We start from the raw sequence: 55348 nt of genomic DNA, 5'->3' as shown, positions 1-55348 counted from the left end.
GCGCATGGGCGCGGTCCTGCACGGTGACCTCCAGGGCGCCCTCGCGTACCCAGACGTGATGCTCCAGGCCCGCCACCGGCGGGTGCTCGTACGCGATGTCGGCGCCCGGCCGCAGCACCCCCTCGATCACCTCGGCGCGCATCCCGGGGTGCGGCGGCGAGACGGAGCGGCGCACGAAGCCGGTGGGGCCGTCGGTCCACACCTGCTGCTCGGTGGCGCGGACCACCTGTGCGGGCTCGCCCTCGACCTCGGCCAGCAGCCGGGACATGGTGCGTTCGTACGCCGCGCCGAGCCGGCCGAGGAGCGCGGCGGTAGGGCTGATCTCGCCGCGTTCGAGCCGGGAGAGCGTCGAGCGGCTGATGCCGGTGCGCGCGGCGAGCTCCTCCAGCGACCAGCCGCGCTCCGCCCGCAGCCTGGCGAGGCGGGCGGCGAGCCGGGCGTCGATGGAGTCGGGATCGGGATCCATCTCTCTCATATCCGGGAATATATCCCGGATGCGGGACAGGGAAGCAGGGGGGTGCCTGAGCCGGGTGCCGGATCGCTCGGCAGGCGCGCCCCCGCCCGGTCGGCGACAATCGCCGACAGTGACCGGTCGACCGCGGGACGAGAGGACGGACGCCATGGATCAGATGCCTGCCACCCTGCGGCACATCAGTGACCGCGAGAAGGAGCTGTCCCGCGGGGCGAGCATCTACCACGACACCCCCGTGCGGCACACGATGGAGTTCACGTGGCAGCAGCCCGACGGATCCGGTCACGAGGTGCTGGCCGTCATGGGCTGCAGCGGGGTGATCCCGATCCCGGAGGCCGGTCAGGAGATCGCCGTGCACGACCGCGATGTGCGGGTCGTCTCGGTGCGCACCACGTACACGCGCACCCCGGACGAGGGCACGCCCATGCTGCACACCAGGGTCTGCATCACCTCGGGCGCCTGAACCGCGGCGCGCGTGGAATTCCCGCCGGTCAGTGGTCCGGGCGCGGGAATCCCATGGGCGTGTTGTACGGCGTGATGACCTGGATGGGTGAGGGCCACGCGTGCGCGGCGCCGGGCAGCGCCCGGTGCGCCTGCATGACGATCTGGCAGGCGTGCCGCATGTCCTGGCGCAGGTCGTGGTGGAGCACCGCGGACAGGCGGCCCTCGCGCAGTAGCCGCGTGTTGTCGTGGTCGAGGTCGTGCGCGACGAACACCCGGCAGTCGCGGCCGAGGGCGTCGAAGGCCTCCACGGTGGCGACGTTGCCGCCGCCGATCGAGTAGACCGCGCGGATCTGCGGATCGCGGCGCAGCGCGCCGAGCACCAGCTCGCGCAGCGTGTCGTCCAGCCCGTCGCTGTCGGTGATCTCCACCAGCGCGCGCTGCGGCCGCAGGGCCCGCAGCGTCGCCCGGAACCCCATCTCGCGCTCCTCCTCGCCGCGGAAGAAGCCACGGCTGATGGTCACCAGCACATTGCCGGGCCGGTCGCCGAGCCACTGCCCGATCAGATACGCGGCGGTGGCGCCCGCCGCCCGGTTGTCGATGCCGACGTACGCCAGCCGCCCGCTCGCCGGAAGGTCCGTCACCAGCGTCACCACCGGGATGCCGGCCGCGACGAGCCGGCCGACGGCGGCCGTCACCTCGGGCACGTCCGGCGCCTTGAGCAGCACGCCCTGCGAGCCCCGCTCGGCGATCCGGTCCAGGACGGCGACCAGTCCCGCGACCGGCCCGGACTCCCGGAAGTGGAAGCGCGAGCGCATCACCGCGGGCCGCAGGGAGGGAAGTTCGGCCTCCAGCGCGCCGCGCACGGCCGTGGAGAAGCGCTCCGGTGCCTGCATCACGATGTCGATCATGAAGGTGCGGCCGCCCAGGCGGATCTGCGCGTGCTGCCGCCGCAGGTCGGCGACGGCCTGGTGGACCTCGCGCGCGGTGCTCTCGCGGACCCCGCCGCGCCCGTTGAGTACGCGGTCGACGGTGGCCTCGCTGAGACCGGCCTGGCGGGCGATCTCGCGGATCGGGAAAGGGTGGCCCATGGGCTGGTTCCTGAGGGTTTTTTGATGGATTTCTGCGGTTGATTGACGGACTGCCGTTCCTAGACTTTCAGGAAATCCCCTCCCGACCCAGCCCGCTGAAAGGACCCCCGATGTCCTTCACGTCCCTCACCGCCGCGGGACCCCGGATGTGGCTGTCCGAGGACGACTGCGACCTCGACGCCCTGCGCGCCCTGACCGAGCGGCCCGGCGATCCGCGCGACCACCCGCACGCCGAGGCCGTCGAGCACGGCGTCCCGCTGTACGACAGCGAGCGGCTGCTCGCCCTGGCGGCCACTCCGGCCGGCCGCCGCGAGGCCCAGGCCGAGCTGGCCAGGGCCCTGATGGACGGTCCGGGGATCGTCGTGCTCCGGGGGGCCTACCCCGACGCGGACGTCGTCGACCGGGCCACCGAGGCCTTCGAAGGGCTCATCCGCGACCAGCGCGCCGCGGGCACCGGCGCCGGCGACCACTTCGCCCGGCCCGGCGCCAACGACCGGGTCTGGAACGCCATGGAGAAGCTGGCACTGGCCGCCCCCGCGGTCTTCGCCGCGTACTACGCCAACGAGGCCGTCGCCCTGGCCGCCACGGCCTGGCTGGGCCCGGACCACCAGATCACCTCGCAGATCAACGTGGTGAACCCCGGCGGCGCCGCGCAGACCGTGCACCGCGACTACCACCTCGGCTTCCTGCCGGGCGAGGTCGCCGCCCGCTTTCCCGCCCACGTCCACCGGCTGTCGCCCGTCCTGACCCTCCAGGGCGCCGTCGCGCACTGCGACATGCCCGTGGAGAGCGGGCCGACCCTCTACCTGCCGCACTCCCAGAAGTACGAGCCCGGCTATCTGGCCTGGCGGCTGCCGGAGTTCCAGGCGTACTTCGAGGAGCACCACGTCCAATTGCCGCTGGCCAAGGGCGATGCCGTCTTCTTCAACCCCGCGCTGTTCCACGCCGCCGGCCACAACCGCTCGGCGGACATCCGGCGGATGGCCAACCTGCTCCAGATCTCCTCCGCCTTCGGGCGTGCCATGGAGAGCGTCGACCGCGAGGCCATGGTGAACGCCGTCTATCCGGAACTGCTGCGGATGAAGGCCGCGGGCGCCGCCGGGACCGCGCTCGACGCGGTGGTGGCGGCCTGCGCCGAGGGCTACCCCTTCCCCACCAACCTCGACCGCGACCCGCCGGTGGACGGCCTCGCCCCGCCCTCGCAGGCCGACACGGTGCGCCGCGCGCTCGGCGAGCAGTGGAGCCCGGACGCCCTGGGCACCGCGCTGCGGGCGGCCGCCGAGCGCCGCACGAGCCGATAGGAGGCAGGCATGGGACTGCTCCAGGACAAGATCGTCCTGATCAACGGCGGCACCCAGGGCGTCGGCGCCGCCGTCGCCCGGGCCGCCGCCCGCGAGGGCGCCGTCGTGACCGTCACCGGACGCCGCCCCGGCCCCGGGGAGGCGCTGGCGGCCGAACTGGCGGACGCCGGGGCCAAGGCCGCGTACCTGCGCTGCGACCTGGCCGACGCCGGCCAGGCACGCGGCGCCGTGGAGGCCGTCGTGGCCGCCCACGGCCGCATCGACTGCCTGGTCAACGCCGCGGGACTCACCTCGCGCGGCACCCTGCTCGACACCACCCCGGAACTCTTCGACGCGCATGTGGCGGTCAACCTGCGCGGCCCGTTCTTCGCGATGCAGGCCGCCGTCGCCGACATGGTCGCCCGCTCGGCGCCGGGCACGATCGTCAACGTGATCTCCTCCTCCGCCCACGGCGGGCAGCCCTTCCTCGCCCCGTATGTGGCGGCGAAGGCGGGCCTGGCCGGACTCACCCGCAACGCGGCGCACGCCCACCGGTGGGACCGCGTCAGGATCAACGGGCTCAACATCGGCTGGACCGACACCGAGGGCGAGGACGCCACCCAGCGCGCCTTCCACGGCGCGGGCGACGACTGGCGCGAGGAAGCCGGCCGCCGGCTCCCGATGGGCAGGCTCGGACAGGCCGACGAGATCGCCGACTTCGTCGTCCTGCTGCTGTCCGACCGCAGCGGCGTGGTCACCGGCTCGGTCGTCGACTGGGACCAGAACGTCCTCGGCGGCCTGGACTGACCCCCCGCTTCTCCACGACCCGCCCACGACCCGCCCGCAACGCAACGCACCCAAGGAGCAACCACCCATGCGCATCGGCCTGATGGGCCTCGGCCGGATCGGGGCCCTCCACGCGGAGACCCTGGCCGCGCTGCCCGCCGTGGAGTCCCTGGTCGTCACCGATCCGGTCGCCGCCGCGGCCGAGGCCGCGGCCACCCGGCACGGCGCCGAGGTCGCCGCCTCTCCGGAGGACGTGCTCGCCTCGGGCGTCGACGGGATCGTCGTCGCCGCCGCGACGGACGCCCACCCCCAGCTCATCCTGGCGGCGGTCAAGGCCGGGGTGCCCGTCTTCTGCGAGAAGCCGGTCGCCCGCACGATCGGGGAGAGCGTCGAGGTGCTGCGCGCCGTCCAGGACAGCGGCGTCCCCGTGCAGATCGGCTACAACCGGCGCTTCGATCCGGGCTTCGCCGCCGCGCGGGAGGCCGTCGCCGCCGGTGAGCTCGGCCTCCTGCACACCGTCCGCTCCACCACCCTCGACCCCGAGCCGCCGCCGGCCGCCTATGTCGCCGTCTCCGGCGGCATCTTCCGCGACTGCTCGGTCCACGACTTCGACATCGTGCGCTGGGTGACCGGCCGTGAGGTCGCCGAGGTGTACGCGGCGGGCGGAAACCGCGGCGCCGAGTACATCGCCGCCGCCGGCGACGCCGACACCGCGGCGGCCGTGCTCACGCTCGACGACGGCACGCTCGTCCTGATCTCCAACAGCCGCCACAACCCGCGCGGTTACGACGTCCGGATGGAGCTGCACGGCACCAAGGACAGCATCGCGGTGGGCCTGGAGGACGGGCTGCCGCTGCGCTCCGTCGAGCCCGGCGCGCGCTTCCCCGCCGGACCGCCGCACCACTTCTTCATGGACCGCTTCCGCGCCGCCTACCGGGCCGAGCTCGCCGCTTTCACCGAGGTGGTCGCGGGGCGCCGGCCGTCGCCGTGTAGCGTCGCGGACGCGGTCGAGGCGGGCTGGATCGCCGAGGCCTGCACGTTGTCACTGCGCGACCGCCGACCCGTACGGATGGAAGAGGTACGAACCGCATGAGCACCGAACCCCTGCGCATCGGGGTGCTCGGCGCCGCCCGCATCGCCGAGCGCGCCATCGTCGACCCCGCCCGCATCACCGGACACCGCCTGGTCGCCGTCGCCGCCCGCGACCGCGGCCGCGCCGAGGAGTACGCCGCCGCCCACGGCGTCGAGCGTGTCCACGACTCCTACGCCGACCTGCTCGCCGACCCCGAGATCGAGGCGGTCTACAACCCGCTCGCCAACGGCCTGCACGGACCGTGGAACCTCGCCGCCATCGCGGCGGGCAAGCACGTCCTCACCGAGAAGCCCTCCGCAAGCAATCTCGAAGAGGCGATCGAGGTCCGGGACGCCGCCGCCAAGGCGGGCGTCGCCTTCATGGAGGCGTTCCACTACCTCTACCACCCCGTCCTCCGGCGCCTGCACGAGCTGCTGGAGAGCGGCGAGCTCGGCGAGCTGCGGCACGTCGAGGCCACGACGAACATCCCCGCCCCGCCGGACTCCGACCCCCGCTGGTCGCTGGAGCTGGCCGGCGGAGCGATGATGGACCTCGGCTGCTACGCCCTGCACGCGCAGCGCGCGCTGGCCCCCTGGGGCGGCGGGGCGCCGCGCCTGACGGGCGCCCGGGGCGGGGAGCACGCCGGTATGCCCGGCGTGGACGAGTGGCTGGAGGCCGACCTGGTCTTCCCCGGCGGCGCCACCGGTACGGCGCGCTGCAACATGGCGTCCGACGCCGAGGACCTGAGCCTGCGGGTCGTCGGCAGCCTGGGCGAGGTCACCGCGCCCAACTTCGTCCTGCCGCACCTCGATGCCCGGCTGCTCGTCCGGACGCCGGAGGGCGAGCGGGTGGAGGAGCTGGAGCGGCGTACCTCGTACACCTACCAGCTGGAGGCCTTCGCCGGCCTGGTGCGGGACGGTATCAAGGTGCCCACCGACGCCGATGACGCGGTCGAGTCGATGCGGCTGATCGACGACGCCTACCGCGCCGCCGGTTTCGCCCCGCGCCCGCGCACCGTCGTCACACCACCAGCGGCTGGTCCGTCGGCGTGATCGGCGCCGGCAGGCAGGTCGCACCGCGCAGCGCCCGGTCCACGGCCGCCGCCGCCGAGCGGCCCTCGGCGATGGCCCAGACGATCAGGGACTGACCGCGCCCGGCGTCGCCCGCGACGTAGACCTTCTCCACGGTGGTGGCGAAGGCGGCGTCGCGGGCGATCCGGCCGCGCGCGTCCAGTTCCAGGCCGAGTTGCGGGACGACGCCGGTGTCCCGCTCGGGGCCCGAGAAGCCCAGGGCGAGCAGCACCAGCTGGGCCGGGACGACCCGCTCGGTGCCAGCCCGGGGCCGCCGTCCGGCCGGCTCCACGCCGACGAGGTGCAGGGAGGCGACATGCCCGTCGTCGTCCCCCTCGAAGCGGAACGTGGAGGCGGAGAAGACCCGGATGTCGCCCTGCGGGCCGGGCAGCGGGACGCAGCCGTGCTCGGCGGTGTCCCAGTGGTCGCGGCGGCCCAGCAGCCGGGCCTCCTCGTGGGCGGGGGAGATCCGGAAGACCCGGGGGTACACCGGCCAGGGCTCGTGCTCGGGGCGGTCCCAGCCCGGCAGGGGGTTGATGTCCAGCTGGACCACGGAGGCGGCGTGCTGACGCAGCACGGTCCCCAGGCAGTCCGCACCGGTGTCGCCGCCGCCGACGATCACCACGTCCTTGCCCTCCGCGCTGACCGGTGACGAGACGAGATCGCCCTCGCACACCCGGTTGGCCAGCGTCAGATAGTCCATGGCCTGATGGATGCCTGCCAACTCCCGCCCGGGTACGGGCAGTTCCCGCCAGGCGCGGGCACCCACCGCGAGCAGCACCGCGTCGTGCTCGGCGATCACCCGGTGCGCCTCGAGGTCCCCGCCGACCTCGGTGCCGGTGCGGAAGCGGGTGCCCTCGGCCCGCATCTGGCACAGCCGCCGGTCGAGGTGGTGCTTCTCCATCTTGAACTCCGGTATCCCGTACCGGAGCAGGCCGCCCGGCCGGTCGTCCCGCTCGTACACCGTGACCGTGTGCCCGGCCCGGGTGAGCTGCTGCGCGGCGGCCAGCCCCGCCGGCCCCGAGCCGACCACCGCCACGGTGCGGCCGGTGTGCCGTTCCGGGGGGTGGGGGACGGCCAGGCCCTCGCTCCAGGCCCGGTCGGCGATCGCCACCTCCACGTTCTTGATCGTGACGGGGTCGGCGTTGATCGTGAGGACGCAGGCGCTCTCGCAGGGCGCAGGGCAGAGCCGTCCGGTGAACTCGGGGAAGTTGTTGGTGGCGTGCAGCCGCTCGGACGCCGCCACCCAGTCCTCGCGGAAGACCAGGTCGTTCCAGTCCGGGATCATGTTCCCGAGCGGGCAGGCGGCGTGGCAGAAGGGAATGCCGCAGTCCATGCACCGGCCCGCCTGCGCGGAGACGATCGGCAGCAGGCTCTGGCCCGTGTACACCTCCTGCCAGTCCTGCACCCGTTCGTCCACCGGGCGCCTGTCGGGAGTGCGGCGCGGGGTGGTGAGAAAGCCCTTGGGATCCGCCATGGCCGCCTCCGGCGCGCCTGGGTGACGATCATGAAGAGCACGGTGGCCGCGTCCCCCGGCGAACTACACCGTCTGGCCACCATACGTCCGCTTTCGACGTATTTCGATGGCGTGGGGGACGCGGCCGCCTCACGGGCCGTCGCAGTACGGGTCAGGCGGCGGCCCCCACCTCCGCGGACCGCGGGTTGATCAGCACGATGTCGCAGGTCGCGTGACGCATCAGCTCCTGTCCGGCGCTCGCGTCCATCAGCGTGGAGAGCCCGCCGTGCGTCGGGGCGCCGACGACGATGGCGCGTGCCCCGGCGGCCTCGGCGTGCTCGGCGATGAGGCGGCCGACATCGCCGTGGCCAATGGCGTGCCGCAGCACGTGCCCCACCGCCGGGATGCCCCGCGCGGTGAGCCGCTCCAGGTGTTCGCGCACCGCGGCGAGGGCGGACTCCAGGTCCTCGCCCTCGGTGGCCGACACCCCGGTGACGACGGCCTCCTCGGCGTGGACCACGTACACCGTGCGGCCGTTGATCGTCGAGAGCCGGCCGGCGGCGTCGGCGACCCGCTCGGCGAGCGGGGAGCCGTCGACGGCGGCGACGATCGCGCCCTTGGCGGCATCGCTCGCCACGGCCGCGTCGTGCTCGACCGGCAGCAGCGACGGCGCGGTGGCCGTCGCCGCCTCCGGCGCCGCGGTCCCGTCCGGCACGACCTGCTCGGCCTGGAGCCGCTCGGCCTGGCCCAGCAGTCCGTGCGCCGTCGAGAGGATGACGATGCCGAGCACCAGGGCGCCCGCGCCGATGTAGAACGGCACGTGGACGTTGAAGGCCTCCACCAGCTTGCCCGCGGCGAAGGGCGCCAGGCCGCCGCCGATGAAACGGACGAAGCCGTACGCGGCCGAGGCGACACCGCGGTCCACCGGCGAGACGGTCATCACGGCCTGCGTGGTGACGGTGTTGTTGACGCCGATGAAGACACCGGCGACGATCACGCAGACGATCAGCACGGCCGGGTGGTCGGTCCAGATCGCGATGGCCAGCACGGTCAGGGCGAACAGCGCCAGGTTGGCGTACAGCGTCTTGGCGATGCCGAGGCGGGCCTGCAGCCGGGGCGCGCCGAAGACGGCGAAGAGCGCGACGAGGGCACCCCAGCCGGTGAAGACCAGGCCGAGCTGGATGGCGCCGAGCCCCATCGGGAACGGGGCGTAGCCGAGCACGGTGAAGAACGCCCAGTTGTAGCAGAGCGCGGTGAGCGACATGGTCAGCAGACCGCGGTGGCGCAGTGCCTTCAGCGGCTCGCTCAGCCCGGTCTTGCGGGCCGGCAGTGGCATCGGCTCGACGAGCACGGCGGTGGCGATCAGGGCGATGGCCATCAGCACGGCGACCCCGAAGAACGGGCCGCGCCAGCTGATTTCACCCAGCACGCCGCCGAGCAGCGGGCCCACCGCGATGCCGACGCCCAGCGCGGTCTCGTAGAGGATGATCGCCCCGACGAAGCCGCCGCTCGCCGACGCGACGATCACCGCGAGGGAGGTGGCGATGAAGAGCGCGTTGCCGATGCCCCAGCCGGCCCGGAAGCCGACGATGCCGCCGATGCTCCCCGACGTACCGGCCAGTGCGGCGAACACCACGATCAGGGCGAGGCCCGCGATCAGCGTCCGCTTCGCCCCCACCCGGCTGGAGACCCAGCCGGTGATCAGCATGGCGACCGCGGTGACCACCAGATAACTGGTGAACAGCAGCGTCACCTGGCTGGGGGAGGCGTTCAGTTGGTCCGATATCGCGGGCAGGATCGGGTCGACCAGGCCGATCCCCATGAACGAGACCACACAGGCGAAGGCGACCGCGAAGACGGCCTTCGGCTGTTTGAACGGATTCACGGAACTGGACGATGACGCGTGCGCGGTCATGAAGGTGCTCCGATGTCGAAAGTGATTCCTGATCAATCGGTGGAGCGCTGAGCCGTGGGCGGGCCGGCCGGGAGACCCAGCCGGGTCAGGGCCTCGATGGCCGGCAGCGCGGCGCTCAGGGCCGCCCGCTCGTCCGCGCTCAGCTGCTCCAGCAACTCCCCGAGACGCTCGGCCCGTACCGCACGGCGCCGGGCGATCGCGGCCCGGCCGGCGTCGGTGATGTGGACGAGTACGACCCGGCCGTCCGCCGGGTCCGGCATGCGCACCGCGAGTCCCGACTCCTGCAGTCGCGAGACCACCTGCGTCATCGCGGGCTGGGTGACCCCTTCCAGGGCCGCCAGCTCGGTCAGCCGGAAGGGCCCGGACTGCTCCAGGGTCGACAGCGTCGCCACCGTGGTGAGCGACAGCTCGCTCGGCTGGGTGAGCCTGCGCAGCATGCGGTACAGCCGCTCCAGGGCCCTGGCCGCGCCGATCGCCTCTGCATGGACCGCGTCGTCACCGGAAAGATGCATAAGGAATTTATATCACTCGCTTATGTATCTCGACAGAGGGCGTCCGGCGGCGTTCCGGCGACGCCCTGGCGGGTACGGCGAAGCCCCCGTGCGCGCCGGGCGCACGAGGGCTTCAGGGGGTTGGGGGGGCGGCGAGGGGCCGCGCCGGAAGGGCTACAGCCCGTACCGCTCGCGGGCCTCCTCGACCGCCTCCCGCTTGACCTCGCCGCGCGCGGCCAGTGCCGCGAGCGCCGCCACGACCACCGACTGCGGATCGACGCCGAAGTGCCGCCGGGCGGCCTCACGGGTGTCGGAGAGGCCGAAACCGTCGGTGCCGAGGGAGTACCAGTCCTGCGGCACCCACTGGCTGATCTGGTCCGGGACCGCGCGCATCCAGTCGCTGACGGCGAGCACCGGACCGGGCGCGCCCTCCAGGACCCGCGTGACGTGCGGCAGCGGCGGTTCCTCACCGCGCAGCCGGGCCGCGTCGTACGCCAGACCACCGCGGCGCAGCTCGGTCCACGAGGGCGCCGACCAGACGTCCGCCGCCACGCCCCACTCGGCGGCCAGCAACCGCTGGGCCTCCAGCGCCCAGTGGATCGCGGTGCCCGACGCGAGCAGTTGCAGACGCGGCGCGTCTCCGGCCAGTCCGGCGGTGCCGGCCTCGCGGAAGCGGTACAGCCCGTTGACGATCCCCTCCTCGACGCCGGGGGCGTCGGGCATCGGCGGCTGCGCCTTGGTCTCGTTGTAGACCGTGAGGTAGTAGAAGACGTCCTCGGAGTCCGGCCCGAACATGCGCCGCAGGCCGTCGCGGACGATCACGCCCACCTCGTACGCGAACGCCGGGTCGTAGGCGACCGCCGCCGGGTTGGTGGAGGCGATCAGATGCGAGTGGCCGTCCGCGTGCTGCAGGCCCTCGCCGGTCATGGTGGTGCGCCCGGCGGTCGCGCCGATCAGGAAGCCGCGGCCGAGCTGGTCGCCCAGGGCCCACATCTGGTCGGCGGTGCGCTGCCAGCCGAACATCGAGTAGAAGATGTACAGCGGGATCATCGGCTCGCCGTGTGTGGCGTACGCGGTCGCCGCGGCCGTGAACTCGGCCATCGAACCGGCCTCTGTGATCCCCTCGTTGAGGACCTGGCCGTCCTTGGCCTCCTTGTAGTACATCAGCATGTCGCGGTCGACCGGGTCGTAGGTCTGGCCGAGCGGCGAGTAGATGCCGGCGCTCGGGAAGAGCGACTCCATGCCGAACGTGCGCGCCTCGTCCGGGACGATCGGCACCCAGCGGCGGCCGGTCTCCTTGTCCCGCATCAGGTCCTTCACCAGCCGGACCAGGGCCATGGTGGTCGCGATCTCCTGGCCGCCGGAGCCCTTGGCCAGGGTCTCGAAGGCCTTGGCCGGCGGCTCGGGCAGCGCCACGGGGTGCACGGTACGGGCCGGGGCGGGGCCGCCGAGGGCGGCGCGGCGCTCCTGGAGGTAGCGCACCTCGGGCGAGTTCGCGCCCGGGTGGACGTAGGGCACCACGTCGGTGTCGAGGACGCTGTCCGGGATGGGCAGCTCCAGCAGGTCCCGCATCGCGCGGAACTGCTCGCCGGAGAGCTTCTTCATCTGGTGGTTGGCGTTGCGCGACTCGAAGCCGGGACCGAGGGTCCAGCCCTTCACCGTCTGCGCGAGGATCACGGTGGGCGCGCCCTTGTGCTCGACCGCCGCCCGGTAGGCGGCGTACACCTTGCGCGGCTCGTGTCCGCCGCGGGAGGTGTGGAAGCACTCGGCGATCTTCGCGTCGGTCAGCAGCCGGGCCATCGCCACGAGCGCCGGGTCGGCGCCGAAGAAGTGCTCGCGGATGTACGCGGCGTCGCGGGTGGCGTAGGTCTGGAACTGGCCGTCCGGCACCTCGCGCAGCCGCCGTACCAGGGCGCCGGTGGTGTCGAGCGCGAACAGCTCGTCCCAGGCCGAGCCCCACAGCGACTTGACGACGTTCCAGCCGGCCGCGCGGAACTGCGCCTCCAGCTCCTGCACGATCTTGAAGTTGGCGCGCACCGGGCCGTCGAGCCGCTGCAGGTTGCAGTTGATGACGAAGGTGAGGTTGTCCAGCCCCTCGCGGCCGGCCAGCGCCAGGGCCGCGGTCGACTCGGGCTCGTCCATCTCGCCGTCGCCGAGGAACGCCCACACATGGGAGGCCGACGTGTCCTTGATGCCGCGGTGGTGGAGGTAGCGGTTGAAGCGCGCCTGGTGGATGGCGCTCAGCGGGCCCAGGCCCATCGAGACGGTGGGGAACTCCCACAGCCACGGCAGCCGGCGGGGGTGCGGATACGAGGGCAGCCCGCCACCGGCCGATTCCTGGCGGAAGCGGTCCAGGTCGGCCTCGGTGAGCCGGCCGTCGAGGAAGGCGCGGGCGTAGATGCCGGGGGAGGCGTGGCCCTGGATGTAGAGCTGGTCGCCGGACTCCGGCTTCGAACTCCCGGCCAGAGCGGCACCCGGCGCCTGCTTGCCGTGGAAGAAGTGGTTGAAGCCCGTCTCGTACAGCCAGGCCGCCGAGGCGAAGGTCGCGATGTGCCCGCCGAGGCCGAGCCGGCTGCCGCGGGTCACCATCGCCGCCGCGTTCCACCGGTTCCAGCCGGCGATGCGGCGCTCCATCTCCTCGTCGCCCGGCAGTTCCGGCTCGGCGGCGGTCGCGATGGTGTTGACGTACGCCGTCTCCAGGGGACCGGGCACGTCCAGCCCCGTGGCCCGGGCGTGGTCCAGCGTGCGGCGCATCAGGTACGCGGCGCGGTGCGGACCGGCGGCATGGCTGACCGCGTCCAGGGAGGCGGCCCACTCGCCGGTCTCCTCGGGGTCGGGGTCGGGCAGGTGAGCGGGCATGCTCGGCGTGGCGTCGGTCATCGGTGACCGCCTTCCAGCTGGTTCGGGGCGGGGGCCGCTTTCAGCATAGTTATGATCGATGATCGATCAAATAGATGTGACGCGTGTCACAGAAGTATGCATCCGGAGGGACGCGCTCAGCGGTGCCTCAGGTGCGTGGCGCGCACCCGAGCACGTGTTCCTTCACCAGCTCGCCCACCCGCGGGTCGCCGCGCCGGAAGACCTCGACGACCGCCTGGTGCTCCTGCGCGTACGCCTGCTGACGGGTCCCGAGCCAGCGGATCGACAGTGCCGTCCAGACCTCGATGCCCAGCGACTCCCAGGTGTGCAGCAGCACGCTGTTGCCGGACGCGCGCACCAGCTCCCGGTGGAAGGCGACCGTGTGGCGCACCTGGGCCTGGGCGTCACCGTCCCGGTCGGCGGCGCGCAGCAGGGCGACCTCGGCCTCCAGGACCGACAGATCCGCCCGCAGCCGGGGCGCCGCCAGTTCGGCGGCGATCTGCTCCAGGCCGGCCCGCACCGGGTAGATCTCCTCCAGGTCCGCCGCCGTCAGATTGCGCACCCGCACGCCCTTGTTCGGCGCCGACTCGATGAGCCGCATGACCTCCAGCTCGCGCAGCGCCTCGCGCACCGGCGTCTGGCTCACCTCCAGCTCGACCGCGATCCCGCGCTCGACGATCCGCTCGCCCGGCTTCCAGCGCCCGCTGACGATGCCCTCCACGATGTACTCGCGGATCTGCTCGCGCAGCGAGTGGACGACGGGGGGCGCCATGCGGACTCCTCGGATGCGACGGCAGATGCCTAGACGATACGGCCGTCGCCCGCCGCGCCGCTCCGCCCGCTGCGTACGCCCGGGCGCGGCCCGCTACGCGGGGGCGTAGACGACCGTGACCGGGGCGTGGTCCGACCAGCGCTCGGGGTGGGTGGCCGCGCGCTCCACGCGGGCCGTCGTGGCGCGGGCGGCGAGGCCGCGGGTGGCCACGTGCAGGTCGATGCGCCAGCCGCTGTCGTTGTCGAAGGCCCGGCCGCGGTACGACCACCAGCTGTAGGGGCCCTCGCCCTCCGGGTGGAGCCGGCGGACGACATCGGTCCAGCCCGCCTCGTCGTACAGCCGCGACAGCCAGGCGCGCTCCTCCGGCAGGAAACCGGCGTTCTTCTGGTTGGCACGCCAGTTGCGCAGGTCGCGCTCGGTGTGCGCGATGTTCCAGTCGCCGCAGACCAGTGCCTCGCGGCCGCCGGCGGCGGCCTTCTCGCGGAGCGTGACCAGGTGGGCGAGGAACTCCTCCATGAAGCGTTCCTTCTCCGTCTGCCGCTCCGTGCCGACCTCGCCGGAGGGCAGGTAGAGGCTGGCGACCGTGGTCCCCGGCAGATCGATCTCGGCGTAACGGCCTGAGCCGTCGAACTCGTGCGAGCCGAAGCCGATCCGCACCGCCTCGGGTTCCTGCCGCGAGTAGACCGAGACCCCGGCCCGCCCCTTCGCCGCCGCGGGGGCGTGCACCACGTGCCAGCCCCGCGGCGCGCGGACCTCCTCCGGCAGCTGGCCGGGCTCCGCGCGCACCTCCTGGAGGCACACCACGTCGGCGGAGGTGGCCTCCAGCCAGGGCAGGAAGCCCTTCTTGGCCGCGGCGCGCAGCCCGTTCACATTCACGGTCGTCACGGTGAGCATGACGGGGACGATACCCGTCGGTGCGGCCGCTCCCGCCGGGGTGCGTTCCGCGCGCACGTACGATATCCGGGTGCAGATCCGGAAGACGCGTTACGACCACCCCGACGCCGTACTGCTGACCGCGCGGGTCCAGCAGGAGTACGTGGAGCGCTACGGCGGCCCCGACGAGACCCCGTTGGACGCCGCCCATTTCGACGCCCCGTACGGCAGGTTCCTGCTCGGCCACCTCGACGGCGTCCCCGTCGCGACCGGCGGCTGGCGTGCGCAGGACGCCTCCACGGAGGGCTTCCAGGACGGCGACGCCGAGCTCAAGCGCATGTACGTCGTCCCGGAGGCCCGCGGCAAGGGCCTGGCCCGCCGCATGCTCGCGGAACTGGAGCACGACGCGGCCGCCGCCGGCCGCAGCCGCATGGTGCTGGAGACCGGCACGATGCAGCCCGAGGCGATCGCCCTGTACACCTCCTGCGGCTATACGCCGGTGACCAAGTTCGGCCACTACAAGGACAGTCCGCTCAGCGTGTGCCTCGGCAAGTCCCTCCTCGCCGTTGGCCCGGCCTCTGCCGCGGAGGCGCTGCCCGCGTAGCCTGGGGGCATGATCGAGGACAGCGGGACCGACCGCCTCGCCGCGGGGAAGTACCTTCTGGTCACCACCTATCGCCGGGACGGCCGGACCGTGCCGACCCCGGTGTGGGTGGTGCGCGACGGCGACGCCCTGGGGGCGTGGACGGCCGCCGACTCCGGCAAGGTCAAGCGGATCCGCAACCGGGCCGACGTCCTGGTCGGCCCGTGCGATCAGCGCGGCAATCCGACGGGTGATCAAGTACCCGCCCACGCCGAGATCGTGGGGGCGCAGGACACCGAGCGCTATCGCTCGCTGGTCGCCCGCAAGTACGGGCTGATGGGCCGGCTCATCCTCTTCGGCAGCCGGCTGCGCAGGGGCCGCGAGGGCACGGTGGGTGTGCGGATCACCCTCGCGTGAACGCGGCGTCCGCCCGGTCCGCCCGGTCCGTCCCGTCGGTCCGTCGCGGCGTCTGCACGGTGAGCGTCTGCCGTGACTGCTGCTGCGGCACGGAGAAGGTGCCCGGGGTCGACCACGCGGCGCAGTTGGCCGGTCTCGAGGACGCGCTCGGCGGGGTGTGCCGGGTGCGGGTCACCGACTGCCTCGACGTGTGCGAGCAGGCCAATGTCGTGGTCGTCCAGCCGTCGCCCCAGGGGCGCGCGGCGGGCGGCCGTCCCGTCTGGCTCGGACTGGTCAACGACCCCGGCGCCGTGGAGGACATCACCGCATGGGTGCGCGCCGGGGGCCCTGGGCTCGCGGCGCCGCCGGCGGTGCTGGAGTTGTACGCCATCAGGCCGCCGAACGGCCCGGGCGGCGGGTGAACCGGCCTTCGCGGTGCACGGAAGGGCCGCACGGGCGTCGTTGCCCGTACGGCCCCGGAACCAGACCTGGCGAAGAGTCAGTCGATGCTGCGCAGGATGTGCAGCTCGTTCAGATCGTCCTCGTACCCGGCGAGCCGGATCGGCGCGGACCTGGCCCAGACGTCCAGGTTGCGCACCTCCCGCTGCGGGCTGGGCTGATCGTCAGGCTCCTTGGGGAGCTGGTTCCGCTTTGACTTCTCGGGTGTCACCGCGCACTCCTTCGTGTCGGGTGAGCCGGACGCCGGGCCCGGCCGCTGCCGGACGCCTACGCCCGGTCGGGCTGATGGGCTGAGCGGACGCGGTGGCGCCGGTTGCGGAACCGGGCGGGGGCCGCGGTGGGCGGCTCCTCCCGGGGCGGAGGCCGTGGGTGGGTGGTGCTCGCCCAGGGGCCGTTCCGTCGAAGCCCAGCGTAAGCCCGCCCGGAGGGCGCCACCATCCAATCGGTCACGACGCGACCGGATTGCGGGCCGGACCCCCGCGTCAGCCGGTGCGCCGGGAGGCCCCACCGCGCGCGCAGGCAAGGGTCGCCCATACGGCGCGGCCCGTACCGCGAGTGGGCGGTTTGACACCCCAGCCTTCGGCCAAATGGGCGACGAGCATGAGTCCGCGGCCGTTCTCGTCGGCGTCCGCCGCGCGGCGGCTCAGCGGGCCGCCGTCACCGCGGCCCTCGTCGATGATCTCCACGTGCAGCAGGCCGCCCGCGGTCCACAGCACACAGGCGACATGGTCGCTCCCACTGTGCAGTACCGCGTTGGTGAACAGCTCCGTGACGACGAGCCCGGCGTCGTCGCCCAGTGCCTCCAGGCCCCAGTGACCCAGCGTCGACCGCACCTGGCGGCGGGCGATCCCGACCGACGAGGGCTGCGCCGGGAGGCGAAGCCGGAAGGTGTCCCGGGCGCTGAGGGCATGAAGCACACCGGTAACTATGGCCAGAGCTTGCACAGAAGGCAAGGGTCATTCTGTAAATTGCACAATCGCCAATACAGGGTGTCGGTTCCATTCCTGACATGGCACACTGCTGCCATGGGAGAGAGGGATCGTGGCTGAGGCCAGGGCCGGTGGAGCGCCGACCGTCCTGCGCGTCATCCTCGGCAAACGCCTCCACCACCTGCGGGAGAAGGCCGGGTTCTCGTACGAGCAGGCCGCGCGGGCCCTCGACGTCACGCACGCCACCGTCCGCCGCATGGAGAAGGCCGAGGTCGGCCTCCGTATCCCGTACGTCGAGAAACTGCTCGGCCTCTACGGGGTGCCGCAGGCCGAGGCCGACGCCTTCGTCGACCTCGCCCGGGAGGGCAACCAGCCCGGCTGGTGGCACCGTTACCGGGACGTCCTGCCCTCCTGGTTCAGCGCGTTCGTCAGTCTGGAGGCCGAGGCGGGCACGATCCGCGCCTACGAGCCGCACTACGTCCCCGGCCTGCTGCAGACCGAGGAGTACGCCCGCGCCGTGCTGCGGGCCGGCAGCCCGCACGCGTCGGCCGCCGAGACCGAACGCGCCGTCGCCCTGCGGCTGGAGCGCCAGGCGCTGCTGTGCCGCCCCGGCGCGCCGCTGCTGTGGGTGGTCATGGACGAGACCGTGCTGCGGCGTCCCATCGGCGGCGCCGACGTCATGCGCGCCCAGCTCGAACGACTCGTGGCGGCCTGCGAACTCCCTTACGTACGGCTGCAGATCATGCCCTTCACCGCCGGCCCGCACCCGGCGATGTACGGGCCCTTCCACATCTTCCGGTTCCAGATCCAGGAACTGCCGGACGTCGTCTTCACCGAGAGCCTGGTCGGCGCCGCCTACCTGGACGACCGTGACGACGTGTCCGTCTTCCTCGAGGCCCTGGACCGGATGTGCGCGCAAGCCTCGCCCGCACACAGCACCGCAGCCATCCTCGATGGCATCCGCAAGGAGATCTGACACACATGGACGACCGCATATACAACGGCATGCGTGCCCAGGACCTCGGAACCGAGGGCTGGCACAAGCCGTGGAGCGGCGGCAACGGGGGAAGTTGCGTGGAAGCCATGAAACTGGCGGACGGCAGAGTCGCGTTGCGGCAGTCCACCGACCCCGACGGGCCGGCGCTCATCTACACGGACCTCGAGATCAAGATGTTCATCCAGGGCGCGAAGGACGGAAAGGCGGACTTCCTGCTGTCCTGACCCTCCCGGATGACGACTTCGAGTGAAAACGGCCCGCGCGGGCAACCGCGGCGACCAACGGGCCGTCTCCGGCGGTGATCCGCCGGACGGACGGGACAAGGGGAGCATCACCATGGCCGAGGACCTCGGACCGCTGTACGAGCCGGGCGTCGCCTATGTGCGCATCGCCGCGGCAGACGCGGCGACCGCCCACCGCGTCGCCGATCTCATCGCCTCCCGCTACCCCGGCACCCGCCCGGCCAGCGTGACCACCAGCGCCGACGGGCTGGTGGAGTTCGCCCTGTTCACCCACACACTGGAGTCGAGCCCCACCCACCCGTACGACAACTGAGCGGCACAAGCGGCGGCGCCCTCAGCGCCCCGCGGCGTACCGCCAGAAGTCGCGCATCAGCTCGGGCGTGGTGGGCCCGGCCAGCTCCCGCTGGGTGAGGAGCACCGTGACCGCGCCCGTCGACGGCACGATGTGCGCCGCCGTGCCGGTGCCGCCGACCCATCCGTAGCGGCCCGGTACGTTCCACGGCTCGACGGACGCGACGTCCACCGATCCGCCGAAGCCCCAGCTCTGGCCTTCCAGGAACAGGGGGCTCTCCTCCCGCTGGGCGGGCGTCAGACGGTCGGTCGTCATCAGACGCACCGACTCCGCCGACAGCACCCGCCGGCCGCCCGCGCTGCCATCGATGCCGCCGCCGAGCAGCATGCGGGCGAAGGCGAGCAGGTCGTCCGCGGTCGACACGAGTCCTCCGGCGCCCGAGGGGAACGCGGGCTCGGCACTCCACTGCCCGTCCGGCGCGTCGACGAGCTGCAGCCCGCCCGGCTGGTCGGCCCGGTAGTAGCCGGTGAAACGGCCGAGGTCGCCCGGGGGCACCGCGAAGCCGGTGTCCCGCATGCCGAGCGGTTCGAAGATCCGCTCCGCCAGGAACTCCGGCAGCGACCGCCCGGCCACCCGGGCGATCAGCACCCCCTGGATGTCGGAGGTGGTGTTGTAGAGCCAGGCCTCGCCCGGCTGCCGCAGCAGCGGGATGCGCGCGAGGGTCGCCATCCACGTGTCCGGCTCCGGGACGTGCTGGGGCATCGGCGGCCCCTGCTTCAGCTCGGCGAACAGCGGCGCGACCGCCGGGAGCGAGAAGTCGGAGGGGAAGCCGTAGCCGGCCCGGGCGTCCAGCAGATCGGCCACGGTGATCGGGCGTTCGGCCGGGACCACGTCGTCCACCGGGCTCTGCGGGGTCCGGACGACCACCGGCGACGCCAGTTCCGGCAGCCACTTGACCACCGGGTCGTCCAGCGTGAGCCGCCCGTCGTCCACCAGCGTCATGACGGCCGCGGCCGTCATCGGCTTGGAGACCGAGGCGATGCGGAAGATCGAGTCCCGGGCCATCGGGGCGAGGGCCGGGACCGCGCCGGCGATGCCGGCCGAGCCGACGGCCGCCACCTCGGTCCGGTCGCCGCGGGCCACCAGGCCCACCGCTCCCGGCACGGTTCCGTCGGCGACGTACGCGTTGAGGATGTCGTGCAGATCGGTCATCGGTCCACCTTCGGGAAAGTACGGTCGGAAAGGCAGACCGCCCGGGGACGGAGAACTCATCGGCGGCGGCCACGGCGATCACCCCGGACGCCGCCAACCACCGCGGTTCCCGGGCCCGTTGACACCGCCCGGCCCCTGCCGTCCATCGCAAGGCGGCGAGCCGCCCCCGCCGGCTACGGCAGTGCCGCGCCCGCGCCCGCGCCCGTGCCCGCGGGCCGCCGGTCCGCTCCGAGGCCGGTCACCCGGGCCAGCCGGCGGTGCGAGTCCAGCAGCGCCGCGCGGTCGTACCCGGCCGTGCTGACCAGGACCTCGTCCGCCCCGGTGCGTGCGACCAGCGCCGCGAGCGCCGCCCCGGCCTCCGCCTCCGTGCCGTGGATGCCGCCGGCCAGCGACTCCTCGAAGTGGCCGCGTTCGCGGGCGCTCATCGGGCCCGCCAGGATCTCCTCCGGCGGCCCCAGCGGCGGGAACTCCCCGTGGTTGCGGGAGTACGCGGCCGACCAGGCCTCGGAGACCAGCAGCCGGCGTGCCTCCTCGGTGGTCGCCGCGACCGCGACCGGCGCGGAGACCACCACGTACGGCCGTGCCGCCCACGCCGAGGGCCGGAAGCCGGCGCGGTACCGGTCGATCGCCGCCCGCATCCGCTCCTCGTCGCGGCCCGCGATCACCAGCGGCAGCCCGAAGGCCGCGGCCTGCGCCGCCCCCGAGCCCGTGGCCAGGACGAACGTCGGTATGCGCAGCCCCTCCGGCGGGCGGGCGTGCACGGCGGTGCCCCCGCCCGGGCTGCCGGTGAAGTACCCCAGCAGTTCGGTCAGCAGCCCCGCGAAGTCGTCCGCCGCGTCCGTGTCCCTGCCCAGTGCGCGCCGCACGCCGTCGGTGAAGCCCACCGAGCGGCCCAGCCCCATGTCGATCCGCCCGGGGAACAGCGACTCCAGCACCCCGAACTGCTCGGCCACCACCAGCGGCCGGTGGTTCGGCAGCATCACCCCGCCGGTGCCCACCCTGATCCGGGACGTCGCCCCCGCGATCGCCGCGGCCAGCACGGTGGGCGCCGACCCCGCCAGTCCCGGCACCCCGTGGTGTTCGGACACCCAGAAACGGTGGTATCCGAGCTCCTCGGCCCGCTGCGCCAGCCACACGGTGTCGCGCAGCGCCTGCGCGGGCTCCTGCCCCTTGCGCACCGGGGACCGGTCGAGGAGCGAGAGCCGGAAGGACGGCGGGAGTACGGGAAGCGGCGGCGAGGTCACGTCTTCTTCAACACCCCCCGCGGCTCCGGATTCCCATGCCCCGCGATCTTCGTACGCCACGCGAGCACGGCACTGCCGGGGTAGCCTCGGGGAAGACCAGCGGGGACGGCCGGAGGCTGCGATGACGGAAGCCGCGCGCGCGACGGGGCGGGGCGGTGGGCTGACGCTCGGGGAAGCGGCGGGACGGTGGGTGCTGGTCGCCGTCGTGCTCGGTTCGGGCATGACCTTCCTCGACAGCACGGTCGTCAACGTCGCGCTCCCCACCATCGGCCGTGATCTCGGCGCCTCCCTGGAGGGGCTCCAGTGGACGGTCAACGCCTACACCCTCACCCTGGCCGCGCTCATCCTGCTCGGCGGCTCCCTCGGGGACCGCTTCGGGCGGCGCAAGATCTTCATGATCGGCACGGTGTGGTTCGCGCTGGCCTCGCTGATGTGCGGCCTGGCGCCCGACATCCACGTGCTGATCACCGCCCGCGCCCTCCAGGGCATCGGCGGCGCGCTGCTGACGCCGGGGTCTCTCGCGCTGATCCAGTCGTCCTTCGCCTCCGAGGACAGGGCCCGCGCGATCGGCGTGTGGTCCGGCCTCGGCGGCATCGCCGGGGCGCTGGGACCGCTGCTGGGCGGCTGGCTGGTCGACGCCGTCAGCTGGCGCTGGGTCTTCTTCATCAACCTGCCGATGGCCGCGCTCGTGCTCGCGGTGTCGTCCCGGCACGTCCCGGAGAGCCGGGACGAGGCCGCCACCGGCGACTTCGACGTGGCGGGCGCCGTGCTCGGCGCCGTGGGACTCGCCGGCATCACGTACGCGCTGATCGGCGCGGGCGGGCGCCAGGCCGACCTGGCCGGCGTCGCGGTCTCCGGCTTCCTGGGCCTGGCGGCGCTGGCCGGCTTCGTGTGGACCGAACGGCGCAGCAGCCACCCCATGCTGCCGCCCGGCCTCTTCGCCAACCGGCAGTTCACCGCCGCGAACCTGGTGACCTTCGCCGTCTACGCCGCGCTCGGAGGCGTCTTCTTCTTCCTGGTGCTGGAGTTGCAGACCGAGGCCCGGTTCTCCCCGCTGGCCTCCGGGTCGGCGCTGCTGCCGATCACGATCATCATGCTGGCGCTGTCCGAGCGCTCCGGGCGGCTCGCCGAGCGGATCGGCCCGCGCATCCCCATGACCGTCGGCCCCGCGGTCTCCGCCGTGGGACTGCTGCTGATGCTGCGGATCGGCGCCGACGCCTCGTACGTGGCCGACGTCCTCCCGGCGGTGTGCGTCTTCGGGCTCGGCCTCGCCTGCACGGTGGCCCCGCTGACCGCGACCGTCCTCGGGGCGGCCGACGTGCGGCACGCGGGCACCGCCTCCGGTGTGAACAACGCCGTCGCCCGGGCGGCCGGCCTGCTGTCGGTGGCCGCACTGCCGCTGCTGGTGGGGCTGTCCGGTGACGACTACGAGAACCCGGCCGCCTTCGGTCACGGCTTCCGCCTCGCCGTTCTGATCTGCGCCGGGCTGCTCGTGGTGGGATCCGTGCTGGCGTGGACCTTCATCTCCTCCGACGTGCTGAAGGAGGCCCCGGAGGAGCCGGACTCGGTCGCCAAGGAGTTGCCGCCCCTCCACCACCACTGCGCGATCGTGGCTCCGCCGCTTCAGTGCAACGCGGAAGGCGCGGACCGGAAAGCCTGCGGGCCCGCCGCACCGGGCCCGCCGCCCCCGTCCTCCCGAAGGGACTCCTGAACGTCAGCGCGTCGGGCGCGTGAGGGAGAGAGCAAGCCGTGACCGGGGGCGGCCGGCGGCCCGGCCGGCGCCACCCGTCGGCGCCCGCGAGGATCAGTACTCGTCGGCGCCCCGCACCAGGTGCATCGCGGCCTCCTCGGCGGAGGCGGCGGCGCCGTCGACACCGATGTCATAGGCGACCATGCCCTCGGTCTCGTAGTGCGCGCCCTCGTCGGGGGCGACCAGCCGGCCCGCGCGCGCCCCGCCGACCTCGTCGTCGATCAGCTCGCCGTCGGTGTCCCAGGCGTCGCCGATGCCGTCACCGGTGGGGACGGCCAGGTCCGGCAGCTCCTCGGACAGCCGCTCGTCCAGGGTCTCCCCCCGCAGGCGACCCTCCGCGGTGGTGGCCGCCTTGTTCACCGCCCAGGGCCGCTCCGGCGGTGAGTAGCCCTCGTCGAGCACCTGGTCCACGCCGTGGTAGTCCAGCGTGTCCTCGGGCTCCAGCAACCCGGCGTCGTCCTGCACCTCGGAGCCGTCCGGCTGGTAGACCTCATCACCCATGTCGTTGTCGCTCATGTCCGTCTCCTCGCTCACGCGCCGCCACCACCGACGTCGGCGCGCCGCCTTGCGGGCCGCGTGCCCCCTCTGCCTCCAAGACTCTTCCGTTCGGACGCCGAACGCCACCCGAAAGCGGGAAAAAGCCCGGTCGCGGCGGTGTTCCCCGGACATTCACCCGGCGGACCGGTGCCCGCCGCCGCGAACCCCTGGTCCGCCGCGCCGCCCGGCGGCACCCTTGCCTGCGATCACACGCACCTGACGTCGAGTCGACAAGGATCGGTGGGATGACGGGTATCAGTCGCCGGAAGTTCGTGGCACTCTCCGCAGGGGCCGCCGCCGGAGCCGCCGTCACGCAGACGGGCGGGGCGGCCGCCGTGCCGCAGCAGCAGGCGGCAGCCGCCGCCGGGACCATCGCCGATGTACGGCACGTGGTCGTGCTGATGCAGGAGAACCGCAGTTTCGACCACTACTTCGGGACGCTCAAGGGCGTGCGCGGCTTCGGCGACCGGGCCACGATCACCCTGCCCGGCGGCCAGTCGGTCTTCAACCAGCCGAACGGCGCCGGACGCCAGTACCCCTGGCGGCTCAGCGCCACGCCCGCCGCCGGCGGCGCCGACCCCGAGACGCTCGCCCAGTGCAACGGCGACCTGCCGCACAGCTGGTCCTCCCAGCACGCCGCGTGGAACAAGGGCGCCCTGGACTCCTGGGTCTCCGGCGTCGGCAACGTGCGCTCCCTCGGCCACCTCTCCCGGGGCGACATCCCCTTCCACTACGCCCTCGCGGACGCCTACACCATCTGCGACGCCTACTACTGCTCCACGCTGAGCGCGACCGGGCCCAACCGGACGTACCTGTGGAGCGGGAAGGTCGACTCCTCCAGCCACGACGGCGGCGACGAGTCCGGCCTGACCTGGCAGACGTACGCCGAGGCCCTGCAGAACGCCGGGGTGAGCTGGCGGGTCTACCAGAACGCCGACGACAACTACGGCGACAACGGCCTGGCGTACTTCAAGCAGTTCACCCAGGCCGCCGCCGGCACCCCGCTGCACGACCGCGGCATGGCCTCCGTCCCGCGCGTGACCGGCTCCACGCCGGACGACATCGTGGCCGCCATCAAGACCGACGTCCTGGCCGGCACGCTGCCCCAGGTCTCGTGGATCGTCCCCAACCAGGCCTTCTCCGAGCACCCCTACGCCCCGCCCGGCGACGGCGCGCACTTCGTGCACCAGGTGCTCCAGGCCCTGAGCGCGAACCCGGCGGTCTTCGACTCGACCGTGCTCTTCCTCAACTACGACGAGAACGACGGCTACTTCGACCACGTCCCGCCGCCGTCACCGCCCGCCGGCACGGCCGGGGAGTTCCTGAGCGGCACCTCGTACGGGCTGGGCTTCCGCGTCCCGATGATCGTCGTCTCGCCCTGGACACGCGGTGGATGGGTGTCCTCCGAGGTGTACGACCACACCTCCGTCATCCGCTTCATGGAGCGCTGGACCGCCGCCCTCGGCACGCCCGCCACCAGCCCCAACATCAGCGCCTGGCGCCGCAAGGTGACCGGCGACCTGACCCGCTGCTTCGACTTCACCTCGCCGGTGAGCGGCCTGCCCGCCCTGCCCGCGACCTCCGTCATCGGCATCAACACCTGCGCGCCGCTGCCCAACCCCAAGCCCACCACCAACGCGCTGCCCGTCCAGGAGGCGGGCACCCGGCCCGCCCGTGCCCTGCCCTACCAGCCCAACGGGTACCTGGACCGGCTCGAGTTCGGCAGCGGCGGCACGATCCTCGCCTGGATCGCCATGAGCAACCAGGGTGCCCAGGCCACCGGCGCCGCGCACTTCTCCATCCACCCCAACGCCTACCGCAGCCGCGTGCCCTGGCAGTACACGATCGACGCGGGCGGCACCGGCAGCGACTACTTCAACATCGGCTCCGGCTACGGCGACGGCAAGTACGACCTGACCCTCGTCGGCCCCAACCGCTTCCTGCGCCGCTTCACCGGCGACGCCAAGGCCGCGGGCAAGGCCTGCGAGGTCGTCCCGTCGTACGCCGCCGCCCCCGACACGGGCAAGCAGGCGGTGTGGTTCCGCATGACCAACACCTCGGCCGCCGCCGTCACCTTCACCATCAAGGCGAACCAGTACCGCACCGACGGCCCCTGGACCTACACGGTGCCCGCGGGCGGCAGCACCGACGACTGGTTCAACGCCGTCGCGTACTCCTCCGGCTGGTACGACTTCACGGTCGCGATCGGTTCCGACGCGTCCTGGTCGCGCCGCTTCACCGGCCACCTGGAGACCGGCGCCGCGAGCGTCAGCGGCTGACCCATCCCCGGGGCCCGTCACGCCTCCTCGTGGATGCCGATCACCTTGCGCAGCGCGTCACGCGCCTCGTGCGAGCTGCCGCCCTGCTCCAGCAGGGCGGCGGCGATCGCGTCCAGCTTGGTCTGCAGGGCGTGCTCCGCCCGGCGTTCGGTGTTCTTCAGCAGTGCCAGCAGGAGCAGGGTGACGGCCGTCATCAGGTCCGCCGCGAACAACTGCCAGTTCAGCGGCAGCCCGAGGACGTGGACGACGACGAAGGCGGCCACCATGACTACGCACAGCCCGTAGAAGACGGGGGAGGCGGTGAAGTTCGATGCCCACTCCGCCAGCTGCTCGAAGCGGCCGCCGCGGCCGCGTTCGTCGGTTCGTTCCACCGGGTGCTGGAAGGTCATGGTGTTCTCCTCGGGCGTCGGGTGCGGCGGGGCCGCGTCCTGCATCCCTGCTGCCCCGGACGGCCGGGCGCACCCCTGCCGGCGGGCATGGCCGGGAGCAGGGGTGCGCCCGCGTCCCGGCCGCGCCCGTGAACGGTCAGCAGATCCGGGGCAGTTGCTCGCCCAGCGGCAGGTCGACGACCCGGGTGCCGCCGAGCCCGGTGCGCGCGACGACCATGCCCGCGTGGTCCTCCACGCACTCGCCGATCACCGCCGCCCGCGTCCCCAGCGGATGCGCGCGCAGGGCGGCCAGCACCCCGTCCGCGTGGGCCCGGGGGACGAAGGCGACGAGCTTGCCCTCGTTGGCCGCGTACCACGGGTCCAGGCCGAGCACCGCGCACGCGTTGGCGACCGGGGAGGGCACGGGCACCGCGCGCTCCTCGACGACGACGCCGACCCCGGAGGCGGCGGCGATCTCGTTGAGCGCCGCCGCGAGCCCGCCCCGGGTGGGGTCGCGCAGCACGTGGAGATCGGTCGTCACCGCGAGCATCGCCTCGACGAGACCGTTCAGCGGGGCGCAGTCGCTCTCGATCTCGACGTCGAACTCCAGCCCCTCGCGCACGCTCATGACGGCGACGCCGTGCGCCCCGATCTCCCCGCTGACGATGACGACATCGCCCGGCACCGCGCGCTGCGGCCGGATGTCGACGCCTTCGGGGACCAGCCCGATGCCCGCGGTGTTGATGTAGATCCCGTCGCCGTGGCCGGACTCGACGACCTTGGTGTCCCCGGTGACGATCTCGACCCCGGCGGTCCGGGCGGCCGCGCCGATCGCCTCGGCGACCCGGGCGACCAGCGGCATCTCGACGCCCTCCTCCAGGATGAATCCGCAGGACAGGAAGGCCGGCCGGGCGCCGCTCATCGCGAGGTCGTTGACCGTGCCGTTGACGGCCAGGTCGCCGATGCTGCCGCCGGGGAAGAACAGCGGGCGCACCACGTACGAGTCCGTGGAGAACGCCAGCCGCGCGCCGCCGAGCGCGACCACCGCCGAGTCGGCGAGCTGGGCCAGCACGGTCCCGCCGAAGGCCGGGGCGAAGACGTGCCGGACGAGCTCCGCCGACAGCGTTCCGCCGCCGCCGTGCCCCATCACCACGCGGGGCTGGTCGCGCAGCGGGGCGGGGCAGGTCCAGCCGGAGAAGTCCGGCGCGGCAAGGGTGTCAGCGATCTCAGCCAACGGGGCTCGCCTCCAGAGGTGCGCTGGTGCCGCCGAGCCGGCGGTAGAGGTAGTAGGCGGCACAGGCCCCTTCGCTGGAGACCATCGTGGCGCCCAGCGGATTGCGGGGGGTGCAGGCGGTGCCGAACGCCTCGCACTCGTGCGGCTTGAGCAGGCCCTGCAACACCTCGCCACTGCGGCAGGCGGCCGGCTCGCGGGTGGTGATGCCGGTGACCTCGAAGCGGTGCTCCGCGTCGAACTCCCGGTAGCGCGGGGAGAGCCGCCAGCCGCTGTCCGCGATGACGCCGATGCCGCGCCACGCGCGGTCGGTGACCTCGAAGACGTCCGCGAGCATCGCCTTGGCCGCCGCGTTGCCCTCGGGACGGACGGCGCGCGGGTAGGCGTTCTCGACGGAGTGCTCGCCGCGCTCCAGTTGGCGCACCGTGCGGCGCACCCCTTCCAGGATGTCCAGCGGCTCGAAGCCGGTGACGACGATCGGCACGCCGAAGCCGTCCGCCAGCTCCGGGTACTCCTCCGTCCCCATCACGCTGCACACGTGCCCGGCGGCCAGGAACGCCTGCACCCGCACCTGCGGCGACCGCATGATCGCCTCGATCGCGGGGGGCACCCGGACGTGCGAGACCAGCAGGCTGAAGTTGCGGATGCCGAGCCTGCGGGCCTGATACACCGTCATGGCGTTGGGCGGGGCGGTGGTCTCGAAGCCGATGCCGAAGAACACCACCTGGCGGTCGGGGTTCTCCCGGGCGATCCGCAGCGCGTCGAGCGGGGAGTAGACCACGCGCACGTCGCCGCCCTCACTGCGCACCCGAAACAGGTCGCGGCCGGTGCCGGGCACGCGCAGCATGTCGCCGAAGGAGCAGAAGATCACCTCGGGCCGGGAGGCGATCTCCAGGGCCTTGTCGATGACCTCCAGCGGCGTCACGCAGACCGGGCAGCCGGGCCCGTGGATGAGCTCGACCTCCGGGGGCAGCAACTGGTCGATGCCGTGCCGGATGATGGTGTGGGTCTGGCCGCCGCACACCTCCATCAGCGCCCAGGGGCGGGTCACGGTCGCGCGGATGTCGTCCAGCAGCCGCTTCGCCAGTTCGGGGTCCTGGAACTCCTCGATGTACTTCACCGGTCCGCCTCCGCCGCACCGGCCGGTGCGGGGCCCGCCTCGGCCGCCGCCTGCTGCCAGGGGTCGCCGAACTCCTCATCCAGCAGGCCCAGGTTGCCGAACAGGGCGAGCGTCTGCCGCGCCGACTCCTCGTCCAGACGCTGCAGCGCGAAGCCGACGTGGACGATGGCGTACTCGCCGACCTGCAGGTCGGGCAGGTACTCCAGGCACACGTCCTTGATCACGCCGCCGAAGTCGACGGTCGCCATCCTGGTCCCGTCACGTTCCTCGATCTCCAGCACCTTGCCGGGTACCGCCAGGCACATCAGCTGTCTCCTCGCTCTGGGTGGGGGGTCCGGGTCCGGGTCCGCGGGGCGTCGACGCGGGCCGCGGCGACGAGCTGGCCGAGCGCCAGGCCGCCGTCGTTCGGCGGCACCAGGCGGTGGCGCAGTACCTCGAAGCCGTCCGCGCGCAGCGCGCCCGCGCAGGCGGTGGACAGCAGCGCGTTGGCGAAGACGCCGCCGCTCAGGGCGACCGTCACGACCCCGTCACGTTCGCGTACCGCGGCGCACACCCGGCGCACCAGGTCGGCCACCGCCCGGTGGAAGCGGCCCGCGACGACGCCGGCCGGCACGCCGCGGCGCAGGTCCGCCACGACGCCCGCCAGCACCGGGCCCGCGTCGCAGGCGGTGGCGCCGTCCACGCCGCCGCCGTCCCGCAGCGCGAACGCGTAGGTCCCTTCCGGCAGTTCGCCGGCGGCCACCGCGGCGGCCTCGAGTTCCACGGCGGCCTGCGCCTCGTACCCGGCCTCCTGGCACACGCCGGCCAGCGCGGCGACGGCGTCGAAGAGGCGGCCCATGCTGGAGGTGGGGACACAGTGCAGTCCGCGCGCCAATTGCGTCTCCAGCACGCGGAGTTCCTCCTCCGGGCAGGCCGCGACGCACGGCAGGTCGGCATCCCAGGGCAGACCCGCCGCCCGCAGATGCGCCAGCGCCATGCGATAGGGCCGGCGTACCGCGGCGTCCCCGCCGGGCAGCGGAACGTAGGCGAGATGGGCCGCGCGCCGGAAGCCGTCGTAGTCCGCGAGCAGGAACTCCCCGCCCCAGACGGCGCCGTCGTCGCCGTGGCCGGTGCCGTCGAAGGCGACGCCGAGCACCGGCGCGGTGCCGTCCAGCCCCGCCTCGGCCATCGCGGCTGCGATGTGCGCGTGGTGGTGCTGCACCTGCCGCAGCGGACGGTCCCCGGCCGCGCGCCGCGCCCAGGCCACCGACCGATAGCCCGGGTGCCGGTCGGCGGCCAGCAGGGCCGGCCGCACCCCGGTGATGTCCTCCAACTGCCGCTCCGCGGCGCCGAAGGCGGTCAGCGTCGCCAGGTCGTCCATGTCCCCGACGTGCGCCGACATCCAGGCGTGCCGTCCCTCGCCCACACAGAAGGTGTTCTTCAGGTCGCCGCCGACGGCCAGCGCCGGGACCACCGGCACCGGCAGCGGCACGGGGAAGGGCGCGTAGCCGCGCGAGCGCCGCACGGGCAGTTCGCCGCCGTCGCAGATCCGCACCACCGAGTCGTCGCAGGGCACATGGATCGGCCGGTCGTGCGTCAGCCACGCGTCGGCGAGCCCCGCCAGCCGCCGCAGCGCCTCCTGGTCGTCCGTGACGATCGGCTCGCCGCCCAGATTGCCGCTGGTCATCACCAGCAGTGGGGGGCCCGGCAGGTCTCCCGGCAGTCCCAGCAGCAGATGGTGCACCGGGGTGTACGGCAGCATGACGCCGAGGTCGGCGACCCGCGGCGCGACGGCCGGCGCCACCCCGTCCTCATCGGGGCGCCGCCGCAGCAGCACGATGGGCCGCCGCGCTCCGGCCAGCAACTCCCGTTCCGCGGCGTCCACATGGGCCAGCCGCGCCACGTCCGCGAGGCCCCGGGCCATCAGGGCGAAAGGCTTGTCACCCCGGTTCTTGCGCTTCCGCAGCAGCCGTACGCTCTCGTCGTTCCCCGCGTCGCACGCCAGGTGGTAGCCGCCGAGCCCCTTCACGGCGACGATCGCGCCGTCCGCCAGCAGCCGCCGCGCGCCCCCCAGCGGATCGGGCGCCGCCGCCTCCACTGTGCCGCGTCCGCGCCGCACCAGCAGCCGCAGCCGCGGCCCGCAGTCGTGGCAGGAGACCGGCTGCGCGTGGAAGCGCCGGTCGCCCGGGTCCTCGTACTCGCCCCGGCAGGCCCCGCACATCGGGAACCGGGCCATTGTGGTGTTGGCCCGGTCATAGGGCAGTCCGGTCACGATGGTGAAGCGCGGCCCGCAGTGCGTGCAGGTGATGAACGGATGGCGGAAGCGGCGGTCGCCCCGGTCGCGCAGCTCCGCCAGGCACGCCCCGCAGGTCGCGGTGTCGGGGGAGACCAGCGTCCGGGCGGCTCCCTCGCCCGCCTTCGACGCGGCGATGGCGAAGCCCCAGCCACCGGCGAGCGGTACCGCGGCGTGCGAGACGGACTCGACCACCGCCAGCGGAGGGGCGTCGGTGCCGATGCGGACGCAGAACGCCGCGACCGCCGCGGGGGCGCCCTCGACCTCCGCGACCACGCCCTCACCGGTGTTGCCGACGTGCCCCGACAGACCGAGCTCCCGGGCCAGTCCGAAGACGAACGGCCGGAAGCCGACCCCCTGCACCACGCCCCGCACCAGCACCCTGCGGCGCTGCGCGGCGGCGTCGGCCGCCGGGGCCGGCCGGCCGGCCATCAGTGCGCGTGCCCCACGGCGGTGCGCGCCATCACGGGCCGGTGGACGGCGGCCCCGGCACGCACCGCGAGCGCCCGCTCCAGCAGCACGCCCATGCCCTCGCCGCCCCGCGCGGAGGTGCGGACCACCTCGACACCGGGGTTCACCTGGGCGACGCCGGCGAGGAACGCCGTCTCGTCGAAGTCCACGGCCGCCGCGAGGTCGTACTTGGTGATCACGACCAGCTGCGCCAGACCGAAGGCACTGGGGTACTTCAGCGGCTTGTCCTCGCCCTCGGTGACCGAGGCCAGCACCACGCGCAGCGACTCGCCGAGGTCGTAGGAGGCCGGGCACACCAGGTTGCCGACGTTCTCCACGAACAGCAGGTGGGTGTCCTCGGGCAGCCAGGCTTCGACGTGCGAGCGCACCATCCCGGACTCCAGGTGGCACAGCCCGTCGGTCAGCACCTGCCGCACCGGCACGCCCGAACGGCCCAGGCGCATCGCGTCGTTCTCGGTGGCGAGGTCGGCGGTGAGCGCGGCGACCGGCACGCCGCGCTGCCGGGCCAGGCCCAGTTCCGCCTCCAGCAGGGCGGTCTTCCCGCTGCCGGGGCTGGACAGGAGGTTCACCATCACGGTCCCGCGCGCGGCCAGTTCCTCGCGCAGGTGCTGCGCGCCGTGGTCGTTCCTGGCGAGCACGGCCTGCTGCAGGTCGGTGACTTTGCACATGGCGGTCAGCGCTCCTCGGCGAGTGGTGCGGACAGCGGGACGGGCGGGCCGGGTGGGATGGGCAGGCCGGGTGGGTCGGGTAGGACGGGGTCCGCCCAGCGCACTTCGGTGATGCGCAGTTCGCGGCCGGACAGCAGTTCCGACGCGCCCGAGCCGCAGCGGGGGCAGCCCAGCTGCGGGGGCAGCCCGGTCGGCCACTCGTGGTCGCAGGGGGCGCATCGGGCCCGGCCCGGCACGGTCTCGGCCGACAGGGACGAACCCTCCAGCACGGTGCCGGAGCAGGCGAGGTCGAAGCAGAAGGACAGCGAGTCGGGCAGCACCCCGGCGAGTTCGCCGACCTCCAGCCGGACCTCCCGCACGGCGGGCGGGGCGGCGCCGCCGTCCGCCAGGCGGGCGGCGGCCTCCTCGACCTGCTCCACCACCGCCATCGCGATGGACATCTCGTGCATCGGTCTCTTCTCCGGTGTGGGGTGCCGGCGTGGGGTGCCGGCCGGGCCCCGGCTGCCGCCGGGCGGTACCCCCGGCTCGCGCGGCTCCATTAGAGGCCGGTCGTGGCGAGCCCCCGGCCCGCCACGCCGCCGGCCCGGCGGCGGGTACCCGTTCGGCCTCACATGGACCGGATGTGCATGTAGCGCTTCACGTCGGGCAGGACGCGCGACATGGCGAGGACGGCCGCGGCCGCCCCCACCGCGCCGAGGGCGATCTTCCACATGGCGGGGTGCTCCTTTCTGTTGTGTCGTCTGCTCTGTCGGATCCGCTCACCGCGGACGGGCCGCGGGACCCGCCTCCGCGTGCGGACTCCCTGCCCCGGCGCACTCCTCGCCGACGACCCGCAGCACGAGACCCACGGCCTCGTCCACGGCGGCGGCGACGGGCGCGCTCAGGCCGATGCCCTCGTCCAGACAGGCGGGTTCGCAGCCCACGACCAGGACGCGCGCGGGCCGGCTGCCCGCGCCCGTACCGACGCTGAGGGTGTCCAGCAGTGCCAGCACGGCGTCCGGGGTCATACGGTGGCCGTCGACGACCGGCGGCTCCGCCGGGTCGCCGGCCGGCCGCGGCGGCACCTCGATCAGCCGCAGGGTGCCGGGCGGCTCACCCCCCGGCACTGCGTCGACCAGGACCACGCAGCGGTAGCCGTCCAGCAACTGGTAGGCCAGATGCACTCCGCGGACGCCGGTGTCGGTGACCTCGGCGCCCTCGGGCAGCGGGTGACCGGCCAGCCGCCGTACGACCTCGACGCCGAAGCCGTCGTCGCCCAGGAAGATGTTGCCGATGCCGGCGACCAGCACGCGCCCGCCGTTCACGAGTCCTCCGCCGGGGCCAGTTCGTCGGGCTGGAAGTACAGGAAACGCCCCTGCTCACGGCGGATCTCGGCGCCCGGGTCGCCGTCCACGGTGACCGCGAGGTGCACACCGCCGTCCACGTCGTGCAGCACCGCCTCCACCAGTGCCCCCCGCCCGTGCAGGAACAGGTCCTGGGCGTCGGTGCGCCGCTTGCCGGGGCGCAGCACGACCCGGCTGCCCGCGCCGACGGACGTGCCCTCGATCACCACACGGTCGCGGCCCGGGTCCACCGAGGCGTCGGCGCCCGGGTCCCACCAGGGCGTGTCCGGCGCGGTCACGGCCGGGGCCGGCACCGGGTCCGGCCCGGTGACCTCGCGCAGCGCCCGTACGGCACCGTGCAGACGCTCCATCACCTCCGGCGGCATGGTCTCCGCCAGGTCGATGACGGCGGCGGCCCGGTCGTCGGTGCCCCTGGCGTGCCGTTTCTCCTCGTCGGTGAGGGCGGCGGTGCGCAGGGCCAGGATCTCGTCGATCTCGGTGGCGTCGTACATCGCGCCGGCGCTCTCCGGGGCGATGCGCGGATGGTCCTCCAGGATGATGGGGGAGGACAGCACCACGTCGGCGGCCCCGTCGTCGCCGGCCAGCACCGGCCATGTGTGCTCGTTGCGGCACTCCGCGACCGCCTCGCGGGCCCATTGCGGCGGATCGGTCATGGAGACGAACGAGCCCGCGGTCAGTCCCAGCATCAGGTGCGCCGACACCAGCGAGTGCGGGAGCGCGTCCTCGCGCCTGGTGGCGGTGCCCGCGCCGGTGTTCTCGACGACGGCCGTCAGCCGCAGGACCCGGTAGGGGCCGGGGAGTTCCTCCGCGGCGATCCGTAGGACACCTTCCAGGGCCTCCCGGCGCCGCACGATCTCGCCCTTGTGCGCACCGCCCTCGCCCTTGACCGGTTCGGTGTTCTCGGCCGCGGGCAGGGTGAACGGGAGCGTGAGACCGCCGCTGGTCAACTCGGCCAGTGACGCGGTCAGTTCGACACGTTCCTCGATCCCCTCGTCCCAGGGCACCAGGACCCGGTCGGGCAGCTCCAGCTCCTCCACCGGCTCGTACGACCCGTCGGGCAGCAGGCGCCGGACGGTGCGCCGCTGGGCGTGCAGGAAGCGCACCTCCGCGTGGAGCACGGCGTCCGCGCGCGGCTCCATGAGCAACTGGGTTCGCTGCACGGCGGGTTCGCCCGACGCGGCCGCCCACGCGGGGGGCACCAGCACACCGAACTGCCAGCGCATGCGGTTCTTCGCCGACGACGCCCGGTACGGGTAGAGGACGTAACCCTCGAAGAGCACGGCGTCGGCCACCTTGCGGGCGGTGTCGAAGCGTTCGGCCGTCTCCACTGTCTCCGGTTTCTCCGCTGTCTCCAGTGTCCCGGCTGGTCCCGCCGCCTCCGCGGCGCCCGCCGTCACCGTGCCGCTCCGGCGAGCAGGGCCTCGACGGTGGCCTCCCAGGACGGCAGCGCGTGCCGGCTGCGGAAGGACCGCAACGCGTCCATGGAGCCGCGCGGCAGCCGGATCCAGCCGCAGCCGGGGAAGTGCGCGTCGATCGTCTCCCGCCACACCGCCACCGGCAGGCGGCACGTGGCCTCCTTGTGCCAGGGCACGGGCAGCACCTGGAATCCGCCGGGTCCGAGGAAGGCGGTGCCGGAGAACAGCATCAGCAGCGGCGCCTCACCCTCCCGCAGCGCGTCGAAGTACTTGGCGGAGGCGATGTCCATGTCGTAGGTGCACGGCACCGGCAGGTCCACCTCGATCTCACCGGTGAAGCCGGTCACCATCACCGACACCTGGGCGAACTGGAGCGGTTGCAGCGTGCTGCCCCAGCGTTCCGGCGCGCCGAACAGGTCGTCCAGGCCCTCGGCCTCGGCCGGCGCGTAGGCGCGCTGCGCCGGCTCGATGCGCAACTGGCAGCGCAGCGCCAGCGCGTGCACCCGCTCCCCGCCGGAGGCGGTGATCCGCAGCCGGAAGACGAGCGTCGGTCCGGCGGCGTACGGATCGGCCCGTACGCCCGTGCACGTGAAGCCCAGCTCGGTCACGACCGGTTCCCTTCCCGCGGCACGGGGGCCGCCCGCTGTCGTAGGTCGTCGAAGAAGGCCGCGAGCTCGGCGCGCGCGCCGGGCCCGCCGTCGAAGCCCTGCCAGGTCAGCCGCAGCCGGCCGACCAGTTCGTACGCGCGGTCGACCGGCGTCAGATAGCACTCGCCGCCGTCGCCCTCGCGGCGCACCAGCAGCGTCTCCACGTCCGGCCGCAACGCGCGGGCCAGCGGCGAGTCGCCGAAGACGGCCTCCCAGGTGCCCGGGTCCACGTCGCTCTCGGTGGCGCCCGCCGGGCTCGGGTAGAGCACGACGGGGCGTTCGAGGGAGGCGTTGTGGAAGAAGAAGGCCACCGACACCGGGATGCGCAGCCGCTGCCAGGCGACTGCGTCCGGCACCGAATTGGGGTCGGCGAGGTAGCGGTCGGGTACGGCGGCGAAGCGCCCGCCGCCGGCGCCCGGCCGGTCGAAGAGCAGTGAGCAGGGCGTGCAGGCGCAGGCCAGCGCGCGCTGGTCGACGTCCACCAGGTGCCGGTGAGGACCCGTCAGCGTCGCCCCGCACAGCTCGCACCGCTCGGGCGCGGCCGGGCGCGGGGCGACGAAGCGGCGCAGCCCGGCCGCGGCGGGGGACTGCGGGCTCACAGTGCCCCCGGCGGGCGGGTGCCGATCTGCAGCAACGCGGGCTCGCGCACGGCCGGACCGGCCTGCGGCAGCTCCACCGTCGTCACCTCGGGCGCCCAGCACGACAGCGCGGCCTCGATGCGCTGCCGGGTGGCGTCCATGGTGCTGGGACATCCGCAGCCGCCGCCCTCGCGGGCGGCCAGCCGCAGGGTGCCGCTGTCGGGGTCGAAGTGCTCGATGTCCACCGACGTGCCGGCCCGGGCGGCGTGGACCGCGCGGCCGGCCCGCGTGAGGGTGTCCTCGGGGTGCAAGTCGTGCAGGACGAGCAGGCCCGCCACCACCTCGTCCGCCAGCAGCGCGGCCATGGGGTCGGCGCCGCGCTTCTCCAGGAGCTCCACGGCGCGGGCCAGGCCCGCGCCGTAGAACTCCATGAGGGTGCGCACCAGTTCCTCGGCGGCGGCCGCGGCCTCGCGGTCGCCGGAGGCGGCGAGACCGTCCAGGATCTCCTCGATCCGCCGCGCGGTACGCTCCGCGCTCATCCGGCCATGCCGCTCAGGCCGGTGGGGACGTGCAGCTTCTGGACCGTGCGGCCGCCGCCGACGTACATGTGGACACCGCACGGCAGACAGGGGTCGAAGCTCCGCACGGCGCGCATGATGTCGATGCCCTTGAAGTTCTCCGGGGAGTTCTCCTCGAAGATCGGGGTGTTCTGCACCGCGTCCTCGTAGGGGCCGGGCGTGCCGAAGGTGTCGCGCACACTCGCGTTCCACGGGGTCGGCGGGTAAGGGTGGTAGTTGGCGATCTTGCCGCCGCGGATCACCATGTGGTGCGAGAGCACGCCGCGCACCGCCTCGGTGAAGCCCACGCCGATGCTCTCCTCCGGGACCTCGAACTTCTCCCAGGTCTGGGTGCGGCCCGCGCGGACCTCCGCCAGCGCCTTCTCCGTGAAGTGCAGGGCGCACGCGGCGGCGTACGCCTGGAAGTAGGTGCGTGCCCGGTTGCGCTCCAGTGCGTTGCTCCACTGCGGGATCTTCCACTCGAAGGTGGTCTCCGGCTTGGTGAGCGACTTGGGCAGGTTGATGATCACGCTGTGCCCGGTGGCCTTCACATAGCCGATGTCGACCAGCCCGTTGAGCGCCGTCGACCACAGACGGGCCAGCGGGCCGCCGCCGGTGTCGAGGGCCAGGTGCTCCTGGCCGTCGAACCAGCGCGGCGACATGACCCAGCTGTACTTGTCGTCGAAGTCCCGCTTCTGCGGCGCCGGGATGGTGTGCTGGTTCCACGGGTGACGCGGGTCGACGGGGTTGCCGAGCGGGTCGTGCGTGACGAACTGCTCCTGGCCCTCCCAGTCCTGGTAGTACGAGCTGCCCAGGAGGATGCGGATGCCGAGGTTGATGTTCGTCAGGTCGTTGGTGACCAGCTTGCCGTCCACGACGATGCCGGGCGAGACGAACATCCGCCGGCCCCAGTCGGTCATGTTGGCGTACGTGAAGTCGCAGTACTCCGGGTCGTTGAACGCGCCCCAGCAGCCCAGCATGATGCGGCGGCGGCCGACCTCCTCGTAGCCCGGCAGGGCCTCGTAGAAGAAGTCGAAGAGGTCGTCGTGGAGCGGCACGACCCGCTTCATGAACTCCACGTACCGCATCAGCCGGGTGAGGTAGTCGGTGAACAGCTGCACCGACGCGATGGTGCCGACGCCGCCCGCGTAGAGCGTGGAGGGGTGGACGTGCCGGCCCTCCATCAGGCAGAACATCTCCCGCGTGTAACGGCTCACTTGGAGCGCCTCGCGGTAGAACTCGCCCTCCAGCGGGTTGAGCGAGCGCATGATGTCGGCGATGGTGCGGTAGCCGTGCTCCGCGGCGTGCGGTGCCTCGGTGCGCTCCGCCAGCTCCAGGACGCCCGGGTTGGTCTCGCGGACCATCTTCTCGCAGTAGTCGACCCCGACCAGGTTCTCCTGGAAGATGTTGTGGTCGAACATGAACTCCGCGGCCTCGCCGAGGTTGATGATCCACTCGCCGAGGTGCGGCGGCTTGACGCCGTACGCCATGTTCTGCGCGTACACCGAGCACGTGGCGTGGTTGTCCCCGCAGATGCCGCAGATGCGGCTGGTGATGAAGTGCGCGTCGCGCGGGTCCTTGCCGCGCATGAAGACGCTGTAGCCGCGGAAGACCGACGAGGTGCTGTAGCACTCGGCGACCCGCTTCTGCTTGAAGTCGATCTTCGTGTGGATGCCGAGGCTGCCTACGATCCGGGTGATCGGATCCCAGGACATCTCCATCAGGCCACTGCCGTCTCCGGCCGTCTTCGTCTTCGGAGCCATGGTGTCTGCGTGCCCTTCGTCAAGCGGGGGAGGCCGGGGTCGGCGGCCGTGGTCAGTGGCCGGGGTCAGTGGCCGGTGGGGTGTCCCGGGGTCACCAGGGCGCCTTGTAGCCGGTGGTGAGCTTGCGGCCGGTGTGGCGCCACTTGGGCTCGTGGTCGACGGTCTTGGCCGTCATGGAGCGGAGCCTGCGGATCGCGGCGCCGTACACGCCGCTGGCGGTGCTGGACAGCCGTGCACCGGGCGGTTCGTCCATGAACGGCATGAACATGTCCGGGAAGCCCGGCATGGTGCACGCGATGCAGATGCCGCCGACGTTGGGGCAGCCGCCGATGCCGTCCATCCACCCGCGCTTGGGGACGTTGCACTTGACCACCGGGCCCCAGCAGCCGATCTTCACCAGGCACTGCGGGGAGTCGTAGCGGTCGGCGAACTGGCCCTGCTCGTAGTAGCCGGCTCGGTCGCAGCCCTCGTGGACGGTGGCGCCGAACAGCCAGGCCGGGCGCAGTTTGTCGTCCAGCGGGATCATCGGCGCGGAGCCGGCTGCCTGGTAGAGCAGGTACGTCAGTGTCTCCGCGAAGTTGTCCGGCTGGATCGGGCAGCCCGGGACGCAGACGATGGGGATGCCGGCCTTGGACTTCCACTCCCAGCCCAGGTAGTCGGGCACGCCCATGGCGCCGGTCGGGTTGCCCTCCATGGCGTGGATGCCGCCGTACGTGGCGCAGGTGCCGATGGCGACCACGGCCAGGGCCTTGGGCGCGAGGCGGTCGATCCACTCGCTGGTGGTGATCGGCTGGCCGGTCGCCGGGTCGTCGCCGAAGCCGCACCAGTAGCCCTCGGCCTTGATCGACTCGTTGGGGATCGACCCCTCGACGACCAGCACGAAGGGCTCGATCTCGCCGCGCTCGGCCTTGAAGAACCACTCGATGAAGGTGTCCGCGCCCTGGACCGGACCGCATTCGAAGTCGATCAGCGGCCAGTGCACGGCGATCTTAGGCAGGCCTGGGAGGCCGCCGAGGGCGATCTCCTCGATGCTGGGCAGCGTCGCGGCGGTGAGCGACACCGAGTCGCCGTCGCAGCTGAGCCCGGCGTTGATCCAGAGAATGTGGATCGGCGCCTCGTCGTCGGCCGGGGTGGGGGCGGCGGCGTTCGCGGTCGAAGCAGTCGCATCCATGGGGATGCCTCCTCAGAGAGCGTCAAATGCCACATAACGGCATCTCCTCCCCTTGATAGCGACTGGCTCGCCGGAGCGGGATGTTGAAGGGGGCCAATCCGGTGATCTGCTTTTCAGTCTGGGTCCCGGGCCGGCGCTCGCGAACGCTTGTGCGGACGGGTCGGGGGCTGTCCGCGCCCGCGTCGAGGCGATCGTGAGGCGCCCCGGGCGCGGTTGCGGCCCGGCGGGGTTTGTGGACGCCCGTCCTTACGAGGCGGATGTCGGCGGCCCGAAACCGTCCGCGCCCACCAGCGAGAAGACCCAGCCGGGCAGAGCTGGGGGTCTTTGACATCCGGATGTACACCACACCCACTGCTACCTCAAGAAGCGCGGCCAAGGCCCTCGCCCGACGGCGAGTCGACGTCCTGTGGGCACTCCTACGCGACAACAGGCCCTTCACCTCAGCCCCGCCAGAGTCCGCAGCTGCTTGACTCAGTCATTGAAACTCCAGCCCAGAGCCGCTCCGCCGACCTTGAGACTTACGGCGCTGGCATCGATCATCGACCGGTGACCGAAGCCGAAATCGTGGAACGGATCAGGGCCTACGCACAAGCCCATGAGCTGCCGCCACCCGCGCCTCCGGAGGCGGCCGACGAGCTCGAAGGCATCGTGGGATACCCCATGCCGCCGTTGCTGCGGCGCCTGTACCTGGAGGTCGCCAATGGGGGCTTCGGCCCCGACGGCGTCCTGTCCCTGACCGACACCGGCAAGTGGTACAGCGAGGAGGAGTCCCTGCTCCAACTCGCGCGCAAGTTCGGGCCGACCCTCGAGCCGGAGGTTCCGCAGCTGCTCCATTCGCCGCCGCTGATGACACTGGGCTGCGCGATCTGGTGGCACGTCGACTTCAGCACACCGGAGGGCCGCATGTGGGGGTGGGACCCGAACGCACTCTGTGAGCGTCACCGGTTCTTCATCGAGCGGTTCACTCTGGCCCAGTGGCTGGAGGACTGGCTTGAGGGCAACCGCGCCTTTCCTCAGCCGCCGCCCGTGGTGGACTGCCCCGACTGCTGACAGACCCGTGCTACTCCCGTGCCAGAACCAACCGGCACCTCTGGTGGAAGTGGGTCGACCGGCCGGACGAGCCATGGGAGGTCTGTCCGTGGCCGAAGCTGTTTAGCTGACATCCGCGGCTGACAGCAACGTCGCCGCACGACGGCGGAACACGCCGAGCAAACGGCGACGCATCTGTCTCATCAGCCTGCAGCGGCGTCGGTGAGGATTGCCTGAAGGCGTGCTCGGCATTCGGCGACGAAGGCGGGGAAGGTGTGCCAGTAGTAGGAGATTCCACTGACGCCCACCGCGATAGCCCAGGCGCGGGCGCGGGTCCAGGTCAGATCGTCGAGGTTCAAGGTGGCCCAGTAGGCCTGCCGTGCCTGTGGAGGCAGGTCCCAGAGTGTGGAGTGTTCGGCGTCGGGAAAGCCGACCGAGAGGCCTCCGAAGTCGATGACTGCGTGAAGCTTGCCTTCCCGGACCAAGAGGTTGGTCGGTTTCAGGTCGCCGTGGAGCCACACGTGAGGTCCGGAGTGCTCGGGCAGTGCGAGCGCGGCTCGCCACAACCGTTCCAGAGTGTCGACGTCGAGCTCAGAGCCCACGGTGGTCCGGCACTCGTCGAGACACCTGCTGATCCACTGGTGGCATGGCTCCAGGCTGCCTCCGCGGTACCAGCTGAGGCCGTTTGTGCGCGTGGCTCCCATGAGGTCGATGCCGTGGAGTTCCCTCACGACCGCCGCCAGGTCGGCTCCGAAAGCAGCCCAGTCCCGGACGGTGTCCGGGCCGGCTTCGTCACCGTCAATCCAGCGGTAGACCGACCAGACCAGTGGGAACGCCTCCGTGGGCGTCCCGGAGTGGACGGGCTCGGGAATCGGACAGGAAAGGAGGGGTGCGAGACGAGGAAGCCATTCCTGCTCCTTCTCGACGGACTGTCCCTTGTCTGCGGTTCGTGGAAGTCGCACGAGCAGGTCGTCGCCCAGCCGATACATGGAGTTGTCAGTGCCCGCGCCTGCGGGCGACAACGGTCGGTCAGCCCACTCTGGGCGCTGTGCCTTCAGTAGTGACCGGACCAGCGTCTCGTCGACTGGGATCTCATTCTCGTGAAGCGTCACGTCGGAAGTCTCACCGCTGGAGTGAACGGGAAGCCCGTGACTTTCGTCGGCGGTCGTGTTGATCCTCGAAGATCTCGGGGCTGATGACGGCGAGGGCCGCTGCCACTGGAGCAGCTTCGCTGAGAGGTGGACGCGCCGACCGGGAGGTCGAGCAGGCCACAGAGCGGATCACGTGAGGCGGCATGAGACGGGATATGCGTCACGGATACCTACGCGACGCATCTGGCCCAGTTCACCGCCCACCCGGTCAGGGCCAAAGTCGGTACGCCGACAACGCGGTACGGTGCGGGCATCACTCGGCACGGGAGGGCACAGTCAGCGACACATGGCGCGTCATGCGTGGCAATGAGTTGGTCGGCACGCTCGCGGTGTACGGCGTGGACATGCCTGCCTACCTCTGCGACTTCTTCCCCGGTGCAGGTTGGGAACCCGTCCGGCCGCTTTTCGAGGCCGATGCCGAGGTGACGGGGCCGGACCCCGATGGCAGCCGAACAGCAGCAGTACTCAAGCCGATCGTTGGCCTTGGACTCGTCCTTGTGCCGGTTGCCGGAGGCAAGCCGATCGACCGCTTCATCCTGCGGATCTACGGGGACAAGGCCCGCTTGAGATACTGAGACCTGCGCTGCGCGCGACCAGGAGACTGGATGGTGTGTTCGAGCTGGTCTTCCAGATTGGCGCCGTACAGCAGTGGAGTACATCAACCTCCGAGCCCGCGGTAGATCGCCACCGACCCCAGGCGACCGGCCGACATGCCCAGCAGACCTGAGCGACCGTCGTGCCCATAGTTCGTATCGAGGGGCGTTGACCTTCGGACGTCGACTCTCGTGACAGAAGGGACGGGGCCTCACGGGGAATCGGATCGCCCTCCACGAGTTCAACGGACTTTCAGACCTGCAAGATCGATCACGGGGGACGATGGCTGGGGCCGGCGCCCATCGGGCTTGTCGCGGCCGGCGTAAGGCAACAGGCCATGCCCGGCCCCGGCCCGGGTAGGCAACCGGCCAAAGATCGCCCGACGCCCGCGCGGTCCGTGCTGCCGGCAGCAGGGTTGGAGGAGACCGGCCCTGGCTAGTGCGACGCCAAGACGGCGACCCCGATACCGACCGTGATGACGAGGCCAAGGACGACCCCGAACGCCTCGGGTGTCAACCGGTCCCTCGGCCGTATCGGCCACTGAACCCGTGTCGTCTGGTCCGTGCTGAGTTCCCACCAGCTGACGACCCGCTGGAAGTTCGCAGCCAAGTCGGGGTTGGGGTGCAGTTCGCTGTGGCTGAGGGTCGGCAGCGAACGGCGCCGCCCGTCAGTGAGGGTGATCCGGGCGGTCCGCACCGTCCCGTGCCGGCCACGGGTCTCGCGCATGTCGATCCACTGGATCTGATCCCAGGGGTGGGTGCGGCCACGGCCCACGCCCCAGGAGATGGTTATCCCGTCCGCTCCGACCGTGGTCCGGCTGCGGCGTGTGAGACAGAATGCCAGGCCCAAGAGCGCGACGATCACGCCGTACACCCAGGAGAAGACCTCCGTGTCGGAACCACGGAAGAGGAGGGCCGCCTCAATCACGCCTCCGACGAGCAGTGGCGCGAGTAGCGGCCAGGACGGGCGGTGCCGGTCATTCCCTCGAAAGATTAATTCGTCCACGAACGCGCATGCTACGCCTCGGGGTCGGCCCGGGAACCGGTGACGTTCGTTCCGCAGCGGATCCCTGACATGATCCCGCCGGGCCGCCGCGTTCTCTGCACGCGGGGATCTACGGTTGGTGTGTGAAGCCAGAGCCGATCCGTACGTCGCGAATACAGGTCATCAGAACCGGCAGACCGTACGGGGCCTGGCCCCTGCTCGCCGAGACCGCCGAGGGTCGACTGGTGGTGTTGTCGTCTTCCCATGGCGGAGACCGCTGCTATCGGTGGGATCCGGAGACCGGCCGTGAGATGTGGGCCGTCGAGTTCTTCGTGGGCGGCGGCAGCAAGGCTGTCACGTGCCCACCTGGCGGCGGTGCCGTGCTGGCGTCAGCAAATGAGGATGGCGTCGAGCGCCTGGACGCCATGACCGGCGAGACACTGCCCAGCCCGTACATGGAAGAGGTGGGCACCGTCTGGGATGTCGCCGCGGGCCTATTGCCCGGCGGGCGCCGGTTCTTCGTCGGTGCCGGCCACCACCACCGGGTCTTCCGCTGGGACGCCGTGAGCGGCGACCCGCTGGGCGCACCGCTGATGGGGCATCGGGGTTGCGTCATGGCCGTGGTGGCCGTCCCGGGACGGAACGGCACTACGGTGATCGCTTCAGGTGACGAGAGCGGTGTCATCCTGCGATGGGACCCCGAGACCGGCGAGCGGATCGGGAATCCCATCGCCGGAGCCTGCACCAGGATCAGCCAGATCACCTCGCTGATCCCTCCGGCCGGCCCCAGCCTCCTCATCGCCACCGACGCCGACAGCACCTTGTGGCGCTGGGATGCGTCAACCGGTGAATCGATCGGGAAGCCGATATCGCTGGGCACGGAGTACCCAGTGGTGGCCCCGGCGGTGGTGGACGGTGTCGCGCGACTGTTCACCTCGGGGGCAGACGACATGGTCCGTGAGTGGGACGCGGTAACCGGCGAGTTGCTCGGGATCCCGTGGAACGGACGCGACATCGAAGCACTCGCGCGTGCCGACGGCAGCACGCTGTTCGCCACCGGGTCACTCGAGGGCGACATCAGCTTCTACGAGTGAGGGTTGACGCGCCGGAGATGTGCTGCTGCGCGTCTGGGCTCACCCTCGCCAGATGAGGAACTCGTGCGCGATCGCGATCAGGGCGCGGGCCGCGGCACTGGGCGTTCGCTCGGACGGAACGGCGAGGGAGAACGGCCAGTCCAGGTTGGCGTCGTCGATGGTCAGCGTGGCGACGTCCGCCGCCTTGGCGAGGGCGGGCCGTGGCAGCAGCGCCACGCCCAGGCCGTTGCGGACGTAGGCTACGCCGGTGGGGGCGTCGGTGATCTCGAGGGCGACGCGACGGGTCACGGAGGCGGCGGCGAAGGCCAGATCGGCAACGGTCCGGATGCCGTAGCTCTCAGGGAAGTCGACGAAGTCCAGGCCGGCCAGTTCGGTGATCGGCACGGTGCTGCGTTTCGCGAGCGGATGGTCGGCCGGCACGGCCAGGTCGAGCACCGAGGTGACCAGGTCGGTCAGCGTGATGCCGGTCGGGTGCGGTCCGGGCAGGGAGACGAAGGCGATGTCGAGCCGCCGTTCGAGGAGGGCGTCGATCAGGCCCTGGGAGCCGGAGGCGGCGGCGCTGGTCTGCAGGAGCACGCCGGGATGACGCCGGTGGAATTCACCGAGGAGCGCGGGCAGGTCGATGAGCCCCACCGTGGTCATCGTCCCCAGCCGCAGGGTGCCGCGCAGTCCTCCGCGGACCTCGGCCACCGCGTCCACGGCTTCCCGGGCGGCGTCGAGAGCGGCCAGGGCGCGCGGGAGCAGGGCGGCACCGGCATCGGTGAGCAGCACGCGCTTGGAGGTGCGTTCCAGCAGTGGCGTGCCGAGTTCTCGTTCGAGGTTCTTGATCGCGGTGGAGACGGCGGACTGGACGACGTGCAGCCGTGCGGCGGCACGGGTGAAGTTCGCTTCCTCGGCGACGGCGACGAATTGCTCGAGCTGGCGCAGTTCCACCTTCCCAGTATCCCTCAGGCGGCGCCCCAGGTATCTGTGGGTGAGATGGCCGCGGTCTCCGACTTTCATTGGACAGTGGCCGTCGCGTCCGGCGATTCTATTCAGTGAAGGAACTGCTGGAAACAGGAGATCACTCATCACAGGAGGCTTGAAGATGACTTACAGGACGCCACCGACATATCTGGGCAGCGGCGACCCGGTGCTGCAGCGCAGGGACTACTACCCCCCTTGGCTGGACAATCTCGCCGACGATGTGACGCTGGAGGCCGGGGTCTTCAAGGGGACCGTCCACGGGGCCGAGGACGTCTTCGCGATTCTGTCCTATGCGCGCACTCTGTACGATTTCCAGGACTTCATCTACATCGGGAAGTACGGAGAGAACGGCTTCGTCGAGGACTACGCCGCGACGGTGGACGGCAAGCCGATCGGGAACATCGCCGTCGTCTACTTCAACGAGGAGGGGAAGACGCAGCATCTCGTGATGAACCACCGTCCGCTGCAGATGCTCAACTACTTCTCCCGGAAGCTGGGCGAACACTTCGCGGGCACGGAGTACGCGAAGTACGTCGCCGACCCGTCGGACGGCGAGCGCGCCTGAGCGGATTCCCGCTCATTTCTGCTGCGATACGGAGGAGACATGTCGTGCAATCAGGAAATCGTGGATGCCTGCCGGCGGGCATATTCCGGATTTGAGGAGAACGATTCCTCGGACCTGGTGGCCCTGATGTCGCCCGAGGTGATTTTCGACTTCCCCACCTCCCTGCCCTATGGCGGGACATTCCATGGGCCTGAAGGGTTTCGCGCCTTCTACCGGGATATCTACGATCATTACTACGACACCTTCAACTACGACGCGCACACGGTGCTCGATGCCGGGTCGCACGTCATCGTTCCCGTCAGGGCGCGCGCGAAGGCGAAGACCGGCCGCACCATGGAGAACGAACACTGTCTGCTGTTCACCGTGAACGACGGGCTGATCACCGAGGCCCGGCTCTACGCGGACACCGCCAAGGGGCGTGACTCGATCGACGGCCTCCAGGTGTACCCGTCGGCGGCCTCCTGAGGAGCCGGCTCGGCGGGCGTGAGCGGCACGCCGCATCGTCCGCCCCCGGCAGTGCCCGGGCCGCGGTCCGGGTCAGGGGGCGGTGCGGCCGCGGACGAAGGCGGTGCGCAGGGCGTGGTAGGGCGCGTGGGGGTCGGAGAAGGTGGTGCGCATGCGGGCGAGCTCCTCTTCGCGGTAGGCGGACAGGGGCTTGGCCGCTTCACGCCGTTCCAGGTCGGCCTTCTTCGCGGCGACACGGGCCTGCGCGGCGGAGGTGCCGGCCAGGCGGGCGGCCAGCCGCGCGACGTCGGCGCTGAACTCCTGCGGCCCGCACATCAGCAGCCGGTCCACCAGGCCCAGTCGCATGGCTTCCGTGGCGCCGACCGGCAGTGCCCTCTGGGTGAGCCGCGACGCCGTGCCGGGGCCGACGCGGCGGGGCAGGGAGTACGTCCAGTACTCCGAGCCGTACAGGCCCATGAGCCGGTAGTGCGGGTTGAGCACGACTCCCTGGCGGCACCAGACCTCGTCCGCGGCCAGGGCGAGCATCACGCCGCCGGCGCCGGCGTTGCCGCCGAGCGCCGCGACCACGAGGCGGTCGGTGGTGGTGAGCACCGCCTCGACCAGGTCGTCCATGGCCGTGATGTTGGCCCATGACTCCGCGGCGGGGTCCGCCGCGGCCTCGATGGCCTTGAGGTCGATGCCGTTGGAGAACACGTCCCGGCCGCCGTTCAGCACCAGTACGGAGGTGGGCCGCGTGCAGGCGCGCCGGAAGGCCGTCAGCAGCCGGCGGCAGACCTCGGTGGACATGCCGCCGCCCGGGAACGAGAACGAGAGCACGCCCGCCGCCCCCTGCTCGCGGTAGCGGATGTCGGCCCAGTCGTCCTCGTCCGCCTCACGGGCGGGGACCTCGGGCAGGTCCGGCAGCAGCGCGCCGAGCGCGGTGACCGCGGGCAGGGCGAGGGTGGCGGGGCCGCCGGGGGAGCGGCGGGGGCGCAGCCGCGGGATCCACACGGCGCCGTCCGACGTGGCCCGGCACACCGCGCCCGCCCGGGTGGCCAGCAGCCGTCCCGGCTCGCCGCACAGCCGCCTCTCGGGGTGGCCGCCGTGCAGGAACCAGTGGGTGCCGAGCAGTTCGTCCAGCACGCCGGGCCGGGAGTCGGCGGCGCGGAGCTTGCGCAGGACGGTTCCGGTGGTGTCCCGGGCCCAGTCGACGCGCCGCTCGTCCTGGGTGACGGCGGGCCGGGTGCGGACGTGCGCGCGGACCGCCGGGTCCGTCTGGGGCCTCGGGAGGTACGCGCCGGAGGAGACCCGGTCGACGGCGAGCAGGACGGCCTCCATGGCGGCGTCGGAGATCTCGCCCCGGTACAGGTCGCTCTTGCCGACCGGCGGCACGGCGCAGGCCACGGAGGCCCAGATCGCCCCGGCGTCCAGCTCGGCGCCCGCTTGGAGGACCGTCACGCCCCACTCGCCGGCGCCTTCCTGGATCGCCCGGTCCAGTGAGGCCGGGCCCCGGTCGCCGGGCGGCCCGGGGTGGACGATCAGGCAGGTGTGTGCGGACCAGACGTCGGGCGGGATCACCGTCTTGAGCATCGGCGCGATGACGAGCTCCGGCTCGTACCGGGCCACCGCCTCGCGCAGCGCGCCGCCGTCCGGGGTCACCTCGACGGCGACGCTGTGGCCGAGTTCGGCCAGTTCCACCAGGGCGCGCTGGGTCAGGCTGTTGAACGCCGAAGCCACCAACAGGATGTGCATCTGGACCTCCCGGCCGCCCGGCTTCCCGGCACGGTCGGGGAGCGCCGGCTCAGGTCTCTTCGCAGCGATGATGCCCGGCGGGCGGTCGCTGCCCGGTGCGGCCCGGCCGCGGCGTCACCCGATCGGCCAGAACCAACTATTGACGCGAACGCATCAAGTCGATAGGTCTATACCAGATGCTTTGGTACAGACCAACTCTGCGCCCGTTCCCGCCTGTGGAGGCCTGGATGCGAAGAACTCTGGCCCTGGTCACCGCGCTCGTCGGAGCGCTCGTCCTGCTCCTCGCCCCGCCCGCGGCCGCGGCCACGCCGACCGCGGCCTTCGTGAAGACGTCGACCTGGGAGACCGGATACCAGGGGCAGTACACGATCACCAATGGCGGCACCACCACGCTCAGCGGGTGGACCGTCGAGTTCGACCTGCCGTCCGGGACCACCGTCGGCTCGTACTGGGACACGCTGCTCACCCAGAGCGGCAGCCACTACACCTTCAAGAACCGCGACTACAACGGCACTCTGGCCCCCGGCGCCAGCGCCGTCTTCGGCTGGGTCTCCGGCGGCACCGGCGCGCCCACCGGCTGCAAGCTGAACGGCGGCTCCTGCGCGGGCGGCGGCGGGGGTTCCGACACCACCGCGCCCAGCGTCCCGTCCGGTGCGAGCGTCGGCTCTGCGACGAGTTCGTCCCTCACCGTGCGCTGGACCGCGTCCACGGACGACTCGGGCAGCGTCGCCGGCTACGAGGTCTCGCGGGACGGCGGCACGCCCGTCGCCGTGACCGGCACCTCGTACACGGCCACCGGGCTGTCGGCGAGCACCGCCTACGCCTTCCGGGTGCGCGCCAAGGACGCGGCCGGCAACACCTCCGCGTACAGCGCCGCCGTCAGCGGGACGACCACCTCCGGCGGCGGCACCAACCCGCCGCCCGGCGGCGTGCGGACCGCCCCGTACGTCGACATGGGCGCCTGGCCGACCCCCAGCCTCACCGCCATGTCCTCGGCGAGCGGCCTGAAGAGCTTCACCCTGGCCTTCATCACCGCCTCCTCCTGCAAGGCCATGTGGTTCAACGCCTACGACCCGCGCGCCGCGTGGGGCAAGGACCAGATCGACGCCATCCGCGCGGCCGGCGGTGACGTCAAGATCTCCTTCGGCGGCGCCTCGGGCATCGAACTGGCCCAGGCGTGCGGGACGGTCGACGCGCTCTACAACGAGTACAACGCGGTGGTGAACGCCTACGGCCTGACCTACGCGGACTTCGACATCGAGGGCGCGGCCACCGCCGACCCGGCCTCCGTCGCCCGCCGCTCCCAGGCGCTGGCCCGGCTCCAGCAGGCCCACCCCGGGCTGCGCATCTCGCTGACCCTGCCCGCGCTGCCCGAGGGGCTGACGGCCGACGGACTGGCCGTCGTGCGCTCGGCGCGGGACGCGGGCGTCACCCTCGACGTCGTCAACATCATGGCGATGGACTACTACCGCTCCACCGACTACGGCGACGCCGCCGTCCAGGCCGCCAACAGCACCTTCGCCCAGCTCAAGACCCTCTACCCGGCCAAGAGCGACGCGCAGGTGTGGGCCATGACCGGCGTCACGCCGATGCTCGGCCAGAACGACGACGGCCACATCTACGACCAGGCCGACGCGCGGCAGCTGGTCGGCTTCGCCCAGGGCAAGCACCTCGGGATGCTGGCCTTCTGGGAGATGACGCGGGACCGCAACGCCTGCAACGGCGCGCTCTACATGTGCACGAACATCGCGCAGTCGCCCTACGAGTTCTCGAGGATCTTCGCGGGCTACAGCGGCTGACGCCGCGCCGGCCGTGGCCGGCCGCACCGTCCACTGCTCCATCGGGCCGTCATCGCGTACGAAACGCGGTGGCGGCCCGATGCTTTCCGGCCGATGTGGAGATGATGTGTCGGGCCGTGAAGGCGCTTTCACGGAGCCCCCGGCTCCGCTGAGTCCTTTCACCGGACACCCAGCCCCGCCCCAAGTGCGACACAACGGATAGTGCACAGTGTGAACAACCGGTGACCGAAAGTCGCGGAGCGATGTGACGCGGACGTGTCCGATGCACAAGACTCCGGGTCGTCCGATAACCGGAGCGAGAGCCGAAGGAGTGTTCGCTATGCGGTTCAGTGCGGTGAGTGCCTGTCTGGCCCTGGTGGCGGCGGTGGGTTCGGCCGGAGTGGCGGCCGGCCCCGCCGAGGCGCGGCCGTCCGGCGCGACGAGCCTGTACGCACCTTCCGCCGTGGTGCTGTCCGTGGGCAAGGGCGAGGATCCGGCCACGGCGACGATGCAGCGCACGGTGGTCCTGCGGTGCGGTCCGGCCCCGTTCGGCGACCACCCGGACCCGGTGTCCGCGTGCGCCGAACTCAAGGCGGCGCAAGGGGACTTCGCGGCGCTGACCGCCGAGCCCTCGGGTGTGAGCTGCACGCGCATCTGGGACCCCGTCGTGGTCACCGCGGACGGGGTCTGGGAAGGGCGGCGTGTCACCTTCAGCCGTGCGTTCGGCAACGCGTGCATGTTGCGTGGGAGTGACACGCACGGTGTCTTCGCCTTCTGACGGCCCGTCGAGGAGACGGTGATGCCGAAGGCGTGACCCGAAAGCCACGGGGTTCACCGTGGGGGAGAGCCCTGTGAGGGGCGGCCGACTCGTGGGACGGGGCCGGCCGCCCCTGATTTTTTTGAGCCCTGTGCGGGGGTGACGCCGGTGCGGCGCGGTAGCGAAGTGGCAACGGCCTTTGTTTCGCGGGGTCTTGACGCGGCATTGGTCTAGTCCTACCGTCATCCGTCAATCGCAGCGTTCAAGGGTGAGTTTCCGGTTCGCCCTTGTGAACGTGCCGTCTCCTGGGAAGGCGTCCCCCACATGTCCCACAGGTCACGCGGTCTCCTGTCCAAAGCAGTCCTCGCCCTCAGTGCGGCCCTCGTGGCCGCCCTGCTGACAGCGGTGCCCGGTACCGGCCGCGCCTCGGCGGCCCCGGCCGCCTTCACGCACCCCGGCGTCCTGGTCAGCCAGTCCCAACTCGACTTCGTACGCGGAAAGGTGCAGGCCGGCGCGCAGCCGTGGAAGGCCGCCTACGACCAGATGATGGCCTCCTCCTACGCCTCGCAGTCGCGGACCCCCAAACCGCGCGCGGTGGTCGAGTGCGGCTCGTACTCCAACCCCAACTACGGCTGCACCGACGAGCGCGAGGACGCGATCGCGGCCTACACCAACGCGCTGGCCTGGTACATCACCCGTGACACCAAGTACGCCACGAAGGCGATCCAGCTCATGGACGCCTGGTCGGCCACCATCACCGACCACACCAACAGCAACGCCCCGCTGCAGACCGGCTGGGCGGGCTCGGTGTGGCCGCGGGCCGCGGAGATCATCCGCTACTCCTACGGCAACTGGCCGAACGTGAACCGTTTCGCCACCATGCTGCGCAACGTCTACCTCCCCGAGGTCATCAACGGCTCCAAGAGCAACGGCAACTGGGAGCTGAGCATGATGGAGGCCGCCGTCGGCATCTCCGTCTTCCTCGACGACAAGGCCTCCTACGACAAGGCCGTCACCCGCTACCTCAACCGCGTCGCCGCGTATGTGTACTTGACCACCGACGGCGCGCTGCCGAAGACCGTGCCCGGCAGCGGGCTGGACACCCGGGACGAGATCGTCGGCTACTGGCAGGGCCAGTCCACCTTCGTGACCGGCTTGACCCAGGAGACCTGCCGGGACTTCACCCACACCGGGTACGGCATCTCCGCGATCTCGCACGTTGCCGAGACCAGCCGCATCCAGGGCCAGGACCTCTACCCCCAGGTCGGCGAGCGGCTGCGGCAGGCGCTCGGCTTCCAGTCCAAGTACCAGCGGGGCGAGGCGGTGCCGTCCTGGCTGTGCGGCGGGCACCTCAACCTCGGGCTCGGACCGGTGACCGAGGTCGGTTACAACGCGATCCACAACCGCCTCGGCTACGCCATGACCAACACCCAGGCGCTGACCGAGTCCCAGCGTCCGGCCGGCAGCAACAACCTGTTCGTGGCCTGGGAGACGCTCACTCACGCGGATAACCTCTCCTGAACCGGCAGAGGTGATCAGCGGCGGAGGGACACGGCCATGCCCGTACGCGTCGAGCGCAGCGGACCCGTCACGACGGTGGTGCTCTCGCGCCCCGGTGCGCGCAACGCCGTCGACGGTCCGACGGCGCGTGAACTGGCCGTGGCCTTCCGCGAGTTCGACGCGGATCCCGGTGCCTCGGTCGCCGTGCTGTGGGGTGAGGGCGGCACCTTCTGCGCGGGTGCCGACCTCAAGGCCATCGGCACCCCGCGCGGCAACGAGGTGACCGAGGTCAGGGACGAGGGGGACGGCCCGATGGGCCCGACCCGGATGCGGCTGGGCAAGCCGGTCATCGCGGCGATCTCCGGTCACGCGGTGGCCGGCGGGCTTGAACTCGCCCTCTGGTGCGATCTGCGGGTCGCCGAGGAGGACGCGGTGCTCGGGGTGTTCTGCCGGCGCTGGGGCGTGCCGCTCATCGACGGCGGCACGGTCCGGCTGCCGCGGCTCATCGGGACGTCCCGCGCGATGGACCTGATCCTGACGGGGCGTGCGGTCGACGCGGCCGAGGCGTACGCCATGGGCCTGGTCAACCGGGTCGTCCCGGCGGGCGGCGCGCGCGAGGCGGCGGAGCGGCTGGCGGCGGAGATCGCGGCGTTCCCGCAGACCTGCGTACGCCACGACCGCCTGGCCGTGCTGGAGGCCGAGGGGCTCCAGGAGGGCGCGGCGCTCGCGGCGGAGCTGCGGCACGGCCGGATCTCGCTCGCGGAGGCGGCCGAGGGCGCGGCCCGCTTCGCCGCGGGCGCGGGGCGGCACGGGTCGTTCGGGGAGGACGGGCCGGTCACGGCGCGCTGAGCCCGGACGCGCTCGCCGGGGGTCGGCATGGGGGAGGCGGGCAGCCGGTCTCCCCGGCGGACACGCAGGCACGTCGGGCCCGGCCGCCGGTACTGGGGCGGATGCCGCCGCCGATGACGTGGCTGCCCGGCCCGGTGGCCGGGACGTTCCCGCGCGCCTCCACCGGGCGGTTGCCCACATCGGAGGGCGGCCGAATCGGGCGCCCGGTGAGGGCTTCGGGCGCCGAGGCGAGCGGCAACGCTGCGGCGGGTCCGGTGTGTGCGGTGGCCCCGCCGGTGTGCGGCGCCTGGTGTTCGCGTCGGCCCTGCCGGCTGGGCCGGCGCGCGGCGCCCGGTCGAGTAGGGGCCGACGGCGGCGCTCTGCCGTGACGCACCGGCTTTCACGGCTCATCCGGGCGGCGCGTGCGAGGTCCGCGACGTCGGGGTGCCCCGTGTCGGGCGGTTCAGCGCGGGCTGCCCGGAACGGCCTCGGCGGAGCCCGCGTGACCGGGGCGTGCGGGGTGGCTGGTTCCTGTGTGTGGGCTGTGTGTGCCCTCTGGACAGCGGAATGTCATGGGCACTTAAATCTGGCTCCGTTTCACCTCCCCACCGCGTATGCGCCTCCGCGCACGTCCCCGCGACCCGAGGAGCAGGATGCAGCACTCAATGAGACGCGCAGCGACCGCGACAGCCGCCGCGGCCGGCATGACCGCGCTGACCGCGGCCCTCCTGGTGCCGTCGGCCGCCTCGGCGGACCACGGGAACCTCCCCTCGCGCGCCACCGCCGTGGCCCGCGCCGACGCCGCGGTGACTCTGCCGGCCGGGCAGCGGCGTACCGTCCGCGACGTCGTCACCGACGCCGACGGCGCGCAGCACGTCCGCTACGACCGCACCTACCGCGGACTGCCGGTCCTGGGCGGCGACATGGTCGTGCACCTCGCCCCCGGCGGGGCGTACGAGGGCACGCAGCGGGCCACCCGCGCCGACCTCGCCGTGCCGAGCGTCACGCCCGCCGTCCGGGCCGCCACCGTCGCCGGCGAGGGCCTCGCGGCCCTGCGCTCCGCCCACCGCGGCACGTCCTTCCGGCAGGCCAAGGCCAAGCCGCAGCTGGTCGTCGACGCTCTGCACGGGACGCCGCGCCTGGCCTGGCGGACCACCGCCGTCGGCCTGGACAGCCTCGGCAACCCCGCCGCGCGCGTACTCGTCACCGACGCCCGCACCGGCGCGCGCATCGACGCCTGGGACGCCCTGGAGACCGCCGCCGGCGACGGCAAGTCCCTCTACGGCGGCACCGTCTCCCTGGAGACCACCCTCAGCGGCAGCACCTACCAGCTGAAGGACCCGACCCGCGGCGCCACCTACACCGGCGACGCGCAGAACAAGACGGACCTGTGCATCTTCGGGATATGCCTCTCCCGCGCACCCGCGGTGCTCTTCACCGACGCCGACAACCACTGGGGGACCGGCACCACCGCCGACCGCGCGACCGCCGCCGTCGACGCGCAGTACGGCACCGACGAGACCTGGGACTACTACAAGACCGTCCACGGCCGCAGCGGGATAGCCGGGGACGGCAAGGGCTCGTACAACCGCGTCCACTACGGCAACGGCTACAACAACGCCTTCTGGGACGACAGCTGCTTCTGCATGACCTACGGCGACGGTGATGGCTCCACCTTCGGGCCGCTGGTCGCCCTGGACGTCGCCGGGCACGAGATGTCGCACGGCGTCACCTCGCGCACCGCGGGCCTCACCTACTCCGGTGAGTCCGGCGGTCTCAACGAGGCCACCTCGGACATCTTCGGCACGCTGGTGGAGTGGCACGCGGGCAACTCCTCCGACCTCGGCGACTACCTCATCGGCGAACGCATCGTGAAGCCCGGCTTCGGCAAGCCCGCGCTGCGCTTCATGGACAAGCCCTCCAAGGACGGCAGTTCGGCGGACTGCTGGAGCTCCGGCGTCGGCAACCTCGACGTCCACTACTCCTCGGGCGTCGCCAACCACTTCGCCTACCTGCTCGCCGAGGGCAGCGGCGCCAAGACCCTCAACGGCGTCAGCTACAACAGCCCCACCTGCAACGGCTCCACGGTGGGCGGCATCGGCCGCGACAAGCTCGGCAAGATCTGGTACCGGGCCCTGACCGTCTACATGACCTCCGGCACCAACTACGCGGCCGCCCGCACCGCCACCCTCAAGGCCGCCGCCGACCTGTACGGCGCGTCCGGCACCGACCACGCCGCCGTGGCCGCGGCCTGGTCCGCCGTCAACGTCAACTGACGCGGCCCCACCACCGGACCCCGCCGGACCGGCCTCGTCCAGGCCGGCCCGGCGGGGTCCTGGCACACTGGCCGCGTGACGACGACCGACGCGGCGGCGGCCGTACGCGAGCACCTGCGGGCCTTCAACGCCCGTGAACTGCAAGCACTTCTGGCCGGTTTCACCGACGACGCCGTGTGGATCACCGGCGGTACGACCGTACGCGGTCGCGCCGCGCTGACCCGGTTCTTCGACGAGGCGATGCGCGGGCTCCTGCCCACGCTGGAACTGCGGGACGTGATCGCCGAAGGCGCCCGCGCCGCCTGCCAGCTGACCGAGACCCTGACCTACGGCGGCGAGGCGCGGTCGTACCCGATCGCCGCCTTCTACGAGTTCCGCGACGGGCGCATCTCCTCCGCGAAGGTCTACCGCGAGGGCAGCGCGGACGTCGCCTGAGGACGTGGCCCCCCCCCCCCTGGCGGGGGGGGGGGGCCCGGGGGCCCGGGGGGGGCGGGGGGTAGGGCGCGGGGGGGGCGGGGGGGGGGGGGG

General features: G+C 72.3%; 56 protein-coding genes (1 of these 56 cut by a window edge). 24 read left to right on the top strand and 32 right to left on the bottom strand.

The genetic code is table 11. The annotated features are described in order from the left end of the window. Nucleotides 1-475, bottom strand: the 5' portion of a protein-coding gene (locus ACFWVC_RS04295) for a helix-turn-helix domain-containing protein (protein WP_384276733.1). It extends 104 nt beyond the left edge of the window; only the first 475 of its 579 coding nucleotides appear in the window; it begins with the start codon at nt 473-475; the stop codon falls past the left edge of the window. Nucleotides 476-620: 145 nt separating this feature from the next. On the opposite strand from ACFWVC_RS04295, the gene ACFWVC_RS04290 reads away from it, so the two are divergent. Then, entirely contained in the window at nt 621-935 is a 315-nt protein-coding gene (locus tag ACFWVC_RS04290; RefSeq protein WP_384276728.1) for a hypothetical protein, read from the top strand. Nucleotides 936-963: 28 nt separating this feature from the next. On the opposite strand, the gene ACFWVC_RS04285 is transcribed toward ACFWVC_RS04290, so the two are convergent. Next, nucleotides 964-2004, bottom strand: a complete 1041-nt coding sequence (locus ACFWVC_RS04285) for a LacI family DNA-binding transcriptional regulator (protein ID WP_384276724.1) — start codon at nt 2002-2004, stop codon at nt 964-966. Nucleotides 2005-2114: 110 nt separating this feature from the next. Here ACFWVC_RS04285 and ACFWVC_RS04280 point away from each other — a divergent pair, with 110 nt between their 5' ends. The 4 genes from ACFWVC_RS04280 to ACFWVC_RS04265 all read left to right on the top strand — a co-directional run bounded on the left by ACFWVC_RS04280 (nt 2115) and on the right by ACFWVC_RS04265 (nt 6194). Beyond that, on the top strand, nt 2115-3305 hold the full coding sequence (locus ACFWVC_RS04280; protein ID WP_384276717.1) for a phytanoyl-CoA dioxygenase family protein: 1191 nt from the start codon (nt 2115-2117) through the stop codon (nt 3303-3305). 9 nt (nt 3306-3314) lie between these two features. Continuing rightward, the gene (locus tag ACFWVC_RS04275) at nt 3315-4091 is read left to right on the top strand and encodes an SDR family oxidoreductase (protein WP_384276709.1); all 777 of its coding nucleotides are present in this window, start codon (nt 3315-3317) and stop codon (nt 4089-4091) included. 67 nt (nt 4092-4158) lie between these two features. Next, nucleotides 4159-5163, top strand: a complete 1005-nt coding sequence (locus ACFWVC_RS04270; RefSeq protein WP_384276704.1) for a Gfo/Idh/MocA family oxidoreductase — start codon at nt 4159-4161, stop codon at nt 5161-5163. Beyond that, entirely contained in the window at nt 5160-6194 is a 1035-nt protein-coding gene (locus ACFWVC_RS04265) for a Gfo/Idh/MocA family protein (protein WP_384276697.1), read from the top strand. Before ACFWVC_RS04270 ends, ACFWVC_RS04265 begins: the two co-directional genes overlap by 4 nt. Here the strand turns inward: ACFWVC_RS04265 and ACFWVC_RS04260 are convergent. From ACFWVC_RS04260 to ACFWVC_RS04235, 6 genes are all read right to left on the bottom strand, one after another. Beyond that, nucleotides 6163-7689, bottom strand: coding sequence for a glutamate synthase subunit beta (locus ACFWVC_RS04260; protein WP_384276691.1), 1527 nt, complete (start codon nt 7687-7689; stop codon nt 6163-6165). The genes ACFWVC_RS04265 and ACFWVC_RS04260 overlap by 32 nt on opposite strands. 151 nt (nt 7690-7840) lie before the next feature. Next, nucleotides 7841-9583, bottom strand: coding sequence for an MFS transporter (locus ACFWVC_RS04255; protein ID WP_384276687.1), 1743 nt, complete (start codon nt 9581-9583; stop codon nt 7841-7843). A 32-nt stretch (nt 9584-9615) separates the two neighbouring features. Beyond that, on the bottom strand, nt 9616-10095 hold the full coding sequence (locus ACFWVC_RS04250) for a MarR family winged helix-turn-helix transcriptional regulator (RefSeq protein ID WP_384276684.1): 480 nt from the start codon (nt 10093-10095) through the stop codon (nt 9616-9618). Between the two features lie 153 nt (nt 10096-10248). Further along, nucleotides 10249-12954 (bottom strand): pyruvate dehydrogenase (acetyl-transferring), homodimeric type, encoded by a 2706-nt coding sequence (gene aceE, locus ACFWVC_RS04245; RefSeq protein WP_384276679.1) that lies wholly within the window; start codon nt 12952-12954, stop codon nt 10249-10251. Between the two features lie 127 nt (nt 12955-13081). After that, nucleotides 13082-13705: a GntR family transcriptional regulator gene (locus tag ACFWVC_RS04240; RefSeq protein WP_384276673.1), complete on the bottom strand. Its 624-nt coding sequence runs from the start codon at nt 13703-13705 to the stop codon at nt 13082-13084. Between the two features lie 93 nt (nt 13706-13798). After that, the gene (locus ACFWVC_RS04235; protein WP_384276669.1) at nt 13799-14599 is read right to left on the bottom strand and encodes an exodeoxyribonuclease III; all 801 of its coding nucleotides are present in this window, start codon (nt 14597-14599) and stop codon (nt 13799-13801) included. 70 nt (nt 14600-14669) lie between these two features. Between ACFWVC_RS04235 and ACFWVC_RS04230 the strand changes: the two genes are divergently transcribed. From ACFWVC_RS04230 to ACFWVC_RS04220, 3 genes are read left to right on the top strand one after another with little or no spacing between them, the layout of a single operon-like run. After that, a complete protein-coding gene (locus tag ACFWVC_RS04230; RefSeq protein ID WP_384276662.1) occupies nt 14670-15182 on the top strand; it encodes a GNAT family N-acetyltransferase in 513 nt (170 codons plus the stop codon). Nucleotides 15183-15191: 9 nt separating this feature from the next. Continuing rightward, nucleotides 15192-15578 (top strand): PPOX class F420-dependent oxidoreductase, encoded by a 387-nt coding sequence (locus ACFWVC_RS04225; RefSeq protein WP_384276654.1) that lies wholly within the window; start codon nt 15192-15194, stop codon nt 15576-15578. Between the two features lie 59 nt (nt 15579-15637). After that, nucleotides 15638-15979 carry a (2Fe-2S) ferredoxin domain-containing protein gene (locus ACFWVC_RS04220; protein WP_384276650.1) on the top strand — a complete coding sequence of 114 codons (342 nt, stop codon included), beginning with the start codon at nt 15638-15640 and terminating at the stop codon, nt 15977-15979. A 77-nt stretch (nt 15980-16056) separates the two neighbouring features. On the opposite strand, the gene ACFWVC_RS04215 is transcribed toward ACFWVC_RS04220, so the two are convergent. Together ACFWVC_RS04215 and ACFWVC_RS04210 are read right to left on the bottom strand one after the other, a co-directional pair. Continuing rightward, nucleotides 16057-16227 (bottom strand): hypothetical protein, encoded by a 171-nt coding sequence (locus ACFWVC_RS04215; RefSeq protein ID WP_384276646.1) that lies wholly within the window; start codon nt 16225-16227, stop codon nt 16057-16059. Nucleotides 16228-16498: 271 nt separating this feature from the next. Then, nucleotides 16499-16933 (bottom strand): ATP-binding protein, encoded by a 435-nt coding sequence (locus ACFWVC_RS04210; protein WP_384276641.1) that lies wholly within the window; start codon nt 16931-16933, stop codon nt 16499-16501. A gap of 124 nt (nt 16934-17057) precedes the next feature. On the opposite strand from ACFWVC_RS04210, the gene ACFWVC_RS04205 reads away from it, so the two are divergent. The 3 genes from ACFWVC_RS04205 to ACFWVC_RS04195 are packed head-to-tail and all read left to right on the top strand — an operon-like array spanning nt 17058 to nt 18497. After that, nucleotides 17058-17921, top strand: a complete 864-nt coding sequence (locus ACFWVC_RS04205; protein ID WP_384276634.1) for a helix-turn-helix domain-containing protein — start codon at nt 17058-17060, stop codon at nt 17919-17921. A gap of 5 nt (nt 17922-17926) precedes the next feature. Further along, a complete protein-coding gene (locus ACFWVC_RS04200) occupies nt 17927-18166 on the top strand; it encodes a DUF397 domain-containing protein (protein ID WP_360909502.1) in 240 nt (79 codons plus the stop codon). Between the two features lie 22 nt (nt 18167-18188). Next, entirely contained in the window at nt 18189-18497 is a 309-nt protein-coding gene (locus tag ACFWVC_RS04195; protein ID WP_384276624.1) for a hypothetical protein, read from the top strand. Between the two features lie 21 nt (nt 18498-18518). Here the strand turns inward: ACFWVC_RS04195 and ACFWVC_RS04190 are convergent, their stop codons facing one another. Together ACFWVC_RS04190 and ACFWVC_RS04185 are read right to left on the bottom strand one after the other, a co-directional pair. Further along, nucleotides 18519-19688, bottom strand: coding sequence for a serine hydrolase domain-containing protein (locus tag ACFWVC_RS04190; protein ID WP_384276619.1), 1170 nt, complete (start codon nt 19686-19688; stop codon nt 18519-18521). Nucleotides 19689-19861: 173 nt separating this feature from the next. Further along, nucleotides 19862-20932 (bottom strand): LLM class flavin-dependent oxidoreductase, encoded by a 1071-nt coding sequence (locus tag ACFWVC_RS04185; RefSeq protein ID WP_384276614.1) that lies wholly within the window; start codon nt 20930-20932, stop codon nt 19862-19864. 121 nt (nt 20933-21053) lie between these two features. Here ACFWVC_RS04185 and ACFWVC_RS04180 point away from each other — a divergent pair, with 121 nt between their 5' ends. Further along, complete coding sequence (locus ACFWVC_RS04180) at nt 21054-22643, top strand: MFS transporter (RefSeq protein WP_384276609.1); 1590 nt, start codon at nt 21054-21056, stop codon at nt 22641-22643. Nucleotides 22644-22736: 93 nt separating this feature from the next. On the opposite strand, the gene ACFWVC_RS04175 is transcribed toward ACFWVC_RS04180, so the two are convergent. After that, on the bottom strand, nt 22737-23198 hold the full coding sequence (locus ACFWVC_RS04175) for a DUF5709 domain-containing protein (RefSeq protein WP_384276601.1): 462 nt from the start codon (nt 23196-23198) through the stop codon (nt 22737-22739). 266 nt (nt 23199-23464) lie between these two features. On the opposite strand from ACFWVC_RS04175, the gene ACFWVC_RS04170 reads away from it, so the two are divergent. Beyond that, a complete protein-coding gene (locus ACFWVC_RS04170) occupies nt 23465-25498 on the top strand; it encodes a phosphocholine-specific phospholipase C (RefSeq protein ID WP_384276593.1) in 2034 nt (677 codons plus the stop codon). A 17-nt stretch (nt 25499-25515) separates the two neighbouring features. Here ACFWVC_RS04170 and ACFWVC_RS04165 read toward each other — a convergent pair whose 3' ends face one another. From ACFWVC_RS04165 to ACFWVC_RS04095, 15 genes are all read right to left on the bottom strand, one after another. Further along, the gene (locus ACFWVC_RS04165; RefSeq protein WP_384276587.1) at nt 25516-25887 is read right to left on the bottom strand and encodes a low affinity iron permease family protein; all 372 of its coding nucleotides are present in this window, start codon (nt 25885-25887) and stop codon (nt 25516-25518) included. 136 nt (nt 25888-26023) lie between these two features. Then, complete coding sequence (gene hypE / locus ACFWVC_RS04160; protein WP_384277669.1) at nt 26024-27091, bottom strand: hydrogenase expression/formation protein HypE; 1068 nt, start codon at nt 27089-27091, stop codon at nt 26024-26026. A gap of 1 nt (nt 27092) precedes the next feature. Continuing rightward, on the bottom strand, nt 27093-28217 hold the full coding sequence (gene hypD / locus ACFWVC_RS04155; RefSeq protein ID WP_384276581.1) for a hydrogenase formation protein HypD: 1125 nt from the start codon (nt 28215-28217) through the stop codon (nt 27093-27095). Beyond that, on the bottom strand, nt 28214-28522 hold the full coding sequence (locus tag ACFWVC_RS04150; RefSeq protein ID WP_384276573.1) for a HypC/HybG/HupF family hydrogenase formation chaperone: 309 nt from the start codon (nt 28520-28522) through the stop codon (nt 28214-28216). The genes hypD and ACFWVC_RS04150 overlap by 4 nt, the downstream gene beginning before the upstream one ends. Next, nucleotides 28522-30921 (bottom strand): carbamoyltransferase HypF, encoded by a 2400-nt coding sequence (gene hypF, locus ACFWVC_RS04145; RefSeq protein ID WP_384276568.1) that lies wholly within the window; start codon nt 30919-30921, stop codon nt 28522-28524. The genes ACFWVC_RS04150 and hypF overlap by 1 nt, the downstream gene beginning before the upstream one ends. Next, a complete protein-coding gene (hypB, locus tag ACFWVC_RS04140; RefSeq protein ID WP_384276562.1) occupies nt 30921-31628 on the bottom strand; it encodes a hydrogenase nickel incorporation protein HypB in 708 nt (235 codons plus the stop codon). Before hypB ends, hypF begins: the two co-directional genes overlap by 1 nt. A 5-nt stretch (nt 31629-31633) precedes the next feature. Further along, nucleotides 31634-32077 (bottom strand): hydrogenase maturation nickel metallochaperone HypA, encoded by a 444-nt coding sequence (locus tag ACFWVC_RS04135; RefSeq protein ID WP_384276557.1) that lies wholly within the window; start codon nt 32075-32077, stop codon nt 31634-31636. A 158-nt stretch (nt 32078-32235) separates the two neighbouring features. Next, nucleotides 32236-32340, bottom strand: a complete 105-nt coding sequence (locus ACFWVC_RS04130; RefSeq protein ID WP_384276552.1) for a DUF6893 family small protein — start codon at nt 32338-32340, stop codon at nt 32236-32238. Nucleotides 32341-32386: 46 nt separating this feature from the next. Beyond that, nucleotides 32387-32932 (bottom strand): hydrogenase maturation protease, encoded by a 546-nt coding sequence (locus ACFWVC_RS04125; protein ID WP_384276547.1) that lies wholly within the window; start codon nt 32930-32932, stop codon nt 32387-32389. Next, on the bottom strand, nt 32929-34326 hold the full coding sequence (locus ACFWVC_RS04120) for a hypothetical protein (RefSeq protein WP_384277660.1): 1398 nt from the start codon (nt 34324-34326) through the stop codon (nt 32929-32931). Before ACFWVC_RS04120 ends, ACFWVC_RS04125 begins: the two co-directional genes overlap by 4 nt. Before the next feature lie 38 nt (nt 34327-34364). Continuing rightward, nucleotides 34365-34994, bottom strand: coding sequence for a DUF6084 family protein (locus tag ACFWVC_RS04115; RefSeq protein ID WP_384276542.1), 630 nt, complete (start codon nt 34992-34994; stop codon nt 34365-34367). Further along, nucleotides 34991-35632: a DUF5947 family protein gene (locus ACFWVC_RS04110; RefSeq protein WP_384276539.1), complete on the bottom strand. Its 642-nt coding sequence runs from the start codon at nt 35630-35632 to the stop codon at nt 34991-34993. The genes ACFWVC_RS04115 and ACFWVC_RS04110 overlap by 4 nt, the downstream gene beginning before the upstream one ends. Then, nucleotides 35629-36150, bottom strand: coding sequence for a hypothetical protein (locus ACFWVC_RS04105; protein ID WP_384276535.1), 522 nt, complete (start codon nt 36148-36150; stop codon nt 35629-35631). The genes ACFWVC_RS04110 and ACFWVC_RS04105 overlap by 4 nt, the downstream gene beginning before the upstream one ends. After that, nucleotides 36147-37931, bottom strand: coding sequence for a nickel-dependent hydrogenase large subunit (locus tag ACFWVC_RS04100; protein WP_384276531.1), 1785 nt, complete (start codon nt 37929-37931; stop codon nt 36147-36149). Before ACFWVC_RS04100 ends, ACFWVC_RS04105 begins: the two co-directional genes overlap by 4 nt. A 91-nt stretch (nt 37932-38022) precedes the next feature. After that, a complete protein-coding gene (locus tag ACFWVC_RS04095) occupies nt 38023-39102 on the bottom strand; it encodes a hydrogenase expression protein HypE (RefSeq protein WP_384276526.1) in 1080 nt (359 codons plus the stop codon). A gap of 546 nt (nt 39103-39648) precedes the next feature. On the opposite strand from ACFWVC_RS04095, the gene ACFWVC_RS04090 reads away from it, so the two are divergent. After that, nucleotides 39649-40152, top strand: coding sequence for an SMI1/KNR4 family protein (locus ACFWVC_RS04090; RefSeq protein WP_384276520.1), 504 nt, complete (start codon nt 39649-39651; stop codon nt 40150-40152). Nucleotides 40153-40334: 182 nt separating this feature from the next. On the opposite strand, the gene ACFWVC_RS04085 is transcribed toward ACFWVC_RS04090, so the two are convergent. Next, nucleotides 40335-41243 carry an aminoglycoside phosphotransferase family protein gene (locus ACFWVC_RS04085; RefSeq protein ID WP_384276514.1) on the bottom strand — a complete coding sequence of 303 codons (909 nt, stop codon included), beginning with the start codon at nt 41241-41243 and terminating at the stop codon, nt 40335-40337. Between the two features lie 335 nt (nt 41244-41578). Here ACFWVC_RS04085 and ACFWVC_RS04080 point away from each other — a divergent pair, with 335 nt between their 5' ends. After that, nucleotides 41579-41857, top strand: coding sequence for a hypothetical protein (locus ACFWVC_RS04080; RefSeq protein WP_384276507.1), 279 nt, complete (start codon nt 41579-41581; stop codon nt 41855-41857). Nucleotides 41858-42311: 454 nt separating this feature from the next. On the opposite strand, the gene ACFWVC_RS04075 is transcribed toward ACFWVC_RS04080, so the two are convergent. After that, nucleotides 42312-42803: a PH domain-containing protein gene (locus ACFWVC_RS04075; RefSeq protein ID WP_384276501.1), complete on the bottom strand. Its 492-nt coding sequence runs from the start codon at nt 42801-42803 to the stop codon at nt 42312-42314. A gap of 200 nt (nt 42804-43003) precedes the next feature. Here ACFWVC_RS04075 and ACFWVC_RS04070 point away from each other — a divergent pair, with 200 nt between their 5' ends. Next, the gene (locus ACFWVC_RS04070) at nt 43004-43954 is read left to right on the top strand and encodes a WD40 repeat domain-containing protein (protein WP_384276495.1); all 951 of its coding nucleotides are present in this window, start codon (nt 43004-43006) and stop codon (nt 43952-43954) included. A gap of 39 nt (nt 43955-43993) precedes the next feature. On the opposite strand, the gene ACFWVC_RS04065 is transcribed toward ACFWVC_RS04070, so the two are convergent. Then, nucleotides 43994-44887, bottom strand: a complete 894-nt coding sequence (locus ACFWVC_RS04065; protein WP_384276491.1) for a LysR family transcriptional regulator — start codon at nt 44885-44887, stop codon at nt 43994-43996. A gap of 154 nt (nt 44888-45041) precedes the next feature. On the opposite strand from ACFWVC_RS04065, the gene ACFWVC_RS04060 reads away from it, so the two are divergent. Together ACFWVC_RS04060 and ACFWVC_RS04055 are read left to right on the top strand one after the other, a co-directional pair. Beyond that, nucleotides 45042-45485, top strand: coding sequence for a hypothetical protein (locus tag ACFWVC_RS04060; RefSeq protein ID WP_384276486.1), 444 nt, complete (start codon nt 45042-45044; stop codon nt 45483-45485). A 39-nt stretch (nt 45486-45524) separates the two neighbouring features. Further along, nucleotides 45525-45950 (top strand): nuclear transport factor 2 family protein, encoded by a 426-nt coding sequence (locus ACFWVC_RS04055; protein WP_384276480.1) that lies wholly within the window; start codon nt 45525-45527, stop codon nt 45948-45950. A gap of 72 nt (nt 45951-46022) precedes the next feature. On the opposite strand, the gene ACFWVC_RS04050 is transcribed toward ACFWVC_RS04055, so the two are convergent. Continuing rightward, entirely contained in the window at nt 46023-47681 is a 1659-nt protein-coding gene (locus ACFWVC_RS04050; RefSeq protein ID WP_384276475.1) for a hydrogenase maturation protein, read from the bottom strand. Nucleotides 47682-47908: 227 nt separating this feature from the next. Between ACFWVC_RS04050 and ACFWVC_RS04045 the strand changes: the two genes are divergently transcribed. From ACFWVC_RS04045 to ACFWVC_RS04020, 6 genes are all read left to right on the top strand, one after another. Beyond that, nucleotides 47909-49480, top strand: coding sequence for a cellulose binding domain-containing protein (locus ACFWVC_RS04045; protein WP_384276468.1), 1572 nt, complete (start codon nt 47909-47911; stop codon nt 49478-49480). A 319-nt stretch (nt 49481-49799) separates the two neighbouring features. Then, nucleotides 49800-50237 (top strand): subtilase-type protease inhibitor, encoded by a 438-nt coding sequence (locus tag ACFWVC_RS04040; RefSeq protein WP_384276459.1) that lies wholly within the window; start codon nt 49800-49802, stop codon nt 50235-50237. A gap of 303 nt (nt 50238-50540) precedes the next feature. Next, nucleotides 50541-51737 (top strand): alginate lyase family protein, encoded by a 1197-nt coding sequence (locus ACFWVC_RS04035; protein ID WP_384276453.1) that lies wholly within the window; start codon nt 50541-50543, stop codon nt 51735-51737. 36 nt (nt 51738-51773) lie between these two features. Then, nucleotides 51774-52565: a crotonase/enoyl-CoA hydratase family protein gene (locus ACFWVC_RS04030; protein ID WP_384276445.1), complete on the top strand. Its 792-nt coding sequence runs from the start codon at nt 51774-51776 to the stop codon at nt 52563-52565. Nucleotides 52566-53209: 644 nt separating this feature from the next. Next, nucleotides 53210-54820 (top strand): M4 family metallopeptidase, encoded by a 1611-nt coding sequence (locus tag ACFWVC_RS04025; protein WP_384276438.1) that lies wholly within the window; start codon nt 53210-53212, stop codon nt 54818-54820. A 75-nt stretch (nt 54821-54895) separates the two neighbouring features. Beyond that, the gene (locus ACFWVC_RS04020) at nt 54896-55255 is read left to right on the top strand and encodes a nuclear transport factor 2 family protein (RefSeq protein ID WP_384276430.1); all 360 of its coding nucleotides are present in this window, start codon (nt 54896-54898) and stop codon (nt 55253-55255) included. Nucleotides 55256-55348 lie beyond the last annotated feature (93 nt).

It is taken from the genome of Streptomyces sp. NPDC058691, assembly GCF_042714775.1.
Lineage (GTDB): Bacteria > Actinomycetota > Actinomycetes > Streptomycetales > Streptomycetaceae > Actinacidiphila.
The sequence above is the reverse complement of the archived record's forward strand: the minus strand, read 5'-3'. Positions and strand labels throughout refer to the sequence as shown.

Bases quoted from the DNA above. Each gene is read 5' to 3' on its own strand.
- aceE (WP_384276679.1), bottom strand. From the start codon at position 12,954: ATGACCGACGCCACGCCGAGCATGCCCGCTCACCTGCCCGACCCCGAC.
- ACFWVC_RS04095 (WP_384276526.1), bottom strand. From the start codon at position 39,102: ATGGATGCGACTGCTTCGACCGCGAACGCCGCCGCCCCCACCCCGGCC.
- hypF (WP_384276568.1), bottom strand. From the start codon at position 30,921: ATGGCCGGCCGGCCGGCCCCGGCGGCCGACGCCGCCGCGCAGCGCCGC.
- hypB (WP_384276562.1), bottom strand. From the start codon at position 31,628: ATGTGCAAAGTCACCGACCTGCAGCAGGCCGTGCTCGCCAGGAACGAC.
- ACFWVC_RS04130 (WP_384276552.1), bottom strand. From the start codon at position 32,340: ATGTGGAAGATCGCCCTCGGCGCGGTGGGGGCGGCCGCGGCCGTCCTC.
- ACFWVC_RS04105 (WP_384276535.1), bottom strand. From the start codon at position 36,150: ATGAGCGCGGAGCGTACCGCGCGGCGGATCGAGGAGATCCTGGACGGT.
- ACFWVC_RS04265 (WP_384276697.1), top strand. From the start codon at position 5,160: ATGAGCACCGAACCCCTGCGCATCGGGGTGCTCGGCGCCGCCCGCATC.
- ACFWVC_RS04170 (WP_384276593.1), top strand. From the start codon at position 23,465: ATGACGGGTATCAGTCGCCGGAAGTTCGTGGCACTCTCCGCAGGGGCC.
- ACFWVC_RS04080 (WP_384276507.1), top strand. From the start codon at position 41,579: ATGCGTGGCAATGAGTTGGTCGGCACGCTCGCGGTGTACGGCGTGGAC.
- ACFWVC_RS04175 (WP_384276601.1), bottom strand. From the start codon at position 23,198: ATGAGCGACAACGACATGGGTGATGAGGTCTACCAGCCGGACGGCTCC.
- ACFWVC_RS04030 (WP_384276445.1), top strand. From the start codon at position 51,774: ATGCCCGTACGCGTCGAGCGCAGCGGACCCGTCACGACGGTGGTGCTC.
- ACFWVC_RS04135 (WP_384276557.1), bottom strand. From the start codon at position 32,077: ATGCACGAGATGTCCATCGCGATGGCGGTGGTGGAGCAGGTCGAGGAG.
- ACFWVC_RS04270 (WP_384276704.1), top strand. From the start codon at position 4,159: ATGCGCATCGGCCTGATGGGCCTCGGCCGGATCGGGGCCCTCCACGCG.
- ACFWVC_RS04180 (WP_384276609.1), top strand. From the start codon at position 21,054: ATGACGGAAGCCGCGCGCGCGACGGGGCGGGGCGGTGGGCTGACGCTC.
- ACFWVC_RS04050 (WP_384276475.1), bottom strand. From the start codon at position 47,681: ATGCACATCCTGTTGGTGGCTTCGGCGTTCAACAGCCTGACCCAGCGC.
- ACFWVC_RS04060 (WP_384276486.1), top strand. From the start codon at position 45,042: ATGACTTACAGGACGCCACCGACATATCTGGGCAGCGGCGACCCGGTG.
- ACFWVC_RS04165 (WP_384276587.1), bottom strand. From the start codon at position 25,887: ATGACCTTCCAGCACCCGGTGGAACGAACCGACGAACGCGGCCGCGGC.
- ACFWVC_RS04040 (WP_384276459.1), top strand. From the start codon at position 49,800: ATGCGGTTCAGTGCGGTGAGTGCCTGTCTGGCCCTGGTGGCGGCGGTG.
- ACFWVC_RS04200 (WP_360909502.1), top strand. From the start codon at position 17,927: ATGGACGACCGCATATACAACGGCATGCGTGCCCAGGACCTCGGAACC.
- ACFWVC_RS04275 (WP_384276709.1), top strand. From the start codon at position 3,315: ATGGGACTGCTCCAGGACAAGATCGTCCTGATCAACGGCGGCACCCAG.
- ACFWVC_RS04290 (WP_384276728.1), top strand. From the start codon at position 621: ATGGATCAGATGCCTGCCACCCTGCGGCACATCAGTGACCGCGAGAAG.
- ACFWVC_RS04235 (WP_384276669.1), bottom strand. From the start codon at position 14,599: ATGCTCACCGTGACGACCGTGAATGTGAACGGGCTGCGCGCCGCGGCC.
- ACFWVC_RS04240 (WP_384276673.1), bottom strand. From the start codon at position 13,705: ATGGCGCCCCCCGTCGTCCACTCGCTGCGCGAGCAGATCCGCGAGTAC.
- ACFWVC_RS04225 (WP_384276654.1), top strand. From the start codon at position 15,192: ATGATCGAGGACAGCGGGACCGACCGCCTCGCCGCGGGGAAGTACCTT.
- ACFWVC_RS04035 (WP_384276453.1), top strand. From the start codon at position 50,541: ATGTCCCACAGGTCACGCGGTCTCCTGTCCAAAGCAGTCCTCGCCCTC.
- ACFWVC_RS04280 (WP_384276717.1), top strand. From the start codon at position 2,115: ATGTCCTTCACGTCCCTCACCGCCGCGGGACCCCGGATGTGGCTGTCC.
- ACFWVC_RS04100 (WP_384276531.1), bottom strand. From the start codon at position 37,931: ATGGCTCCGAAGACGAAGACGGCCGGAGACGGCAGTGGCCTGATGGAG.
- ACFWVC_RS04045 (WP_384276468.1), top strand. From the start codon at position 47,909: ATGCGAAGAACTCTGGCCCTGGTCACCGCGCTCGTCGGAGCGCTCGTC.
- ACFWVC_RS04150 (WP_384276573.1), bottom strand. From the start codon at position 28,522: ATGTGCCTGGCGGTACCCGGCAAGGTGCTGGAGATCGAGGAACGTGAC.
- ACFWVC_RS04255 (WP_384276687.1), bottom strand. From the start codon at position 9,583: ATGACCGCGCACGCGTCATCGTCCAGTTCCGTGAATCCGTTCAAACAG.
- ACFWVC_RS04285 (WP_384276724.1), bottom strand. From the start codon at position 2,004: ATGGGCCACCCTTTCCCGATCCGCGAGATCGCCCGCCAGGCCGGTCTC.
- ACFWVC_RS04055 (WP_384276480.1), top strand. From the start codon at position 45,525: ATGTCGTGCAATCAGGAAATCGTGGATGCCTGCCGGCGGGCATATTCC.
- ACFWVC_RS04025 (WP_384276438.1), top strand. From the start codon at position 53,210: ATGAGACGCGCAGCGACCGCGACAGCCGCCGCGGCCGGCATGACCGCG.
- ACFWVC_RS04190 (WP_384276619.1), bottom strand. From the start codon at position 19,688: ATGACCGATCTGCACGACATCCTCAACGCGTACGTCGCCGACGGAACC.
- ACFWVC_RS04250 (WP_384276684.1), bottom strand. From the start codon at position 10,095: ATGCATCTTTCCGGTGACGACGCGGTCCATGCAGAGGCGATCGGCGCG.
- ACFWVC_RS04260 (WP_384276691.1), bottom strand. From the start codon at position 7,689: ATGGCGGATCCCAAGGGCTTTCTCACCACCCCGCGCCGCACTCCCGAC.